Below are 57,671 nucleotides of genomic sequence, written 5' to 3' on the forward strand. Positions count from 1 at the left end.
TTGAATCATTCCAATCTGGTACTTTATTATTTATAGGTTTGCAAGAAGGCGATTCTGCAAAAGTAGATGAACTTTTAGCTATTATTGGCCCTGCGGGAACAGATGTTTCTGGAGTTGCCTCTAGTTTTAGTACGGCTGCACCAGCTGCTAAAGCAGAAGCTCCAAAAGCTGAAGCGAAAAAAGAAGCTCCTAAAAGTGCGCCTGCACCAGCTGCTCCTTCTAAACCTAAAACAAGTGCACCTGCTCCAACGCCAGTAACGGCAGACGGACGTGTACATGTATCTCCATTAGCAAAAAAGCTAGCTGAAGATAAAGGTATTAATTTAACAAAAATACAGGGGTCTGGAGAAAATGGACGTATTGTAAAACGTGATATAGAAAATTACGAGCCAGCAACTTCTGCTGCAGCAGCGGGTAAATTTGTACCTTCTGGCCAAGAAGATTTTGATGATGTTGATAATTCTCAAATGCGTAAAGCAATTGCTAAAGCGTTAACAAACTCTAAGTTTTCTGCACCACATTACTATTTAAGTGTGGAGTTCGATATGGAAAACGCTATGTCTTTCCGTGCTCAGTTTAACTCAATTCCTGATACTAAAATATCTTATAACGATATTGTTGTTAAAGCTTGTGCTTTAGCGTTAAAACAACATCCTCAAGTAAACTCTCAGTGGTTTGCAGATAAAATGAGATTAAACAATCACGTACATATTGGTGTTGCAGTAGCAGTTCCAGATGGTTTGGTTGTGCCAGTTGTTAAGTTTGCAAACGAGCAATCGTTACCACAAATTGGTGGTGCGGTTAGAGAACTTGCAGGTAAAGCTAAAAACAAAAAATTAACTCCCGACGAAATGCAAGGTAGCACATTTACTGTGTCTAACTTAGGTATGTTTGGTATCGATACATTTACATCGATTATCAATCAACCAAACTCTGCAATTCTTTCTGTTGGAAATATTGTTGAAAAGCCAGTGGTTAAAAACGGACAAATTGTTGTTGGACATACCATGAAGTTATCATTAGCATGCGATCATAGAACGGTTGATGGCGCTACAGGTGCTTTATTCCTTCAAACATTAAAAGGATATATTGAAAACCCGGTAACCATGTTAGTGTAACCAGATTTTTCAAAATCTAAATATAAAGACCTGTTTCATATTATTGAAGCAGGTTTTTTTTATCTTTAATTTTTAAATTGAAATATGAAAAATATATTAAGTCTTAGTTTAGTAATGTTTGTTTTTAGCTGTGCTGCTCAAAATAAAATAGAAGAAAAATCTATTAAAACAAGTTTAGAGTATTTAGCATCCGATGCTTTGGAAGGGCGAAGTACAGGGAGTATTGGTATAGAGAAAGCAGCCGTTTTTATAGAGAACTTCTTTAATGAAAATAATGTAAAACCTTATTTCGAAACTTATAGAGATACCTTTAATCTAAAGGATATCACAGGCTATAATGTTGTAGGCTATATTGAAGGTAATGATCCTGTTTTAAAAGATGAATTCGTGATTTTAGGTGCGCATTACGATCATATTGGTACGGCAAAAGAAGTTAATGGCGATGTTATTGCAAATGGAGCTAACGATGATGCTTCGGGTACAGTAGCTGTTATGGAATGGGCAAAATATTTTTCTGAAACTAAAACTAATAAGCGTAGTGTTTTGTTTACGCTTTATGCTGCAGAAGAAATGGGTTTAAAAGGTTCGGGACATTTAGCTGAGCGTTTAAAAAACGATAGTTTAAATGTATACACCATGATTAATTTCGAGATGATTGGTGTGCCTAGAGCACAAGGAGAAACTATGGCTTATGTTACCGGTTATAAAGAATCGAATATGGCAGAAAAATTAAACGGTTATGCTAATGCTGAAATTATAGGATTCCTGCCAAAGGCTAAAGAGTTTAATTTATTTAAACGTTCGGATAATTATCCATTTTACCAGTCTTTTCAAATTCCGGCGCAAGCCATTTCAACCTTCGATTTTACAAATTTTGATTATTATCACCATGTGGATGACGAAACTGAAAACATGGATTTTAAGCACATGACGAACTTTATAAATAAAATGATTCCTGCTCTAGAAGGGATGATAAACGCTTCAACTAAAGAAATAAAACTTACCAATGAGTAAAAATATAATTATTACAGGAACAAGTAGAGGTATTGGTTTTGAGTTGGTACAACTTTTTGCAAACGAAGGGCATAATGTATTGGCGCTTTCGCGGAATGAAAAACCTATTAGTAATTTAAATTTAGAAAACGTTACTTGTTTTTCTTTCGATTTAAATGACGGAAAGGCTTATGAGAAAGTTGAAACTTTTATTTCTGAAAATTGGAAACAAGTTGATGTTTTAATCAATAACGCTGGAGCTTTACTAAACAAACCGTTTGCAGAAATAACAATGGAAGATTTTGAAGCGGTTTATAAAACAAATGTCTTTGGTGTTGCCGAAATAACAAGAAAAGTACTGCCGTTTATGCAGGCTTCAAGCCACGTGGTTACTATTAGCTCTATGGGAGGTGTGCAAGGCAGTATGAAGTTTCCTGGCTTATCAGCCTATAGTTCTAGTAAAGCAGCCGTAATTACGCTTACAGAGCTCTTAGCAGAAGAATATAAAGAATCTGGTATTGCTTTTAATGTATTGGCTTTAGGAGCTGTGCAAACCGAAATGCTGGAAGAAGCTTTTCCTGGTTATCAAGCACCAACTACAGCTTTAGAAATGGCTCAGTATATTTTCGGTTTTTCACTTAACGGAAATAAGTATTATAACGGTAAAATGTTACAGGTTTCTAATTCTACCCCGTAATGTAAATACTCTTTAGAAGTTGTTTTCTTTTTAAATCGTGAATTATGTTAAAATGTTTTGGTGGATAAAAAGTCTTTTTGCATCGTTTAATACTTGTTAATTTGTGAGATTCGTTAAACTGTTTAAGAGGTTTATGCGAGTAAATTTAGATAGATTGATGATGGTTTGGGTAAGAAAGTGTAAAATCCGATAATCTGTTTTGTGTTTAAAAAGTGGATTTTTTGAAGTTTTTATGTTAAAATCTAACTTGTTTTTATGAATTTTTATCGTTGAAATGCATAAAAAGCAGATATTGTGCGTTAAATTTTAACTTTTTCCTTCGTTTTTTAGTTGTAGGTTTTTATTTTCCACACCTTTGCCTATGCATTGTAAATAATACTTTGCACAAAACCTAAATTAACTCAATTGAAAAAAGTCCTCTTTTTGGCTTTTGCTCTTCTAGTATCTTGTTTTGCAAAAGTACATGCGCAATGCGATGAAGTAGTAACTTATAATGTTTGTGACATGACAATCGTTGATAAGGATGCTGACGGAACGCCCGACGGAATAATTAATTTATACGACGTTTATAATGCTCTTCCTGGAGTTTCAACGCCAATAACATCGGCTTCGGGTACTTGGTTCGATCCAAATTATAATTTCTCCCTAGATGTATCTACTGGCGATTTATATTTATGGGATTTAAAAGATGCTTCGGTTGATATCGATTCGTACCAATTTCAATTAATCGATACATCTAGTGCGTGCCCCGATGGAATAAAAACACGATTAAATATTGTTCTCGGCCCTTTTGAAGGGAAACCTTTGCCTCCTGCAGGAGTTAATGATGCCAATGTTACGGTATGTCAAGCCGTGCTAGCTGGTTTCGATTTATTTCAAGTCTTTGAGTCGCAACCATCACCTCATAAAAATGGTGTTTGGGAGTTTGTAGGGAATATGGGAGACCCAAGTAATTTTAAAGGCTTAAGTATTGAAGGTAAGTTTAATGCCGAAATTCCTTATGAGCCTTACGGTGATCTAGTAGAGTTTGACGTTTTCGAATTTAAATATACCGTTTATGGTGTGTCGCCATGCGATTCAGAAAAAGTATCTCATTTTAAAGTAGAAGTTATTCGTGATGTACTTTCCGGAGAACCTTCAACTTATGATATTTGTGAGAGTGATATATTATCTGGAATGTGGGATGCAGATATTGATTTAACTGATGATAGATTCCTTGTAGGTGAAGATGTAGAAGGTACTTGGAAATCTGCTTTTGATCCTACAAACCAAATTTCAAACCCAGCAGATTCTAATATTAATATTAGAGAGGTTTACGATAATTTAAAAAGTAGTAAATCTAATTTTGGCTGTAGAGAGTTTACGTATACATACTCGGTAGAAGCGAGGTCTTCTTTAACCGATTGCCCAAGTAAAGAATCGGAAGTGGTATTTAGAATTTACGAACCTATTAAGCCCTTTTATCAAGCTCAGCCTTTAGAAGTGTGTTTGGATGATAATAAGCCAGCAGGTATAAGCTTGTACAACGAATTAATTTTTACAACAGAAAACAGTGTATTATATAATTATCCAGAAGTATTTGGGTGTAACTCGTGGAGTTTTATTTCAGGACCTTCGGATATTAGAACAGATACCGATTCTGGTTATATTGATTTAAATACACTTACTCAAGCCAATGCAGGTACCTACGTTTTTAGTTACTATGTTTCTAGTTTGTGTAATACTTGTGGAAGTAGTGGTACGTCGCCATGCGATCCTAAATTCACTTATGTTACTGTTGTTTTATTGCCTAATAATTATCCAGGTGAAGACACTGTAGGTATGGAGTTTTGCGAAAATGATCCGTTAATAGCAAGTCCTTTAGATCTGTTTTCTCGTTTGAATACCAATAGTGTTGATGGCCCAATTTACCAAGGACCTTTAGGAACATGGGTTGATAATATTTCTGGAGAAACTATTACAAACCCAACAACCTACGAGTTGCCCCAAGTTAAAAATAGTCAGCTTTTCGATTTTACTTATTCAACTGTAACAGAAAAAGGCTGTATTAATTCGGCAAATTTATCGTTTACAGTTTATGAAGAATATACAGCTGGTGTAGATACGCTATTAGATGTTTGCGATAATAATGGTGTTGTTGATTTGTTTGATGAATTAGACGGAAATCCTAGTGGAACAGGAATCTGGACAGGGCCAAATGGATTTATTACAACCGATTATAAAGCTGAATTTGATCCAAAAACTGCTGATGCCGGAGTTTATACTTATACAGTTCCTGATAATTTAACGCCAGAAGGAACAACTATGTGTTCTGGTAGTGAGGCAACTATTACGGTAACTCTTTATAAGAGTCCAAGTGCAGGTGAGGATGTTGCTTATGATGTGTGCCGATCTGATTTGGAAATCGATTTAATAGATTATCTAGATGATTCAGCTAACAGCGGTGGTGTTTTTATAGATGTAGATAATGGTGATTTACCCATAGGGAATTTATTAGATGTTTCTCAATTGGTGGCTGGAGTTTATAATTTTAGATACGAAATTCAAGGGCATGCTTCATGTCTTTTAGATACAGCCTTAATAGAAATTACTATTTCTGAGGTTGAGGTGCCAACAACATCTAATCAAACTTTTTGCGCTGTAGATGGTGAAACCGTTAATAGCTTAGTCGCGAATAATGGATATGATTTTAATTGGTATGATACAGCCATTGACACAACTCCATTACCACTAGGGACTATTTTAATAAACGGCGAAGACTATTTTGTTGCTGCTTTAGATGAAAATGGTTGCGAATCTCCCAAAATAGCCATGACGGTTACTATCCTATCTTTTAGAGATGATAATTGCGAAAGTTGTATTAAAGATGGTGTATCCGTTAATGGTGATAGTGTAAACGATGTTTTCGATTTATGTAATTTACCGGAAACCTATCCAAATTTCGAATTAAATATTCATAACAGATATGGAGTTACTGTTTATAAAGGCATAAAAAGCACACCGTTATTTTCGGGTAAATCGAATGTCTCGGGAACACTAGGGAATCAATTGTCTTCTGGAGTTTATTTTTATGTTTTCGATCCGAAAGACGGGATGACTAAACCTTTTCAGGGGAATTTTTACTTAAGCAAATAAGTTGATGAAGATAAAATTATTTATACTATTTATAGTTTGTAATCTGTCGGTTTTTGCACAGCAAGAACCACAGTACACACAATATATGTACAATATGAGCATGGTGAATCCTGCTTATATGATAAACGAACCAAGCCTTGTAGAAGTTGGTGCTTTATACCGAACACAATGGGTAGGGATAGACGGAGCACCAAAAACAACTAATGTTTTTGCTAATATTCCATTGAGTGAAAAAATAGAATTAAGCGTTAATTATTTAAATGATAATATAGGTGGAAATGTAAATACAAGTGAAAACGTATTTAATGTAGATGCAGCTTATAAAATTAATTTAAACAAGGAGCTTAATTTGTCTTTTGGATTAAAAGCCGGCTTCGATCATTTAAATTTTAGTGCTATTGGTAGTAATGTGTCTGCCGATCCTTCTTTTGGAAACACTAATAAAACGGTTTTAAATATTGGAGCAGGAGCCTTTTTGTTTCATAAAAATTATTACGTCGGGTTATCGTCACCAAATTTAATTCCTGCCGATTTAAGTGTTAATGATGATGTGATATACAACAATAGTATCCATGGGTTTTTAATTGCAGGTTATATTTATGAATTGAATGATTTGTTCAAAATAAAACCATCAACTGTTATGAAATTTGCTGGAGGAGCGCCTTTATCTTTTGATGTTTCTGCAAATGTTCTTTATGATAATAAGTTCGAATTAGGAGTGTCTTATCGTTATCAAGACGCTGTTTCTGGTTTGGCTGTTTTCAACATAACACCAGATTTACGCATCGGTTATTCTCACGATTTTAATACGAGCCAATTAAAAAGTTATAACAATGGAAGTCACGAGTTTGTTTTGCTTTATAGGTTTGATGTATTAGGTTTAAGTAAAAAATATTCATCTCCAAGATTCTACTAATATGATTAAGAAAATAACTTTAATTTTTGCAATCTGTTTTATGTCTCAGTTGGCTGTTGGCCAAAAATCTAGAGGCGATCGTTTTTTCGAAAAAGGAGATTACATCAACGCAGCAAAATATTACGAAACGGCCTTAGAAAAGGAACGTCATAAAAAAGATCTAGAAAATATAGCGGAATGTTATTACAATACGTTTCAGTATCGATTAGCATCTCGACATTTAAAGCAATTGGTAAAAGGTCGATTTGGCGAAAAGGACAAAAGTTACAACAATGAATACAACTTCAAGCTGTATCAAATACTTTCTGCTTTAGGAGATTATGAGGCTGCTTTGGTGTATTTAAAATTGTATAAAGAGAATAATTCTGCAACGTTAGATGTTGCTGAATCTATCGAAACCATTGAAACTTTTAAGCTTAAAACACCCGATTACAAAATTGAAAAAGCGCAGTTCAATTCTGAAGCTTCAGATTTTGGAGCGGTAAAGTTTGGAGATAGTGTTTATTTTACTTCCGATAGAGATGTAAATCAATTATTCGGAAAAACTTATAAATGGACGCATCAGCCATTTTTAGATATTTATGTAGCTGCTGTAAACAAGGATATTGATACCGTTGGCTATACAAAAGCATTGCCGAAAAATATCAATTCTAAATATCACGAAGGGAATTTCTGTTTTAGTAAAGACGGTAATACCTTATATATTTCAAGAAGCAATATTGTAGATGGTAAGCGTGAATTTAACAATGCCAAAACCAATGATATTCACATTTATAAGTGGGTAAAAGAGAATGGAAAATGGTTGGAGCCAGTGAAATTAGCGTTTAATAAAAACGGATTCTCATATCAGCATCCAGCTTTAAGTCCAGATGGGAGTAAATTATACTTCTCGTCGAATTTAGAAGGTGGTTTTGGAAGTTTCGATTTGTATTACGTCGCTTTAAGTGAAGATGAAATTAGCGAGCCCGTAAACTTAGGTGCTACAATAAATACAGAAAATAGAGAACACTTTCCATTTATATCAGAAGAAGGACATTTGTTTTTTGCTTCTAACGGACATTTAGGTTTGGGTATGTTGGATAATTTTGTTTCGGAGTTGGTGGATAATGCGTTTACTGCGCCAACAAATTTAGGTGTGCCAATCAATTCTCAATACGATGATTTCGGAATAAATTATTACAACGAAAATGAAGGCTTTTTTGCTTCGAATAGAAATAAAAAAGACGATAATATTTTCAAGTTTAAACAATCGGGACCAATATTTATTAGAGAGTATATCAATACATTTGAAATTCGAGATGCTGTTACAAAAGAATATATTCCTAACGCTCAAGTTGTTTTAAGCAACCGCAAAAAAGCAGAGATTTATAGCAATACCTTAGATGATACTTCTGTTTTTAACATGAATTTGTTAGCAGATCATTACGATCTTAAAGCTGAAAGTGAAGGGTATTATGCAAAAACACTCCCTGTAGAAGTTTTAGAAAAACAAGATCAAAAACATGTATTGTATTTAAAGCAAATTCCGCCACCGCCACCAGTAGTTGTGGATCCCGTGGAAGCTATAATTACAGAAAAGAAAATAGATAAGAAATTAAAAGAAGAAGATCCAACGAGGTTTGCTTTGCTTACCGATGTCGATGGACCTCCAGTTATAGAGAAAGATGGTAAATTATTTTTTAAGTTAGCGCCTATTTATTTTGATTTTGGAACTTGGAATATTAGAGCAGATTCTAAAAAAATATTAGACGAATTATCTGCGAAATTAGAACGTTATCCTGATATCTATTTAAAAATTAGTGCGCATACTGATAGTCGTGGTAGTGCAAAATACAATCAAATTTTATCAGAGCGTCGTGCAGAATCTACAAGAAATTACATAGCTTTGGAAGGTTATATTAACGCTCGTAGATTATCGTTTAAAGGCTTTGGGGAAATGGAGCCTATTGTGCCGTGCCCTATGCTAAATTGTACAGAAGAAGAGCACCAGCTTAACAGACGAAGCGAGTTCGAAATTATTAAATATTAAAGTTTTATGAAGCAATATAAATGTGTCATTTTCGATTGCGATGGTGTTTTGGTGGATAGTGAACCTGTAAGCATACAGGTGTTAGTAGATATCGCAAATGAATATGGAGCGAATATTGATTTAGCTTACGGAATGAAACATTTTAAAGGAAGTTTCTTCGATGCCTGTAAACGTATGATTTCTGAATTAGCACAAAAACAATTACCAGATTCTTTGGAAAGTGAATACAGACAGCGCAGTTTTGAAGCTTTTAAAAAAGATATGAAACCCGTTGAAGGGGTTAAGGATGTTCTTGAAAATATAAATAGACCATTTTGTGTTGCATCTAGCGGTCCAGAAGATAAAATAGAACTTAACTTAGGGCTTACCGGTTTGTTACCTTTCTTCGAAAATAAAATATTTAGTTGCTATAAAATCCAAAAATGGAAACCAGATCCAGCAGTGTTTTTATGGGCAGCCGAAACTATGGGGTTTAAGCCCGAAGAATGTGTTGTAATTGAAGATAGTATATCAGGAGTTCGCGCGGCAAAAGCTGGTGGATTCGATGTTTTTGGCTACGTAGCTCACGATTATAACAACCAATTAAAAGATGAAGCTACCCAAACTTTTGATAGTATGGATAAGCTTTTAAGTATGATTTAAACACTTATTTGTTACATGAGGCTGGAGTATAGGCTTCATTGAAATAATAAAAAACCCAATTTCCATTAAAAATATATCTATGAAGAAAAAGTACGCTTTAATTGCATTTCTGTTTTTGTCTTTAAATGTTATGGCGATGCAAATTTTTGTTAAACTTAGTGATGGTAAGACTATAGCCTTAGAGGTTGAAGCAAATGATACAATTGATAATGTAAAAGCAAAAATTCAAGATAAGGAAGGTATACCTCCAAATGAACAAGTTTTAAAATACAACGGTCAGACTTTAGAGGATGGACGTACGCTAGCTGATTATAATATTCAAAAAGAATCTACTTTGTTTTTAGAGTCGTCTACATTATCAGTAAATAATTTAGCGAATGTAGAGCGTAAATTATCTGTATATCCGGTGCCTGCTAAAAATTATATTTCTATTTCTAATTTAAAAGAAGTTAAAACATACCGCATTCTAAATGTACTAGGGCAAGGAGTTCAGGAAGGTGTTGTTTCTAGTAGTAAAGATCGAGTTGATATTCAAAGTTTAGATAGAGGGTTTTATGTTTTGAGTTTTAAAAATGAAGACTCATTGCGTTTCTTGAAAGAATAAACACCTTTTTTTATTGAAATCTCTAGACGGAATCTTTCTGTCTATTCCTTTCTTAAATTATTGATAGCATCTACAACAGCACTATGGCTAACAGGATTGTTTGCAAAATGTTCAACTAGTATCACTTTTTCTGCATCGTTGGCTTCAAATTGATTTAAAATATTCATAAGGTGCATTTTCATGTGTCCTTTTTGAATTCCAGTAGTTGTAAGCGAACGCAATGCTGCGAAGTTTTGTGCTAATCCTGCAACTGCTACAATAGACATCAACTCTTTTGCCGATGGTTTATGGAGTAATTCTAAAGCTAATTTAACCAAAGGGTGTAAGCCTGTTAATCCGCCAACGGTTCCCAAAGCTAACGGTATTTCCATCCAAAAGGTAAATATGCCGTTTTCAATTTTAGCATGCGATAAGCTACTGTATTTTCCATTTCTAGAAGCATAAGCATGTATGCCAGCCTCTACAGCTCTAAAATCGTTTCCGGTGGCAAGTACAACAGCATCAATACCATTCATAATACCTTTATTGTGGGTTACGGCTCTATAAGGTTCTACTTCTGCAATATTTACAGCTCTCACAAATTTTTCAGCGAAAGCTTTACCAGAAATGGCTTTATTTTCACTTAAATCTTCAACCTTACAACTTACCTCGGCACGCACTAAACATTCGGGTACGTAGTTAGAAAGGATGCTCATCACTATTTCTATATGCTTTTCTTCTTCAGAAAAACCAGAAAATAATAAAGCTTCATTTTTAAAGGTTTTTGCGAATTGCTCCAAGCAAGAATTTATAAAATTCGCACCCATCGCATCTAGCGTTTCAAAAGAGGCATGCAATTGATAATAGCCTTCAATGTCGGCTGTTTTATCTCGTAATTCAATATCTAGAATACCACCGCCACGAGCTTCCATGTTTTTGGTAAGTGGCTTAGCTTCGGTGATTAATTTTGGTTTTACGGTGGTGAAAAACGATTTTAGATTTTCAAAATCACCATGAAACATAAAATGAACTTGTCCAATTTTTTTAGTAGAAATTACGGTAGTTTTAAAACCACCTCTGTCTAGCCAAAATTTTGCAGCTTTACTTGCTGCGGCCACAACAGAACTTTCCTCAATAGCCATCGGTATGGCGTAAAGCGTTTCGTTTATTAAAAAGTTAGGAGCAACACCAAGGGGTAAGTAATAATTACTAATGGTGTTTTCTATAAACTCATCATGTAATTGCTGTAGTTTTTCGTTATCGTTCCAGTATTGTTTTAAAACAGCTTTAGTGTTTTCTGCATTAGCAAAATAGGTGTTTGCAATCCAGTCAATTTTTTTAGATTTAGATAATTTTGAAAATCCGGCAATCGTTTTACTCATAATTTGTTCATTTAACGGTGTAAAGATAATACTCTTCTTATAATTAATCGTGAACTTGACTTTTACTAGTTATTTATGTGTTAATAATAACGTTTTTTTGAAGTATTTTTACTAAACTTGCCGGTATTATGAGAAATAAACATCAATTTTAATGAAATACCTAAGATTCAGCTTTCAAATTTGTCTTTTTTTTACCGCGGTGTTATCTGCTCAAAATAAAGAGGTTACTCTAGAAGAAATATGGAACGGAACATTTAGAACCGAAAGGCTCGATGCTTTGCATTCTATGGCTAACGGTCAGCAATATTCTGTTTTAAATTTTAATCGCGAAGCACGAAGCACTTCTATAGATATCTACGATTATAAAACTCTGGAAAAAGTTAATACGTTGGTTAATTCGAGCGATTTGGATAATGTAGATTATTTTACAGATTACACTTTTAGTGATGATGAGAGTCAAATTATATTGGCGACAAACGAGGAGTCTATCTTTCGTCATTCAGTACTAGGGCATTATTATATCTACGATGTAAAAAGTAAAAGTTTGACTTTAATTTCTGAAGAAAAAATACAGGAACCAACGTTGTCTCCTAACGGGAATAAAGTAGCTTTTGCTAGAAATAATAATTTATATATTAGGGACTTAGTAACAAGTGAAACTTTTCAAATAACCTTTGATGGTGTAAAGAATAAAATTATTAATGGTATTACGGATTGGGTTTACGAAGAAGAATTTGCCTTTGTTCGCGCCTTCGATTGGAATGCCGATGGAACTCAAATAGCATACATTAGGTTTGATGAAACTAACGTGCCTGAATTTTCGATGGATGTTTATGGAATGGGACTTTACCAAACGCAGGAAGTGTTTAAATATCCTAAAGCTGGTGAGGCCAACTCTAAAGTATCGCTTCATGTTTATAACTTGAAAACAACAAAAACTACTGCGGTAGATTTAGGAGAAAAGATAGAATATATTGCCAGAATAGAATGGACTAAAAACGCTGATGTTTTAAGTGCTCAGGTTTTAAATCGTCATCAAAATAAATTAGACTTATTAGCTTATAACGCTGCTGAGAATAAAACTAGTGTATTGCTAAGTGAAGAAGATAAAGCTTATATTGATGTTACCGATAATTTAACGTTTTTGAAAGATAATAGTTTTATCTGGACAAGCGAAAAGGATGGCTATAATCACATTTACCATTACGGTAAAGATGGTAAGTTGATAAACCAAATTACCAAAGGCGCTTGGGAAGTAACCAATTATTATGGTTTTAATGAAAAAGCGAAAACTATTTTTTATCAATCGGTAGAAAATGGATCTATAAATCGTGATGTTTATTCTGTTAAATTAAACGGTAGAAGTAAAACGAGGTTAACAAAAGACGAAGGTACAAATGGTGCTGATTTTAGTGCTGATTTTTCATATTTTATAAATACATTTTCTAACGCTTCAACACCACCTAGATATACTTTAAATAGTGCGTCTTCTGGCGAGGTTATTAAGCTGATTAAGAATAATGAAGCGTTATCTAAAACGCTTTCGGAGTATAAAATTTCTAATAAAGAATTTAGTACAATTGCTATAAATGGAAACGATTTAAATATGTGGACGGTTAAGCCTACAGATTTTGATGCTTCAAAACAGTATCCGTTATTAATGTTTCAATATTCAGGGCCAGGTTCACAACAAGTAGCAAATAGTTGGATAAGTTCTAACGATTATTGGTATCAATTATTGGCGCAAAAAGGCTATATTGTAGCCTGTGTTGATGGTAGAGGAACAGGGCTTAAAGGTGCTGATTTTAAAAAAGTAACTCAAAATGAATTAGGGAAATACGAAGTTGAAGATCAAATTGCTGCAGCTAAACAATTAGGTGCTTTACCTTATATTGATGCGGAACGTATTGGTATTTGGGGATGGAGCTTTGGTGGTTTTATGAGTAGTAACTGTTTGTTTAAAGGGAATGATGTTTTTAAAATGGCAATAGCGGTTGCGCCGGTAAGTAGCTGGCGTTTTTACGATTCTATTTACACAGAGCGTTACATGGCAACACCACAAGAGAATGCAAGTGGTTATGATGAAAATTCGCCTATAAATCATGTTGAAAAACTTAAAGGAGATTTTCTTTTAATTCATGGTTCTGGAGATGATAATGTGCATGTGCAAAACACAATGCGTTTGGTTGAAGCCTTAGTGCAAGCAAACAAACAATTTGATTGGGGAATTTATCCAGATAAAAACCACGGCATTTATGGTGGTAATACACGATTGCATTTATACACAAAAATGACCAATTTTTTAGATGAAAATCTAGGTGATAAAATAAGCAAGAAATAATAAAAGCATAATTAACTAACAACAAATTTATGGCAGCTAAGGCATTGCAACCACATCAAAAGGAATTATTTGGACAACCAATAGGACTGTATATTTTATTTTTAACCGAAATGTGGGAGCGCTTTTCATACTACGGTATGCGTGCCTTATTGGTGTTGTACATGACTACGCAAACTACTGGAGACAATAGAGGTGCAGGTTTAGCCTGGACAGATCAAGAAGCTTTAGCGCTTTATGGCTGGTATACTATGCTGGTTTATGTGATGTCTATTCCTGGAGGAATGATTGCAGATAAATTGATTGGTCAGAAAAAAGCGGTTTTATATGGAGCCGTTATTTTATGTATTGGTCATGCCGTTTTAGTGCTTACTGATATTTGGGCTTTTTATACTGGTTTAGGTTTAGTTATTTTAGGTGTTGGTTTATTAAAACCTAACATTTCTACTATGGTTGGTGGCTTGTATAAGGCAGGTGATATTAGACGTGATAAAGGATTTAGTATTTTTTATATAGGTATTAATTTAGGGTCGCTTTTAGCAACTATGGTTGTTGGTGGTGTTGTTGCAAAATGGGGATGGCATGCTGGTTTCGGATTAGCAGGTGTTGTTATGGTTCTTGGATTAATAAACTATATAGCTGGTCAAAAATATTTATCTCAGGTCGGTAACTTTATACCGAGCACAAATGATAAAAACGAAGTGTCTTACGGTCAGTTGTATTCTGAGTTGTTTAGTTCTCCAAAACAATTAATGTTTGCTGGTGTATTATTAGCGGCATCTTTATTTGGTTGGTATGCTATGGGGTGGGGTTATGGTTTGTTATTTTTGTTTTTAACAGCAATTTCATCTTTATTAATGATGATTTATAAAGATTTAGATACGCAGGTGTATAAAGATCGTTTTGTTGTTTTATTGTTATCATTCATTATGGTAATTATCTTTTGGGGTGCTTTTGAGCAAGCTGGAGGGTTAATTAATTTATACACAGACACTAAGACGGATAGAGTGTTATTTGGTTGGGAAATACCAACAGTTATGTTTCAAAGTTTAAATGCCGGATTTATTATTCTTCTTGCAACAACTGTAGCTGGTATTTGGGCTAAACGAAAACTAAAAGGAAGAGAAGCTTCTTCTTTATTTAAAATGGCAGCAGGTATTATAATTATGGGCTTTGGTTTTTTATTCATGGTGTTTGCAGCCATGGAATTTGAGAAATCAGGGACGTCTAGCATGATTTGGTTAGTGTTAGCTTATTTATTTCACACTATTGGAGAGCTTTGTATTTCGCCAGTTGCGCTTTCTTTTATAACAAAATTAGCGCCTGTTAAATACGCCTCATTAATGATGGGAGTTTATTTTGCAGCCACTGGTCTTGGTAATAAAGTCGCTGGTGTTATAGGTGAATCTGCAAGTGAATTTGGAGAGCTTAATATTTTTGCAGGAATTGTAATTTTTACTGTAGTTATCGGTATATTGTTTATAGTAATTTTGAAACCTTTAAAACGGTTAACTCATGGAGCAGAAGAAAGTGAACGCGTTTTAAAAAACGAAGAAGCTGAAGGTTTCGAATTAGCTGAAAACTAAAAAACACATAACCCTCTTTTGAGGGTTTTCTTCATTATAACCATTAAATATTCTTTTTATGAATACAGATATTGAAAATCTATTTAAAGACAAAGTAATAGGGCATCCTGCAGGTTTGTTTATTATTTTCTTTACAGAAATGTGGGAACGTTTTTCATTCTACGGAATGCGTATTCTTTTAGTATTGTTTTTAACGGCACCTATGCTTGGCACTAATCCCGGTTGGGAGTGGCCTCGTGAGCATGCTTTAGCTTTAATTGGAACTTATGGTTCTATGCTGTATTTAACACCAATTATTGGTGGTTGGGTTGCTGATAAAATTACAGGTTATAAATGGGCTGTTATCATTGGTTGCTTCTTTATGATGCTTGGGCATTTGTCTATGGTTTTTGAAACACCTTGGTCTTTGTATTTAGGTTTAGCTTTATTAATTATAGGTACAGGTTTCTTTAAGCCTAATATGACTTCTATGATTTCTGAAATGTACAAAGGCAAAGAGTCTAAAAAAGATGGCGCTTATACTATTTATTATATGGGTGTAAACGCTGGAGCTTTCTTCGGAATGATGCTTTGTGGTTATTTAGCTGAAAACATTGGTTGGAGTTATGGTTTTGGATTGGCAGGTATCTTTATGTTACTTGGTTTAATTCAGTTTTGGTTGGCGAAAGACTTTTTTGGACAAATTGGTGAAAAACCATCTAAAGTGCATGAAGTAGAATTACCTCAAAACATCAATGAAAGAAATCCTAAAGAACAAGATGCAACTGAGCATGTTGAGAAGTTAAACCCTTTTACGACTATAGATAAGGTTTTAATAATTTTATCTGCACTAGGAGGCTTTTTATATCTTTTAAACGATCCGATTTCTAAAATAGGAAACGTTAATTTGCTAAACTTCAAATTAGGAGGTTTAGATGGTTCTAGCGTTACTGTTTTAACGGCGTTAGTTCTATTTTTATATTTAATAACAACACGTATTTCTAGATATTCTAGAATTGTACGAGATAAAATTATTGCAGTATCTGTTTTTGCTGTATTTACAGTAATATTCTTTGCAGCTTTCGAACAAGCTTTAGGCTCCATGACGCTGTTTGCAAGAGATTATACAGAGCGTGCACTTACAGGTAGTTCTGCAACAATCTTTAAAGTCATCGATTTAATATTAACCGTAGGTCCATTAGCAATAATTACCTACGTCTTATTTTTGCTTTTCAAAAAAACGTATAAGAAAATCTTATTATCTAATATTATTCTGAGCTTGTCTTTTGTGTTTCTATGGTACATTGTTTATTATAAAATTAACAATGAATTTAGTAAAGATGCTACTGAAGTGCCAGCAACTTGGTTCGGTATTTTAAACTCATTTTTCATAATTACATTAGCTCCATTATTTTCTAGATGGTGGGAAAGTAAATATAACCCGAGTGCAGCTACTAAGTATGGTATTGGCTTATTGCTTTTAGGTCTAGGTTTTGGAGTGTTAGTTTTTGGTACATTGGGTATTCCGCAAGGCGCAAAAACGGCATCAGTTAGTATGGTGTTTTTAATATTAGCTTATTTGTTACATACTATGGGCGAGTTGTGTATTTCTCCAGTAGGGTTATCTTATTTAAGTAAATTAGTTCCGGGTAGAATGATCGGGTTTATGTTCGGTATTTGGTATTTAGCCATTGCTATCGGTCAAAAAGCAGCGGGAACTATGGGAGGCATGATTGATAAGATTACAGCAGAGTATTCTCTAAGTAGTTTTTTCTTGATATTTACTATTGTTCCGGCAATATTTGCGTTAATTTCATTAGTGCTAAATCCTTTACTTAAAAGGCTTATGCATGGTGTACGATAATAAAATAAAATGTTAAAATATATAAGAACGCTCCTTTTTTAGGGGCGTTTTTTGTAAGTTCGGTACGGCTTTTGTTACTTTTGTAAGAAGTTAGCAGTTTCAAATAATAAATATGAAGCTGAATACATTAAAATTAATTGCAATGAAAAAAATAACATTCGCGTTTTTATTAACGGTTATTACTACAGTTTACGTAAACGCACAAGAAATTAAGTGGTTAACATTAGACGAGGCTATAGCGCTTCAAAAGAAAAATCCAAAAAAGATTATGATGGATATTTACACCAGCTGGTGTGGACCATGTAAAATGTTGGATAAAAATACATTTCAAAATAAAGAAGTTGCAGATTATGTAAACAAGCATTATTATGCCGTTAAATTAAATGGTGAAGGAAATGATGTGGTAAACTATAAGGATAAAGCATACGGTAATCCCAATTACGATCCGGCAAAAGCGAACAAACGTAACTCAGCGCACGAATTAGCACGTTATTTTCAAATAAACGCCTATCCAACGGTTTTGTTTTTTGATGAAACTGCTGAAGTTATTACACCGCTAAGAGGGTATCAAACACCTCCGCAATTAGAGTTGTATTTAAAGATGTTTAAAAACGACGATCACAAAAATATTAAAACACAAGATGAATTTAATGCGTATTACAGTGCGTTTAAATCGGAATTTAAAGGATAGAATAATCCGAGTACATTCTTAATATTCAATTATAAAAGCTCCCTTTTCATGTGTGTCATGGAAAGGGAGTTTTCGTTTTTTACAAACGGCTTTCCATTGTTTGGTGTAAGATTTATAATTGCTACCATCTGCAATTATATATTTCGGGTTAATAGAATCGATTAATCTGTTTAAGTTTATTTTTGGTGATTGGCGCAGTAAAACATAATCCGGATTAAACGATTTAATATGGTAGGTGTTTAAGCTGTCTACAACTAAAAATTTTTTGTTTTTCAACAGATAAATAGATTGAAGTTTATTGTATTCAATGTTGTTAATAAAATGGCCTACGGTATAGTTTTTTATAGTTGAATTTTTTAAAAGGGCCATACTATCTAAATCATGCGCTACGTTTAATTTGTTTTGCGTTGTGTTCCCAATCATGCTAAAACGACTTTTATGAAACACCACAAATTGATTAGAAGGTTTTCTGAAATTTGTGTAAATAAGAGCACACTGAAAACTAATTACAGCTAAAAGCGCCCATTTTAAATTAGAAAACTTATAGTTTTTAAAGACTTGTATTATTGAAAAAATTATAAGATATGATGTTAATACATGCCAGATGGTAAAATGAACATCGTTGAAGATAAATGAATCTTGTTGAGAAATAACACTCATAATATAATTCATGCCGCTAATAATATATCCAAAAAAGTCTGCTAAAAATGCAGGTAATATATTTAGAGAAGCCATTAAAATCACAACGATTCCTAGACCTAAAATAATAGCTAACGGCGGAATAATAATGATGCTAGACAACAAGAATAGCCCAGCGAATTGATGAAAATAAAAGAGTAGAAGCGGAGCAATACCAAATTGAGCTGCGATACTTATAGTAATAGTATGCCAATAAATATCTAGTAATTTGTTTTTTGGTTGCCATAATTTATAAATCATAGGGTCTATGTAAACAATAGCAAGTACAGCCATATAACTTAATTGAAAACCAACATCGAATATATAAAGCGGTTTCAGTAATAAAATAATGAAAATTGAAATCGCCAACGTGTTGTAAATGTTAGTTGGTCTTTTTAAGTTGTTTGCAATAGCGACAATGCTAAACATGGTTACAGCTCGAGTTACCGATGCTGTTAAACCAGCAATTACGGCAAAACTCCATAGAATGATAAGTATTAATATTGTTTTTTGAAGTTTGCCAAATTTTAAGCGTTCTATCGGTTTTAAAACCCAATTTAATAGAATTAGTATAACTCCAATATGAAGTCCTGAAATAGCCAATATATGTATAGCTCCTGCGTTTCTGTAATCGCTATAAATGTCTTCACTGAGGTCTTGTCTTTGCCCCAGAAAAAGCGCATTAATTACAGCGAGTTCGTCGGGTTTAAAATGATATTTTTTTAATTTCGAATTAATAAATTGTCGAGTAGCATTTGCGTATCCAAATACCGTATGTGTATTATCGCTAATTAAAAATAGCTCGGTAGGTTTTAAGCTGACTTGGTGATAAATGTATTTCTTTTCTAAATACGATTCGTAATCAAATTGAAAAGGATTTAACGGATAGCCTAAGCTTTTAAAATTGCTTTTTGTAGAGAATATAGCGTCTATGTTAAGCGGCGGTTTTAAAGTGTCTTTCTTTATGCTTAGTAGCGATTTTCCTTTGGATTGTTTTGCGTCAACCTGTAAAATATCAACAATATATTTGTCGTAATAAGTGTTGGGTTTTAAAACTTCTCGAATTCTGAAAGTGATAGCGTAACCAGAGTCATCTTTATTTAAAAGATGTTTTGTATAGTGGTTTTTAAAATTTTGTTGATTGTGGATGTTTACAGTGAGAACTCCAATCGAAATCATTAAAATAAAAGCAGTAATCCCAAACCAAATAGTTTTAAAAAACTGTTTTCTAGCTATAAAGTAAGTGATACCTAGTATTAATGATGCAGCTAGTGTAAAATACAAAGTCATCATTATTGGAATGGGAATAAAATACCCAATTAAAACGCCTATCACTAGGCAAATGGTTAGTTTAATTATGGTGAAATTGAGAATTTTCATAATTAAACTAAGATATAAAATATCTTATAAAATCCGTCGAGCTTCGTAAAAAGCTTTATGCCAGTAAGTTTCGTTTATCCAAGAAGTCATTACGCCTTTGCTGCTAGTGGCGTGTATAAACTCAATATCGTTGTTTTCTATAGAAACAATAAGTCCAACATGGTTAATTGCGTTTCTTCTATTGCCGGTTTTAAAGAATAACAAGTCGCCTTTATGCACATCTTTTAAGTTAATTTTATCTCCACGCTTGGCCATGTCTCGAGAGATTCTCGGTAGATTAACGTCGTAAGCTCTAAACGATTCGTAAATTAAGCCCGAACAATCCATGCCCGCTTTTGTAGTGCCACCCCATTTGTATCGAACGCCTTCAAAACTTTCAGCGTATTCAATAATGTTGTCTGCTTTTGTTCTTCTGCTATTTGCAGTTCTTGGCGTGTAATTTTTTTCTTCGGAAGAAATAACTACGCGTCCTTTTTCGTATTCCTGAGATTTTTTAGTAATTATTTTAGAAGATGAATTAGAACTTCTTTTTGATCGTTTTGAAGATTTACAACTGCTAAAACTTATAAATAGAACTAGTATAAAAATGATTTTTTTCATATAAAGATTAACCTTTTATCGCGTTGTAAATTAATTGCGCTGTTTTCTCACTAGCACCTTTTCCCCCAAGGGCTTTCTCTAATTCGTAATAGTCTAAAAAGAGTTTTTTTCTAGATTCTTTGTCCAAGATACGTTCCAATTCTTTCTTTAGTCTTTTTTTATTAAAATCACCCTGAATAAGTTCTGTTACCACTTCGCGATCCATTACTAAATTTACTAAGGATATAAACTTTAAAGTAATAATACGTTTAGCTATTTGGTAAGATATTGCACTGCCTTTATAGCAAACCACTTGCGGCACTTTAAATAAAGCCGTTTCTAATGTAGCCGTTCCTGAGGTGACTAAAGCTGCTGTAGAAATACTTAATAAATCGTAAGTTTTATTATCAATAAATTTTACGTTAGCCGATTTAATAAAGGTTTGATAAAAACTGTAATCCTGACTTGGTGCACCTGCAATTACAAATTGATAGGCTTTAAAATCGTCAACAAGACTAAGCATTACCGATAACATTTTTGTGATCTCCTGCTTTCTGCTTCCTGGTAAAAGCGCAATAATAGGTTTGTCGCTAAGTTGGTATGTTTCTCTAAACTTTTTTTCGCTTACTTGCTCTCGGTTGGCAATGGCGTCAATAAGTGGGTGGCCAACGAAATTAACTTTGTAATCATGTTTTTTATAGAAATCTTCAACAAAAGGAAGAATAACATACATGGCATCCACATCGCGTTTTATGTCTTTAACACGACTTGCTCGAGAGGCCCAAACTTGTGGTGAAATATAATAGTGTGTTTTAAAATTGGCAGCTTTGGCCCATTTTGCAATGCGTAAATTAAAGCCCGAATTATCAATAAAAACAACAACGTCTGGTTTGTAATCTGCAATATCTTCTTTACAAAAACTTATAAATTTAGATATTTTTCGAAGGTTCATAATAACCTCTATAAAGCCCATAAAAGCACGCTCTTTGTAGTGTGTTACTAAAGTGCCGCCAACGGATTGCATAAGGTCGCCTCCCCAAAATCTAATTTCGGCATTTGGATCTTCTTGAAACAAAGCCTTCATAAGGTTTGAGCCATGTAAGTCTCCCGATGCTTCACCTGCTATTATGTAATATTTCATGTGCTAAAACTTTTTAAGTTGGGGTGATTGTAATTTCTAAAGCATTTTAAAAAGAAACGTAAATACAGCAATAAAAACAGTGATTAATAATACACCTCTAGCACGATAATCTTCTTTTCTTTTAATGAAAATAAAAAAACTAATCAGATTTAAAACAGCGCCTAAGCTAATGAGTTTTCCTAAAAAGCCTTCTTCGGCTGCAGCCTTAATTACAGTTGTAAAATCGTCGCCTCTGCCAAGTAGTGTTGCGGTTAAAATTAAGCCAACAGCATTTGCTATTAATCCAACGAGCATGCCTATAAAAATTTCTTTCTTCATCTATTTTAAATTCCAAGTATTTAGTTGTTGTATAAAGTGGTGTGCGGTTAAATCGAACTGTACAGGAACCACAGAAACATAGTGGTTTGCAAGTGCCCATTCGTCAGTATCTTCACCATTGTCTAAGTTTACAAATTTACCCGAAAGCCAATAATAATCTTTGCCTTGTGGGTTTTTGCGTTTGTCGAAAGATTCTACCCAATTCGATTTTGCTTGTCTACAAATTTTGATGCCTTTTATGTCGCCACTTTTAGCCTTTGGTATGTTTACATTTAGAACAACGCCTTTTGGTAAGCCTGATTTTAGTACATTTTCGGCAACCTTTTTTACGTAAGGTTTAGAGGCTTCAAAGTTAGCATCCCATGCGTAATCCAGTAAAGAAAAACCAATAGCCGGAATGCCTTCAATACCTGCTTCAATAGCAGCACTCATGGTGCCAGAATAAATAACGTTTATAGCAGAGTTAGATCCGTGGTTTATACCAGAAACACAAAGGTCTGGTGTTCTTGGTAGTAATTCTCTAATGGCGATTTTTACGCAGTCGGCAGGTGTGCCAGAACAGCTAAATTCTTTCTGCGGACCTTCGCTAATTTTTACGTTTTGAGCAAAAAGCATAGCGTCTAAAGTAATGGCGTGGCCCATGCCACTTTGCGGACTATCGGGGGCTACCACAAAAACATCACCTAGGTTAATCATAACTTCAATTAAAGCTCTAATTCCTGGAGCTGTAATGCCGTCATCATTTGTAATTAAAATAAGGGGTTTTTTTGACATAATTTGTTCTTAAATTATAAATGCTAAAATACATAATTTCGATGGTTAACGCCTTATTTCTTCTGTTTAACAAAAAATTAGTAACGAAAACAGATTGTTGGCATAGTTTTTTCTCTATTTTAGTAGAATGATATAAAATTCCCTAAAGAATTTTTAAATACAGAAGATGAAGAATATTATGAAAAAGAATTTTAAAGTACTATCGTTGTTAATGGTTTTGGCATTTGCCTCGTGTAGTTTTACTTCAAAGAAATTCGATAATCCAGATAAAGATAAAAAATTAATAGAACTTATAACCTTTGTTATTGAGCGTGGACATTTTGATCCTATTGCTTTTGATGATGCCTTTTCGGAAGAGTTGTTTTCCGATTATTTAGAAATCGTAGATCCTGTAAAAAGATATTTTTATGCTTCGGATTACAGGGAGTTTGAAAAATACAGAACAAGTTTAGACGATCAATTAAAATCTGTAGATATTTCGTTTTTCAATTTGGTGCACGAGCGTGTTTTAGAACGTATAGGTGAAGCCAAAAATATTTATCACGATATATTATCTAAGCCTTTTGATTATAATGTTGATGAAGATTTTGATACCGATTACGAGAATACTGGTTATGTAAAGAATAAGAGAGAAATGAAAGCCCGTTGGAGACAGCAATTAAAGTTTTCTACACTTTCTAATTACGATGATATTTACGAAGGAGAAAAACGTTCTAAAGAAAAGGACCCAGAGTATGTTATGAAAACCGATAAGGTTATTGAGAAAGAAGCGCGTGAGGCGACTTTAAAATCTATCGATATTTATTTCAATGATAGTGTGGATGATTTAGATCGTGATGATTGGTTTGCTGTTTATGTAAACACTATTGTAGAAGAATTTGATCCGCACACATATTATTTAGCGCCAAGAGGTAAAGAGAATTTCGACCAACGTATGTCAGGAAAACTTGAAGGTATTGGAGCGAGATTACAAAAGCGAATGGATTACATTAAAATTGTAGAATTAATTTCTGGAGGACCAGCTTGGAGAAGTAAGCTTTTAGAAGTTGAAGATGTTATATTAAAAGTAAAACAAGAAAATGAAGATGTAGCTGTGGATATTGTTGGTATGCGTATTAACGATGCTATTAAATATATAAAAGGACCTAAAGGTACCAAAGTAACACTTACCATTAAAAGTATGGATGGTACAGTTAAAGATGTTACTATTACTAGAGATGTGGTAGAGTTAATGGAAACTTATGCAAAATCATCTGTTGTTGAAAAAGATGGCGGACGTTTTGGGGTTATCGATTTACCTGCATTTTATGCCGATTTTCAGGATTATAAAAATATAAATGCTGCTAAAGATGTAAAAGACGAAATTTTACGTCTTAAAAAAGAAGGTATTGAAGGTTTAGTGCTCGATTTACGTAATAATGGTGGTGGATCTTTACCCACTGTTGTAGATATGGCAGGTTTGTTTATCGAAGAAGGGCCAGTGGTTCAAGTACGATCTACAGGTCAAGCAAAAGAAGTTTTAAAGGATAGTGATAAATCTATTGTTTGGGACGGGCCTTTGGTTGTGTTAGTAAACGAAATTTCAGCGTCAGCATCAGAAATTATGGCAGCAGCTATGCAAGATTATAAGCGTGCTATTATTATAGGGAGTAAACAAACTTACGGTAAAGGTACAGTGCAAAATGTAATAGATTTAAATAATGTTTTACGGAGTAATACAGGAGGAGATCTTGGAGCTATAGCGTTAACCACTAAAAAATATTATAGAATTAATGGTGGTTCTGTGCAGTTAGAAGGTGTTAAAAGTGATGTGCAAGTACCAGGACGTTTTAGTTATATTGATGTAGGTGAAAAGGATAAAGATAATCCATTACCTTATGATGAAATTGATGCGGCCGATTACAAGCCTTGGACGGGTTATTTCGATTACAATACAATTGTAGCAAATAGTAAAGCACGTATGGCTAATAACGCTCAATTAAAGCTTATTGATGAAAATGCTAAATGGGTAAAAAGTAAAATTGACGATACTAAGTTTTCATTGAATTTTAAAAAGTATAAATCTCAATTGGATAAAAATGAAGAAGAAGCTAAACGTTTTGACGCTATTTCTGATTATAAAACCAACTTAACTTTTAATTCCACAAAATACGAGCAATCTCTTTTTGATAAGGATACTACCGATTTAAAAGAAAAACGCGTACGTTGGCACGAGAGCTTAAGTCAAGATGTTTATGTTGAAGAGGCTTTAAATGTTTTAGAAGATTTGAAAAACTTCCCAGTAGAAAAAGTTGCAGCGACGCATACTCAAGCTAAAAATTAGAAGAAATAAAATATATGAGTTCAAAATCTAGCTCACTAAAACAATTGGCACTCCAAAAATTTAAAAAGAATTTTTGGGGTGTTTTTAGTTTATGCTTTATTGGTTTTGTTGGTGTTGTTTCGGTGTTTGCATATGCCTTTGCACCCGATAATTCTCAATATGCCAATCAAATGCATTTATCAATTCATTCTAAAAAACCTGGCTACACGGTAACTATGCTTACTATCCCTTCAGGATTAGAAGTAGATCAAAGCATGTTTGATAAACTATTTTTTGGGAAGAAGAACACAGATTCTGAAATTCCTATATCGGAATACCATGTAGAGAGCAAAACTTTAAGTTATACAGAATATGCTTCCGATGGCTTGGAAGGTGTTAAGAAAACAATGGAGTTAAGTCGGTTTCCAAATAGTGATGCTACATCGTTTATAAAAGAAAAATCATTTCTTTTCGGAACTGATAAATACGGGCGAGATTTATTGAGTCGTGTGCTAGTAGGCGCTAGGATTTCATTTTTTATTGGGTTTGTAGCGGTGTTTATTTCATTAGTTATCGGCATTTTTATGGGTAGTATTGCGGGTTATTTTGGAGGTAAGGTAGATGCTGTTATTATGTGGATTATAAATGTAACCTGGTCTATACCTACTCTGCTTTTGGTAATAGCGATTACTTTAGCATTAGGCAAAGGTTTTTGGCAAGTGTTTATTGCTGTCGGTTTAACCATGTGGGTGGAAGTAGCTAGAGTAGTGCGCGGGCAAATAATTAGCACTAAAGAAATGCAATACGTAACAGCAGCAAGAGCTTTAGGTTTTAATGATTACAGAATAATCACAAAACATATCCTTCCGAATATTATGGCGCCGGTAATTGTAATTTCAGCAGCAAACTTTGCCGCAGCTATTTTAATAGAAAGTGGTTTGAGCTTTTTGGGTATTGGTGCGCAACCACCAATGGCTAGTTGGGGTGCTATGATAAAAGATCACTACAATTATATTATATTAGGGAAGCCTTATTTGGCTTTAATCCCGGGGCTTTGTATAATGAGTTTGGTGATGGCTTTTATGCTTATAGGTAATGCGTTACGCGATGCGTTAGATGTAAAAGGGTGAGTGTGCTTAGTTTAATTTAAAAAGAATTAGTTTAGTGTGATGATGTATATCATCATCTAACCATCATATTGCATATTAGCATTAAGATTATCGATATAGCCTAAAACTTCGTCTTTTCCTATGTCTTTAGATGATGATGTAATAAAATAGTTAGGCATATCTTCCCAAGTTTCTAATAAAATAGCTTTGTAAGCATCAACGTGATCTTGAATTGCTTTTGGTCTCAGTTTATCGGCTTTAGTAAAGATGATAGAAAATGGAATGCCATTTTCCCCAAGCCATACCATAAAATCGGCATCTACAGGTTGAGGTGTGTGGCGAATATCAACTAAAACAAACGCCGTAACAAGTTGTTCTCGCTGTCCGAAATAATTAGTAATAAATTTTTGAAACACCTTTTTAGAACTCTTAGAAACACGAGCATAACCATAACCTGGTAAATCTACTAAGTGCCAGTTTTTATTAATTAAAAAGTGATTAATAAGCTGTGTTTTTCCTGGTCGTCCAGACGTTTTAGCTAAGCTTTTTCGGCTAGTTAGCATATTAATCAACGACGATTTTCCTACGTTACTTCTGCCAATAAAAGCGTATTCTGGCAGTCTGCTTTTTGGGCATTTTTCAACTTCGGAATTGCTCATTACAAATTCGGCCGATTTAATATGCATCTATCTTAAGGTGTTTAATGTTGGGAATGTTTTATGCTAGAAAAGTGTCTAGAATTGTCTTTTTTCTAACCAAGCATCCATGATTTTATTGAATTCATCAGGGTGTTCCATCATGGCTGCATGGCCACATTTGTCAATCCAATGTAATTCAGAATCTGGTAAAAGTTCGTTAAATTCTTCTGCAACTTCAGGTGGTGTTACGCTATCATTTTTACCCCAAATAATACAAGTGGGCGTTTTCATGTTAGGTAAATCTTTTGCCATATTATGCCTAATAGCACTTTTGGCAATAGCTAAAGTTTTTATTAGCTTATTACGGTTATTTACGGTTTCGTAAACTTCGTCTACAATTTCTTTGGTGGCAACTGCGGGATCGTAAAAAACATCTTGTGCTTTCTTTTTAATCACCTCGTAATCGCTACGTTTTGGGTAGCCTCCACCCATAGCACTTTCGTAAAGGCCAGAGCTTCCGGTTATTATTAAGCCTTTTACAGTGTCGGGGAACATTTTTGTATGGTATAAGCCAATGTGTCCGCCAAGCGAATTTCCTAATAAAATAACCTCATCATAACCTTTAAAAATTATAAATTCGTGTAGGTATTTGGCAAAGCTTTTTACGTTAGTTTTAAGCAGTGACATGCTGTAAATTGGGAGTTCGGGGATAAGGACTTTATATCCTTTTTGGCTAAAAAAATCAGTTACGGCATCAAAATTACTCAATCCGCCCATTAATCCGTGTAGCACAATAATTGGTGTACCCTCTCCGGCTTCAATATAGCTGTAATTACCTTCTTTTTTTAAACTATGCGTCATTAATCAGTATTCATTGCATGAGAAACAAATATAGTTATTTCATTGATATTTCAAAGGTTTTAATTCCTTCTGAAAAAAGAATAATTTTTCTGCGTCAAGAATAGTGTTTTGAATTAAGATTTTTCTTATAAAATTAATTAAAGAATAGTCAAGTTTGCTTACCGTTTTTATTGATCTCGTCGATTGTAGGATGTATTTCGTCAAAAACTTGTTAACAAAGTGGGGTAAAGTGGTAAAATGTGGTAAAATTTTCAATATATTTGAATCTTAAACGTTTAAACCATAGCGAAATACTATTGGACTTATTAACAGGAACATACGATTGTAAAGTTGATGTCAAAGGCAGACTTATGATGCCTGCTGCGATAAAAAAGCAGCTTGCGTCGGTGTTAGACGATGGTTTTGTTTTGCGAAGATCGGTTTTTCAGAAGTGTTTGGAGTTATATCCAATGCAAGAATGGCAAGCGTTAATGCAGAAAATGAATAAGCTTAATAAGTTCAAGAAAAAGAACAACGATTTTATTCGAAGATTTACTGCTGGGGCAAAAATTATTGAAGTTGATGTTAATGGGCGCTTGTTAGTACCGAAAGATTTAACAGTTTTTGCTAACATTTCGAAAAATATTGTAGTGGCTTCGGCAATCAATATTGTTGAAATTTGGGATAAAGATTTATATGAACAAGCCATTGATGATGCGGCAATCGATTTTGCAGATTTAGCCGAAGAAGTTATGGGGCAAGATGATGAAGACTATGGAATATCATAATCCGGTATTATTAAAAGAAACGGTAGATGGTTTAAATATTAAGCCTGACGGCGTTTATGTTGATGTTACTTTTGGTGGTGGCGGACACAGTAAGGAGATTTTAAAGCGACTTGGTGAAAACGGAAAATTATTTGCGTTCGATCAAGATTTGGACGCTCTTGAAAATACAATTGACGATTCTCGATTTACATTGATAAACGAGAATTTCAGATTTATAAAACGTTTTTTACGATTTCATGGTGTGAAAAAAGTAGATGGTGTTTTGGCAGATTTTGGCGTATCGTCACATCAATTTGACGTTGCGGAACGTGGTTTTTCTACTCGGTTTGAGGCTGATTTAGATATGCGAATGAATCAAGAAAAAGCATTGTCGGCATTTCATGTTATTAATGAATATGAAGAAGAACAATTGAAAGATGTGTTCTTGCAATATGGTGAATTACGTGCGGCGCCTGCTATGGCTAGTTTAATTGTTGCACATCGTGAAACTGAAGCTATTGTTACAAGTGAACAATTGAAGTCTGTATTGCGAAAGTTTTTACCGCCAAGACACGAGAATAAAGTTTTAGCTCAAATATATCAGGCTATTAGAATTGAGGTGAATCAAGAAATTGAAGCTCTAAAAGAGTTTTTATCTCAAACACCTGAGATTTTGAACGAAAACGGAAGGTTAAGTTTTATATCATACCATTCTTTAGAAGATCGGTTGGTTAAAAGATTTATTAGAAACGGACTGTTTGAGGGAGAGCCAGAACGTGATATGTTTGGCAATTTTGAAGTGCCGCTAAAAAAGGTTGGTGGCTTAATAGTGCCTACTGCTGCAGAGATTAAAATAAACAACAGAGCACGAAGTGCAAAGTTAAGGATTGCTACAAAGGCTTAATTTCAAATAAATAAAACGAGAGTGCTAGATCCAATACCGAATTGAAAAAGGAGGTTTTTGTGTCTTTAATAATAAGAGTGGTTTTTCCGCTTTTTTGAAAACATCATATTTCAGTTATTAAAGTGAAAAATAATATATACGACATATTAAAAGGAACATTTTTAGTCAGTGACGATTCGTTTAAGAATTGGCGCATGATTTTATTTGTTTCCGCTTTAGCGATAGTTATGATAGCGAGCTCGCATAGTGCAGATAAAAAAGTTTACGAAATATCTAAACTTAATAATGAAGTAAAAGAAATGCGTTCGGCATTTGTGGATGGTCGTTCTAAATTGCAGCGATTAAAAATGGAATCGACTGTGTTGGCAAAAATGAAAGAAAAAGGTTTGGCAACTTCCACAACGCCAGCAAAAAAGATAAAAGTAAAATCTCAAAAATAATTAGAACACCTTGGCTGTAAACGATAAGGGCATATTAAATAGACTATATTTTGTAGCGGGATGCATGTTTGTGTTCGGGCTTGCTGTGTTGTTTAAATTGTTTAGTATTCAGTATTTGCAAGGTGATAAATATAGAGCGCTGGTTGAAAAACGTGATGTTCAAAATATTACTATTCCTGCAAATCGTGGTAATGTATATTCTGATAATGGTGGTTTGTTGGCAACATCAATACCGAAGTATAATATTGCTATAGATGCAGTGGTGTCGCCAACTAAAAAGTTCGAAGAATTTGTTGGTCCGTTGTCCGATTCGCTTTCTAAATATTCAGGAAAATCATCATCCTATTACGAGAAGTCTATTAGAAAAGCACGTGCAAATAAAAATCAATATTTACTATTAGCAAAAAATATTAATTATACCGATTATGTGCGTTTTAGAGGATTTCCGCTTTTAAAATTAGGCGCAATTCCGGGAGGGCTTATTGTAAGTCAGAAAACGAAGCGAGAATTTCCAATGGGTGAAATAGCGCAGCGTTCTATCGGTTACGAAAGATTTGATGACGAAGGAAATGTAACGCGTGCTGGAATCGATGGTGCTTTTGGAGTAAAATATTTACGTGGTACCGATGGTAAGCGTTTAAAACAAAAAATAGGGAAAAACAAATGGAAACCACTTACGGATTACAACCAGGTGGAGCCAAAAGATGGGTATGATGTTTATACAACTATAGATGTAAATATCCAAGATATCGCGCATCATTCACTATTGGGGCAGTTAGAGTATTACGAGGCTGAGCATGGGTGTGTTGTGGTTATGGATGTTAAAACTGGTGAAATTAAAGCCATTTCGAATTTAGCAAAAACCAAGAGTGGCGAATATTACGAAAAACGCAATTATGCCGTTTGGGAGTCGCACGAGCCAGGGTCTACGTTTAAAGTTATGGCGCTTATGGCTGCTCTAGAAGATAAGGTGATTGATACGGCAACGATTGTAGATACTAGAAAAGGATCTAAGCGTTTTTACGGAAGAACAATAAGTGATTCACATGGTAACGGAAAAATATCCGCCGCTCGTGCGTTAGAGGTTTCTTCTAATATTGGTTTAGCAACCATTATAGATGATAATTATTCTAAAGATCCTCAAAAATTTATAAAACACTTAAAAGATTGGGGATTAGATAAACCTCTTGGTGTTTCTATTAAAGGTGAAGGTGATCCTGTAATTCCTGAGCCAGGCGATAAAATTTGGAGTAGGAATGCTTTACCGTCTATGGCTTATGGGTATAATTTACGAATTACACCGTTGCAAACACTTACATTTTATAATGCTATTGCTAATGATGGTGAGATGGTAAAGCCAAGATTTATAAAAGCAGTTAAGGAGTTTGATGAAGAAATTGAGGTTTTTGAAAAAGAAGTGATTAATAAAAAGATTTGCTCTGATAAAACCTTGGGAGAAATGCAGGAAATCATGAAAAACATAGTGGTTCGTGGAACAGGGAAAAAACTGTATTCTTCAAGTTTTTCTATGGCAGGAAAAACGGGGACGGCAAGAACTGAATATGGTAATTACGAAGAATGGAGAAAGGATCGAAAATATATTTCATCTTTTGCGGGGTATTTTCCAGCAGAAAACCCAAAGTATTCGTGTATTGTAATAATCCATAAGCCAAGTACTAAAAAAGGGTATTACGGGGCCGATGTTACAGGGCCGGTTTTTAAACGTATTGCGCAAAAAATATTTACAGACACACCTTTAATAGACGAAGTAAAGTCGTTGGATGTAAAAGTAGCTTCTGTTCAGGAAGAGTATAATCGTTTTTACGAAACCACAAAAACTTATAAAACCATAATGCCAAATGTTGTGGGCTTACCTGCCATGGACGCATTAGCGCTTTTAGAAAACATGGATGTGAAGGTTAAGGTGAAACTTAACGGAAACGGCGTTGTGAAAGAGCAATCTATAAATAAGAGTACTAAGTTAAAAAATAACCAAACGGTTACATTAAAAGCATCATGAGTGTATTAAAAGACATATTGTATAAGGTTACTTTAAATGCTGTTGTTGGAAACACGAGCATGGATGTAAATAACATTCATTTCGATTCGCGCAACATTGTTAAAGGTGATGTGTTTGTGGCTATCCGCGGCAGTGTTGTGGATGGACATAATTATATAGATGTAGCTGTTAAAAATGGTGCTACTGCAATAGTTTGTGAGGCTACTCCAGAAGATGTTGTTGATGGTGTAACTTATGTGGAGGTTGATAATTCTAGTAAAGCTATGGCTATTATGGCATCTAATTTTTACGGTGTGCCATCCGAGAATTTAAAACTTGTTGGTGTTACTGGTACTAACGGAAAAACAACAGTTGCTAGTTTGTTGTTTCAGTTGTTTAAAAATGCTGGGTTTAAAGTGGGGTTACTTTCAACTGTAAAAATAATTGTAGATACTGTAGAGTATAAAGCAACTCATACTACGCCAGATTCTTTAACTATTAATAAGTATTTAAAGGAGATGAATGCTGCAGGTGTTGAGTTTTGTTTTATGGAAGTTAGCTCGCATGGTATTCATCAATTTAGAACAGAAGGGTTACATTTTGAAGGTGGGATTTTTACAAATTTATCGCACGATCATTTAGATTATCATAACACTTTTGCAGAGTATCGCGATGTTAAAAAACGTTTTTTCGACGGTTTACCATCAACAGCTTTTGCGTTAGTGAATACCGATGATAAAAATGGAGCAATTATGCTTCAAAATACAAAAGCGAACAAACAAACATATGCTTTAAAAGGCTATGCTGATTATAAAGCACAGATTCTAGAAAACAGATTAAGCGGTTTATTGCTTAAGGTGAATGATAGTGAAGTTTGGACACGATTAATCGGGAATTTTAATGCTTACAATGTATTAGCTATTTACGCTACAGCGGAATTGTTAGGGCTCGAAAAAGTAGAGATTCTGCGTTTAATTAGTGATTTGGAAAGCGTGAGCGGACGATTTCAGTATTTAATTTCAGATGAAAAAATAACAGCGATTGTTGATTATGCACACACACCTGATGCATTGAAAAATGTATTGGAAACTATAAATAGTATTCGTACTAAAAATGAAGAGCTCATTACCGTTGTTGGTTGTGGTGGAGATCGTGATAAAACAAAGCGTCCAAAAATGGGGCATATCGCTACGGCGTTAAGTACAAAAGTGATTTTTACTAGTGATAACCCACGAAGTGAAGAGCCACAAGCCATTTTAGACGATATAGAAAAAGGCGTAGAGCCTCAGAATTTTAAAAAGGCCTTAACAATTTCAGATAGAAAACAAGCTATTAAAGCGGCTTGCCAAATGGCGCAACCTAACGATATTATTTTAATCGCAGGAAAGGGGCATGAAGATTATCAGGAAATTAAAGGAGAACGTTTTCATTTTGATGATTATGAAACCGTGCAAGAGATATTAAAGCAATTACAGAAGTAATTAAAATAGAGAAAGAATGCTGTATTATTTATTCGAATATTTAGAAAAACAGTTCCAGTTTCCTGGGGCATCACTCTTTGGGTTTTTAACCTTTAGAGCAGCATTGGCTATGATTTTTGCTTTGCTTTTTTCAACAATTTACGGTAAAAAAATAATTAGCTTTTTATCTAGAAAGCAAATGGGAGAAACCATTCGCGATTTAGGTTTAGACGGTCAAAAGGAAAAAGCCGGTACACCTACAATGGGTGGAATTATTATCATTCTAGCAACGTTGATTCCTGTGTTGTTATTAGCAAAGCTTTCAAATATTTATATCATTTTATTGATAGTAACCACTATTTGGATGGGGATTATTGGTTTTATAGACGATTATTTAAAGAAGTTTAAAAATGATAAAGACGGTTTAAAAGGGCGTTTTAAAATTTTAGGACAAGTTGGTTTGGGAATTATAGTGGGTAGCACATTGTTTTTTCATCAAGATGTTACTATGAAGGAAAAATTACCAATAGAGCAACAACGAGCATTATTGGTAGAAAATCCGGATATAGCGCCGTCGAAGTTGTTCGCGGCCGAAATGAAATCGACTAAAACAACCATTCCTTTTGTAAAAGGAAATGAAATTGAATATGCAAAGTTAATCACATGGATTAGTCCAGATTTAGAAAAGTACGCTTGGATTATTTTTATTCTAGTTACCATTTTTATAATCGCAGCAGTTTCAAACGGAGCTAATTTAACCGATGGTATCGATGGCCTCGCGGCAGGAACATCGGCTATTATTGTACTTACATTAGGGATATTTGCTTGGGTTTCTGGTAATATTATTTTCTCAGAATATCTCAATATTATGTATATCCCACGTGTTGAGGAAATCACAATTTATATCGCTGCCTTTGTTGGTGCGCTAATTGGTTTTCTTTGGTACAACACCTATCCGGCACAGGTTTTTATGGGAGATACCGGTAGTTTAACTATTGGAGGTATTATTGCTGTAATTGCTATCGCGGTGCGTAAAGAATGGTTAATTCCGGTGCTTTGCGGCATCTTTTTAGCTGAAAACTTATCGGTAGTAATGCAGGTAAGTTGGTTTAAGTATACAAAGAAGAAATATGGTGAAGGTCGACGCATTTTCAAAATGTCACCATTGCATCATCATTATCAAAAATCGGGATATCACGAAAGTAAAATTGTAACACGATTTTGGATTGTTGGTATTTTGCTAGCTATTCTTTCAATTGTAACGTTAAAAATTAGATAATAAATGTATGGTTTCCGCGAAAGCGTAGATTATATAAAATGATAAAGAAATGGCAAAACAAAGACTAGTCATATTAGGAGGAGGAGAAAGTGGTGTAGGAACTGCGCTTTTGGCTAAAACTAAAGGCTTCGACGTTTTTGTTTCCGATAAGGGAAAAATAAAAGAAAATTATAAACAAGTTCTTGTACAAAATGATATTGAATGGGAAGATGAGAAACATTCGGAAGAAAAAATTCTGAATGCTAACATCATCATGAAAAGTCCTGGTATTCCTGATAAAGCGCCTTTGGTAAAACAAATTCGTGAAAAGGGAATTAAGGTGGTTTCGGAAATTGAATTTGCAGCCCAATATACCAATGCAACAATTGTTGGTATTACGGGAAGTAATGGTAAAACAACAACGGCAACACTAGCGCATCACATTTTAAAAGAAGAATTGAATGTGGGATTGGCTGGTAATATTGGCGATAGTTTTGCTAAGCAAGTTCTGGAAGAAGATTTTGATAATTACGTGCTAGAAATTAGTAGTTTTCAGTTGGATGATATTATCGACTTTAAGCCTAAAATAGCTGTAATAACAAATATTACTCCAGATCATTTAGATCGATACGATTATAAATTTGAAAATTATATTGCATCTAAATTTCGAATAGCTAAAAACCAGAGTAAGGACGATTATTTAATTTATGATGCCGATGACGAGGTTATTGTAGATTATTTAAAAAAGAATCCGGTTCAATCAACATTATTGCCGTTTTCATTAGTGAAAACAATAGAGAATGGCGCGTATTTAGACAAAGAAAATAACATTAAAATAACAATAGATAACACCCAAATAATTATGCCAACAAACAAAATAGCATTAGAAGGAAAACACAACGTAAAGAACGCTATGGCGGCTTCTACTGTTGCGCATTTACTAAAAATTAGAAAACAAACTATTCGTGAGAGTTTAGAAAACTTTCAGGGTGTAGAACATAGATTAGAGCAAGTTTTAAAAATAAATAAAGTACAGTATATCAACGATTCTAAGGCAACCAATGTAAATGCTACATATTTTGCTTTAGAGAGTATGAGTGCACCAACAGTTTGGATTGTTGGAGGTGTAGATAAGGGTAATAATTACCAAGAGTTGTTTCAGTTTGTAAACGAAAAAGTGAAAGCTATTATTTGTTTAGGTGCAGAAAACGAGACTTTAATGAGCACTTTTGGAAATATGGTGGATGTTATTGTTGAAACTCAGTTTATGAGTGAAGCAGTAAAAATTGCTTATAAATTAGCTGAATCTGGCGATAACGTATTGTTGTCTCCGGCTTGTGCAAGCTTCGATTTATTTGAAAATTACGAAGATAGAGGCCGCCAGTTTAAAAACGCGGTTAGAAATTTATAAAACAGTTAATGCTGCATAATAAGCGGAATAATAGAAAAGCGAGATAAGAAAAAAAGTAAATGCAAACGCTATTTAAAAATATAAAGGGAGATCGATTAATTTGGGCCATTGTAGCGCTACTAGCTATATTGTCCTTTCTACCTGTGTACAGTGCGGCGAGCGACTTGGCATATAGTAAATACGATGGAAATACATTTATTTCGTTCGTAAAACACTTTATGCATTTGGTTTTAGGGTTTGCAATTATGTATGGAGTGCACAAAATTCCGTACCGTTATTTTAAGGGGCTGTCATTAGTGATGCTACCTGTGGTTGGGGTTTTGTTATTAATTACCATGGCTCAAGGCACGGTAATGGGTGGTGCAAGTGCGAGTCGATGGATTAAAATACCGGTTGTAGGTTTGTCTTTCCAGACATCTACGTTGGCCTTTGTAGTTTTAATGGTTTATGTGGCGCGATATATGTCGAAAGTAAAAGATGAAGTCATAACATTCAAAGCGTCTATTTTGCCGCTTTGGGCACCTGTATTTATTGTGCTGGCTTTAATTTTACCATCTAACTTTTCTACGGCTGCTATTATGTTTTTAATGGTAATGATTTTGGTGTTTTTAGGAGGTTATCCTGTGCGTTATATGGCTATTATCTTGGGTTCTGGCTTAGTTGCTTTAATACTATTTATTATGGTAGCTAAATTAACAACAGGGCCTTTAAATGTTAAAGTAACAACTTGGGAGAATAGAATTAAGAATTATTCTGATAGTGAAGATACTGATGCCGATTATCAAATAGAAAAAGCAAAAATAGCCATTGCTTCTGGAGGAATTACTGGTGTTGGACCAGGTAAAAGTATTCAGAAACATGCTTTGCCACAATCGTCTTCAGATTTTATTTTTGCTATAATTATTGAAGAATACGGTTTAATTGGAGGTTTTTCAATCATGATTTTATACATGTGGTTATTGTTTCGAGTGGTAATTGTTTCTCAAAAATCGGATACTATTTTTGGGAAGTTGCTTGTGTTGGGCGTTGGGTTGCCTATTGTTTTTCAGGCTTTAATAAACATGGCTGTTGCTGTAGAATTATTCCCGGTAACGGGGCAAACTTTACCTTTGGTTAGTAGTGGAGGAACATCTATTTGGATGACCTGTTTAGCGATAGGTATTATACTTAGCGTAAGTGCTAGACGCGAGGAGATGAAGGAAAAAGAAATAAATGAAGATAATCCGTTAGAGATTCTTTCGGAGGCTATATAAATATTGAATTAAAAAAGAAAGAAATTTTTCTCTTACGGGAAAAGTCTAAAAGGAATGAAACCATATAAAATTATATTATCGGGAGGTGGGACAGGCGGACATATTTATCCGGCTATCGCTATTGCGAACGAATTAAAGTTGCGTTATCCTGATGCTGAATTTTTGTTTGTTGGCGCAAGCGATCGTATGGAAATGGAAAAGGTACCACAAGCCGGTTTTGATATTAAAGGACTATGGATTTCGGGTATTCAGCGTAAGCTAACCTTTAAGAATTTAATGTTTCCGTTTAAGTTAATGAGTAGTTTGTGGAAAGCTAATACAATTGTGAGGCGTTTTAAGCCCGATGTGGCTATTGGAACGGGTGGATTTGCAAGCGGACCATTATTGCAAATTGCAAACTCTAAAGGGGTGCCTACTTTAATTCAGGAGCAAAATTCGTATCCAGGAATTACAAATAAATTTTTAGCTAAAAAAGCTAAAAAAATATGTGTAGCCTATGATCATTTGGAGCGCTTTTTTCCTCAAGATAAAATTATAAAAACTGGTAATCCGGTGCGTCAAGGTTTGTTGGATATTGATACCAAAAGAGAAGAGGCTATAAAGCATTTCGATTTAAAACTTGGTAAAGTAACACTCTTGGTTATTGGTGGTAGTTTAGGTGCGAGACGCATTAATCAGTTAATAGAAAAGAAATTAGATTTTCTCGATACGCAGAATGTCCAAATTATTTGGCAATGCGGGAAATTATATTACCAACAATATAAAATTTATGGTAATATAAAAAATGTGCAGGTTCATGAGTTTTTAAACAACATGGATTTAGCCTATGCTGCTGCAGATGTGGTGATTTCGAGAGCGGGAGCGAGTTCTGTTTCGGAACTTTGTATTGTTGGAAAACCAGTAATTTTTATTCCATCGCCAAATGTTGCCGAAGACCATCAGACCAAAAACGCTATGGCTGTCGTAGATAAAGATGCAGCCATGATTATTAAAGAAGAAGATTTGGATGCCGATTTTCAAAATAAGTTCTCGCAACTTATTGCAGCACCCGATCGTCAGGCAGAATTAGGACGAAATATAAAAGAATTAGCATTAGTAAATGCAACAAAAGATATAGTAAATGAAGTTGAAAAACTTCTAAAAAAATAAATGAATTTAAATAATATACATAACATCTATTTTATTGGCATTGGCGGTATTGGCATGAGTGCTATAGCGCGCTATTTTAATGCGAATAATAAGCTTGTGGCGGGTTATGATAAAACGCAAACTGCAATTACTGATACTTTGGTGGAGTTAGGTATGCAAGTCCATTTTGATGATGATGTAAAGCAGATTGATTCGGCTTTTTTAAATTCAGAAAACACATTGGTGGTTTATACACCAGCGGTACCAAAAGATCATTCGGAATTAAATTATTTTAAAGCCAATGGTTTTAATGTTTTAAAACGTTCTGAAATTTTAGGTTTGATTACAGAAAACACCATTTGTTTGGCTGTTGCTGGAACTCACGGAAAAACCACAACAACAAGTATTCTTGGGCATTTAATGCATGAATGCCAAGTTGAGCTTACTGCATTTTTAGGGGGTATTAGTGAAAACTATAATTCTAACCTTATTTTAAAGGGGACAGAGGTTTCTGTTGTAGAAGCTGATGAGTTTGATAGGTCGTTTTTAACGTTATCTCCAGATTTCGCAGGGATAACATCGATGGATGCCGATCATTTAGATATTTACGGTGATGCTTCAGAATTAAAAAAGACTTTTGAAGATTTTACAAAACGATTAAAACCTAACGGAAAACTGTTTGTTAAAAACGGATTGCCTTTAAAAGGAATTACATACGGTATTGAGGATAATTCTGATTATGCTGTTCAAAATATAAAAATAATAAATGGCGCGTATGTTTTTGATGTGAAAACACCAATAACAGTGCTAGAAAATTTAGAGTTTAACCTACCAGGAAGGCATAATTTGTCGAATGCTTTATTGGCTTTGGCGATGGCTATAGAATATGGTTGTTCGTACCAAAAGCTCATCAAGGCGTTAGCATCTTACAAAGGGGTTAAACGTAGGTTTACATATCAAATTAAAACGGATAGCTTGGTGTATATCGATGATTATGCCCATCATCCAGAAGAAATTAAAGCTGTGCATCAAGCCGTTCGCGAAATGTATCCGAATAAAAGCGTGTTGGCCATTTTTCAGCCGCATCTATTCAGCAGAACCAAAGATTTTATTGACGATTTTGCTCAAAGTTTATCTCAGTTCGATGAGTTGATACTTTTAGATATTTACCCTGCACGAGAATTACCTATAGAAGGTGTAACATCGGAATGGTTGTTGAGTAAAGTTACAAGTGAGAAAAAGCAGTTGGTGAATAAAGCAAACCTGCTAGCTGAAATTAAAAAGAGTGAAGCTCAAGTTATTTTAACTATTGGAGCGGGAGATATTGGAGAACAAGTAAAATATATTAAAAAAGAGCTGAGTTTTGAAAGTTAATTGGAATTACATAAAAATGGTGGCTTTGTTCTGCTTGGTGGGTTTTCTATTTGCTTTTGCATCGGGAAGAAACAATGCTAGATTGGTTACTGAGCCTGCTATAAAATTTACAGGAGAAGATAACTTATTTGTTACTAATGAGACTGTTAGTAAGTTGTTAACACAAAATTACGGTGGTGCTCAAAACGTTGCTAAAGAAACTTTAGATTTGAATAAGTTAGAAAATGTGCTCAAATCGAACCCCATGATTAAGAGTGCTGAAGTGTATGTTGCAGTAAACGGAACGCTTAACGCGGAAATAAAGCAAAAAACACCAATAGCAAGAGTTAGTACAAATGCGTCTTATTATATTGACGATCGCGGTTTTTTCATGCCTTTATCGAATAATTATTCGGCTAGAGTACCACTTGTAACAGGTGTTGTTGAAAAAAACAACTTAGAAAATATTTTTAAAATAGCGACAAAAATTAGAGAAGATGAGTTTTTAAAAATGAATGTTATAGAAATTCATCAAAATGCTAATAATAGGCTGTTTTTAAAATTAAGACAGTGTAAGTTTTTAGTGCAATTAGGTGATTTAGACCTATTAGACAAAAAAATAAATAATTTGAAGGCATTTTATCAAAAAAATATCAAAGAAAAGACGCTAGATAATTATAGCAAAGTAAATTTGCAATTCGATAACCAAGTAGTATGTACCAAAATATAAGCCATGGAGCATAACATATCAGTAGGATTAGATATAGGAACCACAAAAATTGTGGCTATGATTGGTCGTAAAAATGAATACGGCAAACTTGAAATTTTAGGCATAGGTAAGTCTAAAAGCTTAGGTGTGCACCGTGGTGTAGTAAATAATATTACACAAACCATTCAATCAATTCAGCAAGCAGTTCAAGAAGCAGAAGCTGCAGCCGAATTAAAAATTGACGGTGTAACGGTTGGTATTGCTGGACAGCATATCCGTAGTTTACAACATAGTGATTATATAACCAGACCAAACTCAGATCATGTTATTGATGATGAGGATATAGATCGTTTAATAAACCAAGTGCATAAGTTAGTTATGTTACCTGGTGAAGAAATTATCCATGTCTTGCCTCAAGAATATAAGGTAGATGGTCAGGCAGAAATAAAAGAACCTATCGGGATGTACGGTGGCCGTCTGGAAGCTAATTTCCATGTGGTTGTTGGGCAAGTATCATCTATTCGTAATGTTGGTCGATGTATACAAAGTGCCGATTTAAATTTAGAAGGTATCACTTTAGAACCTTTAGCTTCTGCTAATGCAGTTTTAAGTCAAGAAGAAAAAGAAGCCGGTGTCGCTTTAATTGATATAGGTGGAGGTACAACCGATTTAGCTATTTTCAGAGATGGTATTATTCGCCATACTGCAGTAATCCCTTTTGGTGGAAATGTTATTACTGAAGATATAAAAGAAGGTTGTTCGATTATTGAAAAACAAGCCGAATTATTAAAAATAAAGTTTGGTTCAGCATGGCCAGGCGAGAATAAGGATAACGAAATTGTATCTATTCCTGGTTTACGTGGTCGTGAGCCAAAGGAAATTACATTAAAAAATCTCTCAAAAATTATTCACGCTCGTGTTGTAGAAATTATAGAGCAGGTCTATGTTGAAATTAAAAATTACGGTCACGAAGAGCAAAAGAAAAATCTAATTGCAGGTATTGTTTTAACAGGTGGAGGAAGCCAGTTAAAACATTTAAAGCAATTGGTAGAGTATATCACTGGTATGGATACGCGAATAGGGTACCCTAACGAGCATTTAGCAGGCGATAGTAATGAAGATGTTACTAGTCCGCTTTTTGCAACAGCAGTAGGCTTGGTTTTAGATGGCTTGAAAAGACAAGAGCGTAAAAAAATAGAACAACAGGTAGAAGAGGAAGTTGTAGTCGAAGAAGCAACAGAACATCCTACCGAAGACGTTGAAGAAGAAATTAAAGTAGAACCGGTTAGAGAAAGACGTTCTTTTCTTGATAAATTAACCGATCGCGTTAAAGATTTTCTAGATAACGCAGAGTAAAAGTATAGATTAAGAAATCCATTGAATAAAAAATATTTAGTACAAAACCCCAGTAAAACAGAGTTTATGAGCAGCAACAAAGAATTCGAAAACATCGCATTTGATTTACCTAAAAATCAATCAAATGTTATTAAAGTTATTGGCGTTGGTGGTGGCGGTAGTAACGCTATCAATCACATGTTCCAACAAGGTATAAAGGGTGTCGATTTTTACGTATGTAATACCGATGCACAAGCCTTGCAAAACAGTGGTGTGCCAAACAAAATACAATTAGGTCTAAACTTAACCGAAGGTCTTGGTGCAGGAGCAAATCCTGATATCGGAGAGCAATCGGCAGTAGAAAGTTTTGAAGACATCTCTCAAATGTTAGACTCAAATACTAAAATGGTGTTTATTACAGCCGGAATGGGTGGTGGTACTGGTACTGGTGCAGCGCCTATTATTGCTAAAATGGCCAAAGACATGGATATTTTAACTGTAGGTATTGTTACTATGCCTTTTCAGTTTGAAGGAAAAATGCGTATCGAACAATCTCAAAAAGGTATTGAGAAATTGCGTGGTATGGTCGACTCATTAATTGTAATTAACAACAATAAACTTCGTGAAGTTTACGGAAATCTTGGATTTAAAGCCGGGTTCTCTAAAGCAGATGAAGTGTTATCTACCGCTGCTCGTGGTATAGCCGAAGTTATTACACACCACTACACACAAAACATCGATTTACGTGATGCTAAAACGGTATTAAGTAATAGTGGAACAGCTATTATGGGGTCTGCATTAGCGTCGGGTCAAAACCGTGCGCAAGATGCTATCCGTAAAGCTTTGGATTCACCATTATTAAACGATAATAAAATTACAGGAGCTAAAAATGTACTGCTTTTAATTGTTTCTGGTGTACAAGAAATTACTATTGATGAAATAGGTGAAATTAACGATCATATCCAAAATGAAGCTGGCCATGGTGCTAACATTATTATGGGTGTTGGTGAAGATGAATCTTTAGACGAATCTATTGCTGTAACTATTATAGCAACGGGTTTTAATATTGAACAACAAGACGAAATTTCTAATACTGAAACTAAAAAAGTAATTCATTCTTTAAGTGAAGAGAAAGAAGTAGAAGCTAAAGCGGTTAAAGAAGAAGTTGCGCCTGAAGTTATTGCTCCACCAGTTGTTGTAGAGATAAAAGAAGAACCTAAAGTAGTGAAGCATACGTTGGATTTAGATGACGAGGAGGAATTCACTTTTTTGGAAAAAAGCGTGATAAGAAAGGATAAATTATCATCGCCGCCACAAAATATTAATTTAATTCCTACCTCAGAAATTTTAAAGAACATGAACGTTGTTTATGACGAAGTTCGTGTTAATGTTGAAGATGAAGACGATTTCATTATAAACTCTGTTAACAATCAAGATGAAGACTACAACGAGATTGAAGTATTAGCAGACGAATTTGAAGAAGAAAAGCAAATAACTTTAACTTTCGATTTACCAATTAGTAACGAGACTAAAAAGGAACCGAAAAAGGAAGAAGTTGTAGAGCAAAAAGTAACGTTTAGTTTAGACGACGATGATATTAAAGACATCGCCGTTAACGATCACGTAGAAGTATCTGCAGCAAAGCCAAATGAAAATGGTGATATTAGATATACTTTAGACGATTTTACTGAAGTAGAAGCTTCTTCTAGCAAAAAACAAACTTCAAGTCAGGAGATTGTAGAAGAAATAGAAGAAGATATTGTTTTCGAAAGAAAAGTGGTTCAAAAAGAAGAGGTTGTTAAACATAGCATTCCTGAAGAAGAGGATATCGATCCGATGAACACGCCAATTTCAGAATTACTGAAAGAACGCGCGGCCGAGCGTCGTCGTAAAATGAAAGACTTCAACTATAAATTCAACAATGCAAAAATTGATGATATAGAAAAAGTGCCTGCTTACAAGCGTCAAGGTGTGAATTTAGAAGATTCTAAACATTCATCTGATAACGATTTTTCAAGAACAAGTATTGGTTTAGATGATAATGATGATTTACAAGTAAGAAGAAATAACTCTTTCTTACATGATAATGTAGATTAGTGCATATCACTAAACTTAACTAAATTACAAGCCTGAAAAGTTAACCATACTTTTCGGGTTTTTTATTGTGTTTTTATAAGGGTTGCTCTTAAAACTAATCGGGATTCGGGTATTTTAATACTAAGTTTTTTCTATCTTCGCATACTAAATAAATTGAAAAAATGGCTCTACAACAAGACATAATGACGGCGCTTAAAACCGCAATGAAATCTAAAGATCAAACTGCTCTTACAGCTTTACGTGCTGTTAAATCGGCTATTTTATTAGCTCAGACAGAAAGTGGTGCAAAAGAAGAGTTAACGGAAGATCAAGAGCTAAAAATACTTCAAAAGCAAGTAAAACAGCGTCGCGATAGTGCCGCTATTTATTTAGAACAAGATAGAGAAGATTTAGCTGCTCCAGAATTAGCAGAGGCAGAAGTTATTTCTCAGTTTTTACCAGAAGCATTATCTGATGAGGAAGTTGAAAAAGTAGTGGTTGCAACTATTGAAAAAGTAGGAGCGCAAGGCATGAAAGATATGGGTAAAGTTATGGGCATGGTAAGTAGTGAACTTGCTGGAAAAGCAGATGGTAAAACCATTTCTAATATAGTAAAAGCAAAACTGTCTTAAAAAATATAAAAAGATTTTCGCTTGTGCGGAAATAAGGCTGCGTAGTTCAACTGGATAGAATATCAGATTTCGGCTCTGAGGGTTGGGGGTTCGAATCCCTTCGCGGTCACAGTATTTAAAAGCTCTTTAAACTAAATGTTTAAAGAGCTTTTTTTGTGGTTGAAGTTTCTTATTTATTAATTTTTTGTTTTTTAGAAACGAAAAAAGTGAGTTTCTAAAGTTTTAAATAAACTGGTATTATCGATAATAAGCGCATTGAAATGAATAATTCGAAATGTATAAGCAAACAACTGTTTTAAGAGCTATTAGAATATTTAAAAATACTATATTACAGAACCCTTATTATCTAATTTCAACCTTCATAATTTAAATGACCTTACTAATCCAAAATGATAAATACTACATAGGAACTATAATTGTTGCTATTCTGGTTGGTGTCGTAATTGTGATGATTTTCGTGTTTATAAAGAGAGTTGTTATGTCTATTGTAGACGGTTTGGAGATGATGTATACGTTCTTTACTAAGCGTCCGGCCTTTGTTCATTTATATGTATTTATTAAAAAAATGAAGCCTGAGCAAATTCGAATTTTAGAAGAACAATTCACTTTTTATAACAGGCTCGATGAAAAAAACAAGCTTTATTTCAGGCATCGGGTAGCGTCATTCATAGACAAAAAGCAATTTATTGGAAAAGAAGATTTTTTAATTTCCGAACAAGTGCAGGTTTTAGTTTCAGCTACAGCTGTGATGTTAACCTTTGGTTTTAGAGATTTTATGATTGAGGCTGTTGAAAATATAATTATCTATCCAACCCGATATTATTCTCAATTAAATAAACAGTATCATAAGGGAGAGTTTAATGCAAAGCTTAAAACATTAGTTTTATCATGGGATAGTTTTATGGAGGGCTACCGTATTGAAGATGATAAATTAAATTTAGGAATTCACGAGTTTGCTCACGCCATTCATTTTAATAGTATTTATCAAGAAGATATTAATTCTATTATATTTATTGATACGTTTAATGAACTAAGAGCTTTAATTTCTAGTGATGAATTTTTAAAAAAGAGATTAGTAACTTCAGAATATCTAAGAGACTATGCTTTTACAAACGATTTTGAGCTGCTTGCCGTTATAGTCGAAACTTTTATTGAAACACCTCAGGCCTTTAGAAATCAATTTCCGGTAATTTATTTTAAGGTTCGGCAAATGCTGAATTTCGATTTCCCTAGCTATTAGTATTCGGTTCTGATATTTATTATAAAAATGATGTTTTGTAAGTAGATGCTGGGTAAAACAAGGTTCTGTTATTTATAATTTACCGTAATGATTAAACTTTTTTTTTACTTCGGAATAACCCCAAAGGGATAAGTGATAAATGTCATAAAATAAACGCATGTTGTTCTGTAAATTTACTCTAGTAATTAAAACAGAAAGCCATGAGAGAGCACATCCCAGTTTCTTCTATAATGACCAAGACGATTATAGGTTTAACCCGTTCAGACGATTTAAAACGAGCAGAAATGCTATTTAATAGACATAGAATTAAACACATTCCCGTAGTTGCAGGAGAATGCATTATAGGTATGCTTAGTTATACCGACTTAATGCGTATAAGCATCCCTGAGCTTGCTGGAAGCGATAATGTTGGTTTAGATTCTGTAGTGCTTAATAGTTTTACAATAGAACAGGTTATGGTGAAAAATGTAGTAACGGTTGCTCCGGAAACTAGCATTAAAGATGTTGCTTTAATTTTAGCTAATAGAGAATTTCACGCACTACCAGTAGTCGACAAAGGTGACTTAGTGGGCATTGTTACCACAACCGATTTATTAAACTATTTTATTAGAGAATTTTAAGAATTAGCTAAGGCCTTTAATTGCTTAATGGTTTCTATTTGGTTATCACTTTTAAAAACGTGACTTCCAGCTACAAAAACATCAGCGCCAGCTTCAACTAATTTTTGAATATTTTTATCGGTAACACCACCATCAATTTCAATTCGGGTATTTAAACCTTGTTCAGTAATCATTTTACGAAGTTTTTTTACCCGATTGTATGTCATGTCTTCAAACTTTTGTCCGCCAAAACCAGGATTTATAGACATAAGCAAAACCATATAACATTTAGGTAAAATATCTTCTAACACAGAAATAGGCGTTGTTAAATTTAAAACAACACCAGCTTTACAGCCTGCATCTTCTATTTGAGTAAGCGTACGGTGTAAGTGCACTGTAGATTCGTGGTGCACTGTAATTATATCTGCACCTACTTTAGCAAATTCTTCAATATAACGCTCTGGCTTTTCAATCATTAAATGCACATCTAATGGCTTTGTAGCATGCTTTTTAATAGCTGCAATTACAGGCATTCCGTATGAAATGTTTGGAACAAAATGACCATCCATAACATCAATGTGAAACCAATCGGCATCACTGTTATTAACCATTTCTGTATCGCGTTGTAAGTTACCGAAATCGGCAGCAAGCATTGAAGGAGCAATTAATTTAGAAGACATTTGTATTCGTTTTGTGTTATTTCCGCAAAGCTAAGGATTTTTATTAGTTGACCGTTAATAGGTCTTCAATAATTTGCAAGAAGAGGCTGCTGTTTTCAATATTATTTTGCTCTAAGGCTGCTACATAAAGTTGTAAACCATACAGCGTGTCTATATCTTCGATAACTGTGTATCCGGTATCGAAGGCCTTAAAACTGAGCTCAGAAATGGAGGCGTTTAATAGTTCAGAAATCTTAGAGTGTCTAGAATCCTTTTTTATTTGTACAAAAAGCGAGTCAATAACTTCGGGATGCCCTTCTATTATTTGAAAAAACAGATTGTCTTTCTTTACCAAAACGCCTGTAATGTTATTTCTATCGTTTCTGGTTTGAGTTTCGTTGAATAAAGCTTCAAACTCTAAAAGACTAAGTGAGGGTTTTACAGTACTCGTGTAGCAAATGGTTTTTAACATTTGCCAAATATAAGATTATTAAGTTTTAGTTAAAAGGCTTACGGATAAAAAGATAGAAAGGTTTAAAATGAATAAACCCACGGTAATCAGCCGTGGGTTCTTTCATCAATCAAAAAACGAACAGTTATTTTTGTAACTGTTTGTAGTTGTAATTTAGTCGTAATAATGTGTAATTACTAACCTAAATATGTTTTTAATATTTTACTTCTAGACGTATGTTTTAATCTACGAATAGCTTTTTCTTTAATTTGACGCACACGCTCACGTGTTAGATCGAAAGTTTCTCCAATTTCTTCTAAAGTCATTGGGTGTTGGTTTCCTAAACCAAAGTATAAACGAATAACATCTGCTTCACGAGGTGTTAATGTTTCCAAAGCACGCTCAATTTCTGTACGTAAAGATTCGTGTAATAATTCACGATCTGGATTTGGAGACTCTCCTGAGTTTAATACATCATATAAGTTAGAATCTTCACCTTCAACTAAAGGTGCATCCATACTTACGTGACGTCCAGAGTTTTTCATAGACTCCTTAACATCGTTAATCGTCATATCCAATTCTTTTGCAATTTCTTCAGCAGAAGGTGGACGTTCATGACTTTGCTCTAAAAAGGCAAAAGTTTTATTAATCTTGTTGATAGAACCAATTTTGTTTAAAGGTAAACGCACAATACGAGATTGTTCTGCTAATGCCTGAAGAATAGATTGACGAATCCACCATACAGCATAAGAGATAAATTTAAAACCACGCGTTTCATCAAAACGTTGTGCGGCTTTAATTAAACCTAAATTACCTTCGTTAATTAAATCTGGTAATGTAAGTCCTTGGTTTTGGTATTGTTTAGCAACCGATACAACGAAACGTAAATTAGCTTTTGTTAACTTCTCTAAAGCGACTTGATCTCCCGCTTTAATACGTTGTGCTAATTCAACCTCTTCGTCTGCAGTAATTAAATCAACCTTTCCAATTTCTTGAAGATATTTATCCAGCGATGCGGTCTCTCTATTGGTAACCTGCTTGGTAATTTTAAGTTGTCTCATTATAAAGTATGTTGTTTAGGTTCTTTGTTAAGGTATTCAATAGTTATACGTTTATATAGCAATAAATGTTACAAAATTTTCAAACTATTTTTTTAGGGCGTTTATTATTTAGACTCAAAATGATGTAAAAAGTCACAATATTCGGGTAGAATAAATTTAAATCATGTGCATTGTTCAAAAGTAGGAGTTCGAAATTTCAATACTAATCAAGTATCATTATAATGGCACAATAAGTGTATTTACCTAAAATGAAGGTTGTGGAGTTTTAAGAGATAAAGTTACATGCTTTTTATCAAAATTTAATAAAGTCGTTCCAAAATTAAAGGAGATTTTCATACATTACGCACCTAGGTAATTTAAATAAAATAATTGATTTTCACTGTATAGAGAAAATCTTTTAATCCTAACGAGGAACACTTTATATTTGCCGTCAAATTGATTAAACGTTCTAATACTTTATAAGTCTTAGAACAAGTATTAAATCTTGAGAGTTATTAGAAAAAAATAGAGAGCTCTGCGAGAACGCCGTTTGTAAGAACGTTTTAAATTAAACCACCAATGAAGAATAATATACTAATTGAAGATCAGTATAAAAGAACCAGTTTGTTTGAAAAAGAAAATGTGAATTATCTGGTTCATGTTTTAAAAAGATTTAATACAGTCCCGAAAATAAACAATATCAATATTATTACCTCTAACAGTGCTCCAGATGTATTTAAAATTGAGCCTAATAAGTCGATTGTTATAGGTTCGTTGTTTTTAAGTAAACCCGTTTTAGCTCTAGTATATTTAAGATATGCTATTGAATGGCAACTGTGGTATAAAGCTTTAGGTACAGACAAAAGTAATACTGTTTTATGTGATATTGCAGCACTTGAAGTTGCTAGAATTTTTTATAAGCTATTACCAAAAGAGGATAAAGAAAAACTAGAACCGCTTAGTTATTTTTTAATAAATTTAATTAAGAATGATAAAAAGGTAAGTGTAGAAGATGCTTTAGAACATGGTGGACTGCAAGCTTTACATGGTTTAAATACAAACAATAAAATATATAAAGAATCTTGGAAACCTATTATTGAAAATTTAGCAAAACCAACAGAGTTTTTGTTAATGGCTGGTGGCGATCTTAGATTAAATATAGATGAAATTGATTTGCTTAATAAATACGGTTGCCGACCATTTCCAAGACCTGATGCTTTTACCTTTGCATCTTCTACGGCAACTAGTGTTTCTAATTTTGCTTTCGATAAAACAGATAAAGCACGTAGTATTTTAATAGGGAATAGCCTGAAAAATGGTTTTGAAGGTACTACTATAGAGTTTTCTGAATTATTAAAAGATAAGCTGAAAAGAATATTTAAGTTGAATGAGGCCTGTGAAATTATATTTTCACCATCAGGAACCGATTCTTCACTTCAAATAGCGGCGATAACCCAAATTATTTCCGATAAGGATATTACACATGTTTTAGTAGCTTCAGATGAAACGGGTAGTGGTGTGCCCGGCGCATTAAAAGGATGTCATTTTGAAAATACAACAGCCTTAAATTACCCGGTTACCAAAGGGGATAGAATTGAAGGTTTTAGAGATATCGATTTAATAAAAGTTACTTTAAGAGATGAAAATGGTGCGTTAAAAACTACTGAACAATTAGATGATGAAATATTTAATGCCATATCTAAAACTAATGAATTGGGTAGGCATGTTGTTTTGCATACCATGGATCATTCTAAACTAGGGTATCAATCACCCAGTGAAGCGATGATGATCAAATTAAATACTCTAAACAATTTATCGATACAAGTTATTGTAGATGCTGCGCAACTTAGGTTGGACCCTAAAGACATGCAGAACTATTTAAACAAAGGCTATATTGTTACAATCACAGGAAGTAAATATTTTACTGGCCCTCCGTATTCTGGAGCGTTAATTTTGCCAGAAAGTGTTAGTGATTCAATTCAATCTGCTAAAAATAAATTTCCAGAAGGATTAACACAATACTACAATAGTTCCGAATGGCCAGCATCTTGGTTTTGCTCACAAGATCTACCAGATGGTTATAATTTTGGTTCTTACATGCGCTGGAATGCCTCTATAGTAGAAATGGAAAGGTATTTTAAAACGCCTATGCTATACAGAAATATGGCTATTGAAATGTTTTGCGATTTTGTAGACGATTCTGTAAAAGATGCTTCTTTTTTAGAACCTCTATACGGAGAGCTTCCAAATGCCAATGCTTATAATAGTGAAGAGTTTGGAATACGAAATATACGTACCATTTTTCCTTTCTTTATTCTTAAAAACGATAAAGCCTTATCAGTAGAGAATGTTAAGAAACTTTATATTTTATTAAATTCAGATTTATCCGATTATTTTAAAGATGCGTCTTTAGAGATTATAAGGCTCGCAGCTCAAAAATGTCATATCGGTCAGGCCGTAAATGTAAAATATGGTAATGATTTCCAAAGTGCTGTGTTGCGAATTAGTTTGGGCGCACGTGTAATTTCAGAAAGTTGGGTAAATAGAGATATCAGCTTATTTTTTAGAAATATTGAATTACAAATGAATCAAATTACCGTGATTATTAAAAAAATAGAATTGATTTTAAGTCATCCTGAATTAATAGAATAGTATGTTAATTTAAAGTATAAAAAAAAGCCCAGTAATTCATTTTACTGAGCTTTTTTTATGTTTTGTAGAATTACTTTTTCAGTCTAAATTTTGGTATTATATTTTAGATGTAATAAAGTTACCGTTATTTTCTTCAGCTAAAGTTTTCATGAAATTTAAATCGGCATCATCACCAAAGGCAATAGAGTGAATAATAATATTTTTTATATTCGCTTTACGTACTTCGTTCAATACAACCTCAGGGTTACCGTTAGGTAAACCGTCACTCATTAATACTATTTCTTGTACATCTGCCATAGATAAAGCCTCTAAAAGGCCGTCTAGCGTCTCTGTACCTCCTTTAGCTTTTAAGTTTTTTACAAAAAAGTTAGAAGCCGTTCTCGATACATTATCGGCTACTTTAAATTCTGTAGACTGTTTTGTAACGTTATCACTAAAAGTGAAAACCACGAATTTTTTACCATCAGGTAACCCTTTAATAGCGGGTATTAATTTACGTTTTACGGCACCTAGTTTTGTAGCTTCATTAGAAACTTGTTTACCTAACAAGTTACCGAATTTACCACCTATAATTTTACTAACTTGATTTCCTGCTGTGTCACCAACTTCGCGCATTACTTGGTCTTTAACAGAGCCTTCATCTATACCTTCCATACTTCCCGAAATATCAATAAGATAAAGCGTGTTTAGGGTTGATGTTTCTATTTTGTAAAAATCATCAGATTTTTTCATCACATAGCAAGATTGCATTAATGAGCAAATAGCAATTAGAGCAAATACTGTTATCGTTTTTTTCATCTTTTGGAAAATTAAATAGTTGTTTTTGTTTAGAAATATGATTTTTCAGTAGGAAGGGAATAGGGTAGAGGACGTATTGGTGTTTCTGTTTCTAAGAAGTAAATGTAAATTTATTAAAGATGAAAATTTAGACAAATGAGAATTCACCGTAAAGCATTTAGAAATAGATAGGTTTTTAAGAGAATTCTAGAAATTTTGTCTTTGTTGAAAAGTGAAAAACGATGAGGTTTTAGAACAATTCATCAATATAATTAAGTAAATTCTTTTTCCTACTTTGAGCAACTGGAATAGCATGGTTTCCATTTAGAACAACTTCATCACTGCGTTTATTAAAAGAGGTAATGTAATTTAAGTTTATTAAAAAACTTTGGTGAACACGAAAAAAACGATGTTCTTTTAACTTTTCATCAAAAGATTTAAGCGGTTTAGATACCAATATACTTTTGCCATCTATTAGTCGAAAAGAGGTGTAGTTATTATCCGATTTTGCATATAAAACATCCTTTATATCTACAATATGAATAGCTTCTGTTGTTTTTAAAATGAGCTTTTTAGATTGCTCTTTATTAGAAATGTTATGCATTAATGTGCTTAATTGCTGCTGGTAATTTGTTTTTTCAAGATCACTTACAACTTTATCTATAGCCAGAATTAGGTCCTTCTTTTCATAAGGTTTTAATAGATAATCTAAAGCACTAAACTTAAAAGCATCAATGGCGAACTTAGCATACGAGGTTGTAAAAATGATTTTAAAATCAATATTATCAAATAGAGGTAGAAACTCAAAAGCATTACCATCAATTAGAAAAACGTCTAAAATGATAAAGTTTGGCTTTAGTTCTTTTATTAGCATTGCGGCTTCTTTAATTGTATTAGAAGTACCAACTATTTTTATGTGTTGATAGGTTTCTATAATAGACGACGCATAGGCAAAGGCCTGCGGATCGTCTTCTACAATAAAACAAGATATAGTTTCCATAGGCAGACAAAGATACTCTATTTACATTGTTGTAAAACTTAAAAGGACTTGAGTGCCATTAGAAGTTGTTTTTATTTCTATATCGCCTTTAAAGTCTTTCGATGATTTGTTGAGGTTTTTTAATTGTTCTTCTATGATTTCCATACTCATAGATTTGTGCAATCGGTTAGAATCATCTTTTTTAACTTCAAAACCTTTTCCGTTATCGGTTATGGATACATATAAAATCGAATCTTGCTTATAGTAAGTTACAGAAATAATACCGTTATCATTATTTTTCAAACCATGTAATATGGCATTTTCAACAAAGGGTTGCGTTATCAATGTGGGTAACATATCAAAATCTTCATTTACAGATTCTTTAATGTTTATTTTGAATGAAAACGTATTGTTGTAATTAAGTAGTTGCAATGTAAGATAAGATTCGATGGCTGCTTTATCATCTTCAACGCTAATGAAATCGTCATCAGATTTTTCTAAAACCAATCGGATTAATTTTGAATAACTAGTAAGATATGAACTCGATTTTTCCTTATCATTTTGATGAATAAAATTTTGAATACTTTGTAAAGCATTGAATAAAAAGTGCGGGTTTAATTGCATTTTTCTTAAGCGTTGCTGCAATAGAACCTTGTCTAGTTGTTGCTGTATTTTGTAACTTTTAAATCCAAAATAACCCAAAATGATTATAAGTAAAACAAAAAGTGCTAAGGCTGCAAGTAGGTAATTTTGTTGTTTAATAGTAAGGGCTTGTAGCTTGTTTTCGGTATCTAATATATTAATACGTTGTTCTTTTTTCTCCGACTCGTACTTTTCTGTTAGTTCGGCTACACTTTCTTTTTGCTTTTGGTTAGTAATAGAATCTTTAATTTTATCTTTTAAATCGGCATAATGTAAAGCTGTTTTATATTGCTTTAAGCCGAGGTAAGATTCTTTAAGATTATTGAATATGTAAGATTTTAAAAGACCTTGAGCACCAATGCTAGCACTGTCTAAAAAACTGATGGCCTTTTGATATTCTTGTCTTTTCAGGTAAGCATTACCTACATTATTGTAAGTCACGTTGAGGGTGTTAGTGCTATTAAGTTCTTTTTTTAATGCAATGGCTTTTTTTCCATAAGAAACTGCTTTATTATAATCTGCTCCATCATTTGTAAAATAGATTGCTAAATTATTATAGATAGTAGATAGTGTATTTTTAGAGTTGTATTTAATAGCAAGTTCTTCTGCTTTAAAAATACTTTCGGTATATTTTTCAAACTGCTTTTCACTGTAGTATATGTTGCATAAATTAACTAGAATTTGAAGCTTTACAACTTCATCAAAATCACTTAAAGCCAAAGCACGTTCTAAATAAATTTGAGCATTTTTATAGTTCTTTAATGAAGCATTAATAGCACCAATGTTAGAATATGTGCTAACAAGTTGTTCTGTTTTTTTTGTTTGCTCTAAAATGCCGGCAGCTTGCACATAAAGTTCTAATGCTTTTTGAAAATCTTGTTTATAGTATTGTATAGTTGCTAGGTTATGTATGGTTAACCCTTTAATGTGTTTTGGTAAAATCTTGGTAAGATTTTCTTGTAGTAAAGAGTCTGATTTAGAAAACTCCTTTTTAAAAATGAGAAGACTGCTTTGTTGTAAATTAGATTTTGCCAACAATGTATCGTTCTTAATTAGTTTCGATTTTTCAACAGCTTTTGCAGAATAGAAATAAGAACTATCAATATTTGTTTGAGCTAGTCCTTTCGACTTTAATAAAAGTGCTTCTACCTGTTGAGGTTCACTAATTTTTTCTTGAGCATTTATAAAAGAGCTATTAAATGCTATTATTCCGCATATTAAAATGCATAATATATTAGAAATAGGAGTGGGGTGTTTATATTTAATAAAGAGGTTGAGCATATTTTTGGAAACTTAATGCAATATAGAAAAAGCCCTTTAAATTTAAGAGTTTGTAATATCGAGATTTGGAAAATACTAGCATGTAATTTTCATTGTTGGTTTGATAGAAACCTAAATTAATAAGCAAAAAAAAATCACAAACTATAAGGCTTGTGATTTTTTTATAATGGTTGAGTAATTTTATTTCTTAACGATATAAAAATAAGATCGTCTGTTCAATTGGTGTTCTTCTTGTGTACATCGAACGCCGTTACTACATTGGTTTAGTAATTGTGTTTCTCCATAACCAATGGCGCTTTCTATTCGCTCTGTTGCAATACCCCTAGAAAGTATATAATCTCTAGTAGATTTTGCTCGCCTATCAGATAGGCTTAAGTTGTATTTATCTCTTCCTCGACTATCGGTGTGCGATTCAATTTTTATAACCATGGTTGGGTTTGCTCTCAATACGTCTACAATATTCTCTAACTCGTATTGAGCATCAAGTCTAATGTTAGATTTATTAAAATCAAAAAAGATAGGCTTAATTACAATTTGATTTCCGACAACTAATGAACCTAAAAATAAATCTTGTTCAACTCCAATTTCATTTTTATCGCTTGTGTTAAAGTTTGCTTTATCATCCACATATCCTTGTTTACTTCCTACAAGACTGTAATTTTTATTACACTCAAGAGTAAACTCATAAGCTCCATTTTCGGTAGTAGCCACTTCTTCAATTATTTTACCCGTTTCATCTATAAGCTTAACATTAGTGTAGCCTAAAATGTCATTGGTGTTTTTATCTCTAGTAGTACCTGTTAAAGTTTGAAAACATACTTTAGAATACACTGTGTAAATATCATCGTTACCAACTCCTCCAGGTCTGTTCGATGAGAAATAACTACGTTTATTCTTATCAGAAGGATCTGCGAAATAAGCAAAATCATCATAACCACTATTGTAAGGCGCACCTAAATTTTGAGGTAGAGATAAGCTATCTTTAATAATATTCGATTTAAATATATCTAACAATCCAAGGTTTAAACGACCGTCTGAAGAGAAGTAGAATGTGCTATCTTGACTTACAAAAGGAAACATTTCTCGGCCTTCAGTATTTATCCTCGGTCCTAAGTTTCTTGGTTCGCTAAATTTATTGTTTGGAAGAATATCAACTTCATAAATATCAGTTTGTCCAAAACCACCTTCTCTATCTGATACAAAAAATAATTTTTTATTATCAGCACTTAAGCTAGGGTGTCCTGTTGAAAACACTTCGTCGTTAATTGATAATTCTACAATGTTTGACCATTGACCATCAATAAGACTCGCTTTATAAATTTTTAGGTGAGTAGTCCCTTTTTTGTCAAAATTTAATTCGTTTCTTTTTGTTACGTTATCTCTAGTAAAATACATTGTTTTACCATTGTTCGAAATAGTAATAGTAGCTTCATGATAATCTGTATTTACTTTTGAAGCTTTAATTAAATGCGGAGATCCAAACTCTAACTCATAAGCTTTTTCTTTAACAGCAACTTCAAAAATATCTAAAAATGGTTCTTTATTCCAACCATATTTTTTGTTTTCATCAAGTCTTCTAGAAGAGGCGAAGTATAGTGTGTTGTTTTGTACAAATGAACCAAAATCTGAAAATTTAGAGTTGATCGATAAGTTCTCTATTGTAATATATAACGATTTATCAACGGTGTTAAGTTCTTCGTAATTTAATAAATCTTCAGAATTGTTTTCGCTAGTTTTAGTGTCGTCATTTTGAAGTAGTAAATATTTTTTCAACCAAATATCAGCTTCAGCATAATGACCAATACTTTTTAACGTTGAAATATATTTAAATAAATATAGTGATGAGATATCATCGTATTTATTTACAGCCTTCCCGTACCAGGTGGCCGCTTTTTCCGAGTTAGAATTGTTGTAATAACAATCGCCCAAACGTGTTAAAACATGCTCGCTATCATCACCATCTTCAAAAGCTTTTTGGTACAGTTCACTTGCTTTTACATAACCATAGTTATCAAAAAACCTATCGGCTAGCTTTACTTGGCCGAACATTATAGAACCGTAAATAGTAAATATAATTAGTAATAAATTTGATTTCATAATATGTTTTTTAGAAGAATCTAGGAGATTTAATACGTTTACTTTTAAAGACTTCGAACATAAGTAAGATCTCATGAGTTCCACTTGTGTACGTGTTTAATTCTGATAGCGGATACTCGTAAGCATACCCAATACGCATTTGTTTGGATACTTGTAAATCGGTAATAAAACCAAGAGCAGCTGCAGATTCGTTAATTCTATAAGAACCACCTAACCAAAATTTATCATTGAACAAAAAGTTGGCTGTCATATCAAAAGATAAAGGTGCACCATTTGTTGCTTTAAGTAAAACAGCAGGTTTAAATTTAGTAGTAGCGCTTAAATCGAAAACATAACCACCAGTTGCATAGTAACTAATACGTTCTAAAGCGACGTAATCAATAGTCCCATTTCCACCATTATTGTAATCTGTATTTAAAACTCTAGGAGCAGACAGTCCAACATACCATTTGTTGGTGTGTAGATAAAGTCCTAGACCTATATTGGGACTCCATCTATTAGAAACATCATCAAAAAATTGATCGTTAACAACAGTTGGGTCATTTAAAATAGATTGATCAATATGGTATTGTGTAAAACCACCTTTTAGACCAAATGCTAATTTAGCTTTTAAACCTATTGGAAGCGTGTATGAGAAATCTCCGTATAAATATGAGAAGTTTTCATAACCAAGTTCATCATTGATAAAAGACAAACCTACACCAATACGGTCGTTTCTTAATGGCGTATGCATAGACAATGTTTGTGTAGTAGGAGCGCCTTCTACTCCAACCCACTGACTTCTATGTAAACCAACAATACTGAAAGTTTCTCTACT

General features: G+C 33.6%; 47 protein-coding genes and 1 tRNA gene (2 of these 48 running past the window's edge). 32 read left to right on the forward strand and 16 right to left on the reverse strand.

The annotated features are described in order from the left end of the window. From V6246_RS15525 to V6246_RS15560, 8 genes are all read left to right on the forward strand, one after another. On the forward strand, positions 1 to 1,118 hold the 3' portion of the coding sequence (locus V6246_RS15525; protein ID WP_341561374.1) for a pyruvate dehydrogenase complex dihydrolipoamide acetyltransferase. It extends 511 nt beyond the left edge of the window; only the last 1,118 of its 1,629 coding nucleotides appear in the window; its start codon lies beyond the left edge, outside the window; the stop codon is at positions 1,116 to 1,118. Positions 1,119 to 1,202: 84 nt separating this feature from the next. After that, positions 1,203 to 2,132: a M28 family metallopeptidase gene (locus tag V6246_RS15530; protein ID WP_341561375.1), complete on the forward strand. Its 930-nt coding sequence runs from the start codon at positions 1,203 to 1,205 to the stop codon at positions 2,130 to 2,132. After that, entirely contained in the window at positions 2,125 to 2,808 is a 684-nt protein-coding gene (locus V6246_RS15535; protein ID WP_341561376.1) for an SDR family NAD(P)-dependent oxidoreductase, read from the forward strand. Before V6246_RS15530 ends, V6246_RS15535 begins: the two co-directional genes overlap by 8 nt. Before the next feature lie 405 nt (positions 2,809 to 3,213). Continuing rightward, a complete protein-coding gene (locus V6246_RS15540; protein ID WP_341561377.1) occupies positions 3,214 to 5,943 on the forward strand; it encodes a T9SS type B sorting domain-containing protein in 2,730 nt (909 codons plus the stop codon). A 4-nt stretch (positions 5,944 to 5,947) separates the two neighbouring features. After that, positions 5,948 to 6,859, forward strand: a complete 912-nt coding sequence (locus V6246_RS15545; RefSeq protein ID WP_341561378.1) for a PorP/SprF family type IX secretion system membrane protein — start codon at positions 5,948 to 5,950, stop codon at positions 6,857 to 6,859. A 1-nt stretch (position 6,860) separates the two neighbouring features. Then, the gene (locus tag V6246_RS15550) at positions 6,861 to 8,888 is read left to right on the forward strand and encodes an OmpA family protein (RefSeq protein WP_341561379.1); all 2,028 of its coding nucleotides are present in this window, start codon (positions 6,861 to 6,863) and stop codon (positions 8,886 to 8,888) included. 6 nt (positions 8,889 to 8,894) lie between these two features. Further along, positions 8,895 to 9,530, forward strand: coding sequence for an HAD family hydrolase (locus V6246_RS15555; protein ID WP_341561380.1), 636 nt, complete (start codon positions 8,895 to 8,897; stop codon positions 9,528 to 9,530). Between the two features lie 79 nt (positions 9,531 to 9,609). After that, positions 9,610 to 10,134 (forward strand): ubiquitin-like protein, encoded by a 525-nt coding sequence (locus tag V6246_RS15560; protein WP_341561381.1) that lies wholly within the window; start codon positions 9,610 to 9,612, stop codon positions 10,132 to 10,134. A gap of 41 nt (positions 10,135 to 10,175) precedes the next feature. Here the strand turns inward: V6246_RS15560 and V6246_RS15565 are convergent, their stop codons facing one another. Continuing rightward, positions 10,176 to 11,495 (reverse strand): hydroxymethylglutaryl-CoA reductase, degradative, encoded by a 1,320-nt coding sequence (locus V6246_RS15565; protein ID WP_341561382.1) that lies wholly within the window; start codon positions 11,493 to 11,495, stop codon positions 10,176 to 10,178. Between the two features lie 151 nt (positions 11,496 to 11,646). On the opposite strand from V6246_RS15565, the gene V6246_RS15570 reads away from it, so the two are divergent. The 4 genes from V6246_RS15570 (at position 11,647) to V6246_RS15585 (ending at position 17,953) form a co-directional block, all read left to right on the forward strand. Further along, positions 11,647 to 13,836, forward strand: coding sequence for a S9 family peptidase (locus V6246_RS15570; protein WP_341561383.1), 2,190 nt, complete (start codon positions 11,647 to 11,649; stop codon positions 13,834 to 13,836). 29 nt (positions 13,837 to 13,865) lie between these two features. Then, entirely contained in the window at positions 13,866 to 15,419 is a 1,554-nt protein-coding gene (locus V6246_RS15575) for a peptide MFS transporter (protein WP_341561384.1), read from the forward strand. Positions 15,420 to 15,477: 58 nt separating this feature from the next. After that, on the forward strand, positions 15,478 to 17,262 hold the full coding sequence (locus V6246_RS15580; protein ID WP_341561385.1) for a peptide MFS transporter: 1,785 nt from the start codon (positions 15,478 to 15,480) through the stop codon (positions 17,260 to 17,262). Positions 17,263 to 17,404: 142 nt separating this feature from the next. After that, positions 17,405 to 17,953, forward strand: coding sequence for a thioredoxin family protein (locus tag V6246_RS15585; protein WP_341561386.1), 549 nt, complete (start codon positions 17,405 to 17,407; stop codon positions 17,951 to 17,953). Between the two features lie 18 nt (positions 17,954 to 17,971). On the opposite strand, the gene V6246_RS15590 is transcribed toward V6246_RS15585, so the two are convergent. Genes V6246_RS15590 through surE form a run of 5 tightly spaced genes read right to left on the reverse strand, consistent with a single transcriptional unit; the run spans position 17,972 to position 22,823 of the window. Further along, positions 17,972 to 20,011 (reverse strand): ComEC/Rec2 family competence protein, encoded by a 2,040-nt coding sequence (locus V6246_RS15590; RefSeq protein ID WP_341561387.1) that lies wholly within the window; start codon positions 20,009 to 20,011, stop codon positions 17,972 to 17,974. Positions 20,012 to 20,035: 24 nt separating this feature from the next. Beyond that, a complete protein-coding gene (locus V6246_RS15595; RefSeq protein ID WP_341561388.1) occupies positions 20,036 to 20,611 on the reverse strand; it encodes a C40 family peptidase in 576 nt (191 codons plus the stop codon). Between the two features lie 7 nt (positions 20,612 to 20,618). Next, positions 20,619 to 21,731, reverse strand: a complete 1,113-nt coding sequence (gene lpxB, locus V6246_RS15600) for a lipid-A-disaccharide synthase (protein ID WP_341561389.1) — start codon at positions 21,729 to 21,731, stop codon at positions 20,619 to 20,621. A gap of 36 nt (positions 21,732 to 21,767) precedes the next feature. Continuing rightward, a complete protein-coding gene (locus tag V6246_RS15605; protein ID WP_341561390.1) occupies positions 21,768 to 22,049 on the reverse strand; it encodes a hypothetical protein in 282 nt (93 codons plus the stop codon). Continuing rightward, positions 22,050 to 22,823 (reverse strand): 5'/3'-nucleotidase SurE, encoded by a 774-nt coding sequence (surE, locus tag V6246_RS15610; RefSeq protein ID WP_341561391.1) that lies wholly within the window; start codon positions 22,821 to 22,823, stop codon positions 22,050 to 22,052. It abuts the gene before it with no gap. A 178-nt stretch (positions 22,824 to 23,001) separates the two neighbouring features. Between surE and V6246_RS15615 the strand changes: the two genes are divergently transcribed. Then, complete coding sequence (locus V6246_RS15615) at positions 23,002 to 25,146, forward strand: carboxy terminal-processing peptidase (protein WP_341561413.1); 2,145 nt, start codon at positions 23,002 to 23,004, stop codon at positions 25,144 to 25,146. 14 nt (positions 25,147 to 25,160) lie between these two features. Beyond that, positions 25,161 to 26,255, forward strand: coding sequence for an ABC transporter permease (locus tag V6246_RS15620; protein ID WP_341561392.1), 1,095 nt, complete (start codon positions 25,161 to 25,163; stop codon positions 26,253 to 26,255). A 56-nt stretch (positions 26,256 to 26,311) separates the two neighbouring features. Here the strand turns inward: V6246_RS15620 and yihA are convergent, their stop codons facing one another. After that, a complete protein-coding gene (gene yihA, locus V6246_RS15625; protein ID WP_341561393.1) occupies positions 26,312 to 26,920 on the reverse strand; it encodes a ribosome biogenesis GTP-binding protein YihA/YsxC in 609 nt (202 codons plus the stop codon). Between the two features lie 48 nt (positions 26,921 to 26,968). Beyond that, positions 26,969 to 27,733 (reverse strand): alpha/beta fold hydrolase, encoded by a 765-nt coding sequence (locus tag V6246_RS15630; protein WP_074938895.1) that lies wholly within the window; start codon positions 27,731 to 27,733, stop codon positions 26,969 to 26,971. A gap of 296 nt (positions 27,734 to 28,029) precedes the next feature. Here V6246_RS15630 and mraZ point away from each other — a divergent pair, with 296 nt between their 5' ends. The 17 genes from mraZ (at position 28,030) to V6246_RS15715 (ending at position 46,297) form a co-directional block, all read left to right on the forward strand. Then, on the forward strand, positions 28,030 to 28,500 hold the full coding sequence (gene mraZ / locus V6246_RS15635; RefSeq protein ID WP_341561414.1) for a division/cell wall cluster transcriptional repressor MraZ: 471 nt from the start codon (positions 28,030 to 28,032) through the stop codon (positions 28,498 to 28,500). Then, positions 28,487 to 29,383 carry a 16S rRNA (cytosine(1402)-N(4))-methyltransferase RsmH gene (gene rsmH / locus V6246_RS15640; RefSeq protein WP_341561416.1) on the forward strand — a complete coding sequence of 299 codons (897 nt, stop codon included), beginning with the start codon at positions 28,487 to 28,489 and terminating at the stop codon, positions 29,381 to 29,383. The genes mraZ and rsmH overlap by 14 nt, the downstream gene beginning before the upstream one ends. A gap of 122 nt (positions 29,384 to 29,505) precedes the next feature. Beyond that, positions 29,506 to 29,823 carry an FtsL-like putative cell division protein gene (locus tag V6246_RS15645; RefSeq protein WP_341561394.1) on the forward strand — a complete coding sequence of 106 codons (318 nt, stop codon included), beginning with the start codon at positions 29,506 to 29,508 and terminating at the stop codon, positions 29,821 to 29,823. 64 nt (positions 29,824 to 29,887) lie between these two features. Then, positions 29,888 to 31,843, forward strand: coding sequence for a penicillin-binding protein (locus V6246_RS15650; RefSeq protein ID WP_341561417.1), 1,956 nt, complete (start codon positions 29,888 to 29,890; stop codon positions 31,841 to 31,843). Continuing rightward, positions 31,840 to 33,303 carry a UDP-N-acetylmuramoyl-L-alanyl-D-glutamate--2,6-diaminopimelate ligase gene (locus V6246_RS15655; RefSeq protein ID WP_341561395.1) on the forward strand — a complete coding sequence of 488 codons (1,464 nt, stop codon included), beginning with the start codon at positions 31,840 to 31,842 and terminating at the stop codon, positions 33,301 to 33,303. Before V6246_RS15650 ends, V6246_RS15655 begins: the two co-directional genes overlap by 4 nt. Before the next feature lie 16 nt (positions 33,304 to 33,319). Further along, positions 33,320 to 34,561: a phospho-N-acetylmuramoyl-pentapeptide-transferase gene (mraY, locus tag V6246_RS15660; protein WP_074938901.1), complete on the forward strand. Its 1,242-nt coding sequence runs from the start codon at positions 33,320 to 33,322 to the stop codon at positions 34,559 to 34,561. 49 nt (positions 34,562 to 34,610) lie between these two features. Next, positions 34,611 to 35,951: a UDP-N-acetylmuramoyl-L-alanine--D-glutamate ligase gene (gene murD, locus V6246_RS15665; RefSeq protein ID WP_341561396.1), complete on the forward strand. Its 1,341-nt coding sequence runs from the start codon at positions 34,611 to 34,613 to the stop codon at positions 35,949 to 35,951. Positions 35,952 to 36,010: 59 nt separating this feature from the next. Further along, complete coding sequence (locus tag V6246_RS15670; protein WP_159019246.1) at positions 36,011 to 37,204, forward strand: FtsW/RodA/SpoVE family cell cycle protein; 1,194 nt, start codon at positions 36,011 to 36,013, stop codon at positions 37,202 to 37,204. Positions 37,205 to 37,258: 54 nt separating this feature from the next. Continuing rightward, a complete protein-coding gene (murG, locus tag V6246_RS15675) occupies positions 37,259 to 38,353 on the forward strand; it encodes an undecaprenyldiphospho-muramoylpentapeptide beta-N-acetylglucosaminyltransferase (RefSeq protein WP_341561397.1) in 1,095 nt (364 codons plus the stop codon). Next, the gene (murC, locus tag V6246_RS15680) at positions 38,354 to 39,706 is read left to right on the forward strand and encodes a UDP-N-acetylmuramate--L-alanine ligase (RefSeq protein WP_341561398.1); all 1,353 of its coding nucleotides are present in this window, start codon (positions 38,354 to 38,356) and stop codon (positions 39,704 to 39,706) included. Beyond that, positions 39,696 to 40,415: a cell division protein FtsQ/DivIB gene (locus tag V6246_RS15685; protein ID WP_341561399.1), complete on the forward strand. Its 720-nt coding sequence runs from the start codon at positions 39,696 to 39,698 to the stop codon at positions 40,413 to 40,415. The genes murC and V6246_RS15685 overlap by 11 nt, the downstream gene beginning before the upstream one ends. A gap of 3 nt (positions 40,416 to 40,418) precedes the next feature. After that, entirely contained in the window at positions 40,419 to 41,750 is a 1,332-nt protein-coding gene (gene ftsA / locus V6246_RS15690; protein ID WP_341561400.1) for a cell division protein FtsA, read from the forward strand. A 66-nt stretch (positions 41,751 to 41,816) separates the two neighbouring features. Beyond that, positions 41,817 to 43,826, forward strand: a complete 2,010-nt coding sequence (gene ftsZ / locus V6246_RS15695) for a cell division protein FtsZ (protein WP_341561401.1) — start codon at positions 41,817 to 41,819, stop codon at positions 43,824 to 43,826. 161 nt (positions 43,827 to 43,987) lie between these two features. After that, positions 43,988 to 44,437, forward strand: a complete 450-nt coding sequence (locus V6246_RS15700; RefSeq protein WP_159019252.1) for a GatB/YqeY domain-containing protein — start codon at positions 43,988 to 43,990, stop codon at positions 44,435 to 44,437. Between the two features lie 35 nt (positions 44,438 to 44,472). Continuing rightward, a tRNA-Arg gene (locus V6246_RS15705) sits at positions 44,473 to 44,546 on the forward strand. Positions 44,547 to 44,807: 261 nt separating this feature from the next. Next, positions 44,808 to 45,677, forward strand: coding sequence for a zinc-dependent peptidase (locus tag V6246_RS15710; protein WP_341561402.1), 870 nt, complete (start codon positions 44,808 to 44,810; stop codon positions 45,675 to 45,677). 200 nt (positions 45,678 to 45,877) lie between these two features. Next, the gene (locus V6246_RS15715) at positions 45,878 to 46,297 is read left to right on the forward strand and encodes a CBS domain-containing protein (protein WP_341561403.1); all 420 of its coding nucleotides are present in this window, start codon (positions 45,878 to 45,880) and stop codon (positions 46,295 to 46,297) included. Here the strand turns inward: V6246_RS15715 and rpe are convergent. The 3 genes from rpe to V6246_RS15730 form a co-directional block, all read right to left on the reverse strand. After that, a complete protein-coding gene (gene rpe, locus V6246_RS15720; RefSeq protein ID WP_159019254.1) occupies positions 46,294 to 46,956 on the reverse strand; it encodes a ribulose-phosphate 3-epimerase in 663 nt (220 codons plus the stop codon). The two genes, V6246_RS15715 and rpe, sit on opposite strands and share 4 nt — an antisense overlap. A gap of 43 nt (positions 46,957 to 46,999) precedes the next feature. After that, positions 47,000 to 47,407 carry a BLUF domain-containing protein gene (locus V6246_RS15725; protein WP_052415295.1) on the reverse strand — a complete coding sequence of 136 codons (408 nt, stop codon included), beginning with the start codon at positions 47,405 to 47,407 and terminating at the stop codon, positions 47,000 to 47,002. A 176-nt stretch (positions 47,408 to 47,583) separates the two neighbouring features. After that, positions 47,584 to 48,447: a sigma-70 family RNA polymerase sigma factor gene (locus V6246_RS15730; protein WP_042497104.1), complete on the reverse strand. Its 864-nt coding sequence runs from the start codon at positions 48,445 to 48,447 to the stop codon at positions 47,584 to 47,586. A gap of 558 nt (positions 48,448 to 49,005) precedes the next feature. Between V6246_RS15730 and V6246_RS15735 the strand changes: the two genes are divergently transcribed. After that, positions 49,006 to 51,078 (forward strand): hypothetical protein, encoded by a 2,073-nt coding sequence (locus V6246_RS15735; RefSeq protein ID WP_341561404.1) that lies wholly within the window; start codon positions 49,006 to 49,008, stop codon positions 51,076 to 51,078. Between the two features lie 96 nt (positions 51,079 to 51,174). Here V6246_RS15735 and V6246_RS15740 read toward each other — a convergent pair whose 3' ends face one another. The 5 genes from V6246_RS15740 to V6246_RS15760 all read right to left on the reverse strand — a co-directional run. Further along, a complete protein-coding gene (locus V6246_RS15740) occupies positions 51,175 to 51,876 on the reverse strand; it encodes a VWA domain-containing protein (protein ID WP_341561405.1) in 702 nt (233 codons plus the stop codon). A 229-nt stretch (positions 51,877 to 52,105) separates the two neighbouring features. Then, positions 52,106 to 52,855 carry a LytR/AlgR family response regulator transcription factor gene (locus tag V6246_RS15745; RefSeq protein ID WP_341561406.1) on the reverse strand — a complete coding sequence of 250 codons (750 nt, stop codon included), beginning with the start codon at positions 52,853 to 52,855 and terminating at the stop codon, positions 52,106 to 52,108. A 21-nt stretch (positions 52,856 to 52,876) separates the two neighbouring features. Further along, the gene (locus V6246_RS15750; RefSeq protein WP_341561407.1) at positions 52,877 to 54,757 is read right to left on the reverse strand and encodes a tetratricopeptide repeat-containing sensor histidine kinase; all 1,881 of its coding nucleotides are present in this window, start codon (positions 54,755 to 54,757) and stop codon (positions 52,877 to 52,879) included. Between the two features lie 180 nt (positions 54,758 to 54,937). Continuing rightward, positions 54,938 to 56,854, reverse strand: a complete 1,917-nt coding sequence (locus V6246_RS15755; RefSeq protein WP_341561408.1) for an OmpA family protein — start codon at positions 56,852 to 56,854, stop codon at positions 54,938 to 54,940. A 10-nt stretch (positions 56,855 to 56,864) separates the two neighbouring features. Continuing rightward, positions 56,865 to 57,671, reverse strand: partial view of a PorP/SprF family type IX secretion system membrane protein gene (locus V6246_RS15760; RefSeq protein ID WP_341561409.1) — the 3' portion only. The gene runs 129 nt beyond the window's last position; 807 of the gene's 936 nt are visible here — the last part of the coding sequence; its start codon lies off the right edge, out of view — the gene reads right to left on this strand; it ends in the stop codon at positions 56,865 to 56,867.

The sequence above is a fragment of the Algibacter sp. TI.3.09 genome (genome assembly GCF_038154905.1).
Lineage (GTDB): Bacteria > Bacteroidota > Bacteroidia > Flavobacteriales > Flavobacteriaceae > Algibacter.

Bases quoted from the DNA above. Each gene is read 5' to 3' on its own strand.
- V6246_RS15555 (WP_341561380.1), top strand. From the start codon at position 8,895: ATGAAGCAATATAAATGTGTCATTTTCGATTGCGATGGTGTTTTGGTG.
- V6246_RS15560 (WP_341561381.1), top strand. From the start codon at position 9,610: ATGAAGAAAAAGTACGCTTTAATTGCATTTCTGTTTTTGTCTTTAAAT.
- murC (WP_341561398.1), top strand. From the start codon at position 38,354: ATGAATTTAAATAATATACATAACATCTATTTTATTGGCATTGGCGGT.
- V6246_RS15735 (WP_341561404.1), top strand. From the start codon at position 49,006: ATGAAGAATAATATACTAATTGAAGATCAGTATAAAAGAACCAGTTTG.
- V6246_RS15750 (WP_341561407.1), bottom strand. From the start codon at position 54,757: ATGCTCAACCTCTTTATTAAATATAAACACCCCACTCCTATTTCTAAT.
- V6246_RS15590 (WP_341561387.1), bottom strand. From the start codon at position 20,011: ATGAAAATTCTCAATTTCACCATAATTAAACTAACCATTTGCCTAGTG.
- V6246_RS15745 (WP_341561406.1), bottom strand. From the start codon at position 52,855: ATGGAAACTATATCTTGTTTTATTGTAGAAGACGATCCGCAGGCCTTT.
- V6246_RS15730 (WP_042497104.1), bottom strand. From the start codon at position 48,447: ATGAGACAACTTAAAATTACCAAGCAGGTTACCAATAGAGAGACCGCA.
- V6246_RS15700 (WP_159019252.1), top strand. From the start codon at position 43,988: ATGGCTCTACAACAAGACATAATGACGGCGCTTAAAACCGCAATGAAA.
- V6246_RS15630 (WP_074938895.1), bottom strand. From the start codon at position 27,733: ATGACGCATAGTTTAAAAAAAGAAGGTAATTACAGCTATATTGAAGCC.
- ftsZ (WP_341561401.1), top strand. From the start codon at position 41,817: ATGAGCAGCAACAAAGAATTCGAAAACATCGCATTTGATTTACCTAAA.
- V6246_RS15650 (WP_341561417.1), top strand. From the start codon at position 29,888: ATGTTTGTGTTCGGGCTTGCTGTGTTGTTTAAATTGTTTAGTATTCAG.
- V6246_RS15565 (WP_341561382.1), bottom strand. From the start codon at position 11,495: ATGAGTAAAACGATTGCCGGATTTTCAAAATTATCTAAATCTAAAAAA.
- mraY (WP_074938901.1), top strand. From the start codon at position 33,320: ATGCTGTATTATTTATTCGAATATTTAGAAAAACAGTTCCAGTTTCCT.
- V6246_RS15605 (WP_341561390.1), bottom strand. From the start codon at position 22,049: ATGAAGAAAGAAATTTTTATAGGCATGCTCGTTGGATTAATAGCAAAT.
- V6246_RS15535 (WP_341561376.1), top strand. From the start codon at position 2,125: ATGAGTAAAAATATAATTATTACAGGAACAAGTAGAGGTATTGGTTTT.
- V6246_RS15545 (WP_341561378.1), top strand. From the start codon at position 5,948: ATGAAGATAAAATTATTTATACTATTTATAGTTTGTAATCTGTCGGTT.
- V6246_RS15570 (WP_341561383.1), top strand. From the start codon at position 11,647: ATGAAATACCTAAGATTCAGCTTTCAAATTTGTCTTTTTTTTACCGCG.
- rpe (WP_159019254.1), bottom strand. From the start codon at position 46,956: ATGTCTTCTAAATTAATTGCTCCTTCAATGCTTGCTGCCGATTTCGGT.
- V6246_RS15620 (WP_341561392.1), top strand. From the start codon at position 25,161: ATGAGTTCAAAATCTAGCTCACTAAAACAATTGGCACTCCAAAAATTT.
- surE (WP_341561391.1), bottom strand. From the start codon at position 22,823: ATGTCAAAAAAACCCCTTATTTTAATTACAAATGATGACGGCATTACA.
- V6246_RS15615 (WP_341561413.1), top strand. From the start codon at position 23,002: ATGAAAAAGAATTTTAAAGTACTATCGTTGTTAATGGTTTTGGCATTT.
- V6246_RS15710 (WP_341561402.1), top strand. From the start codon at position 44,808: ATGACCTTACTAATCCAAAATGATAAATACTACATAGGAACTATAATT.
- V6246_RS15550 (WP_341561379.1), top strand. From the start codon at position 6,861: ATGATTAAGAAAATAACTTTAATTTTTGCAATCTGTTTTATGTCTCAG.
- V6246_RS15575 (WP_341561384.1), top strand. From the start codon at position 13,866: ATGGCAGCTAAGGCATTGCAACCACATCAAAAGGAATTATTTGGACAA.
- lpxB (WP_341561389.1), bottom strand. From the start codon at position 21,731: ATGAAATATTACATAATAGCAGGTGAAGCATCGGGAGACTTACATGGC.
- V6246_RS15585 (WP_341561386.1), top strand. From the start codon at position 17,405: ATGAAAAAAATAACATTCGCGTTTTTATTAACGGTTATTACTACAGTT.
- murD (WP_341561396.1), top strand. From the start codon at position 34,611: ATGGCAAAACAAAGACTAGTCATATTAGGAGGAGGAGAAAGTGGTGTA.
- V6246_RS15655 (WP_341561395.1), top strand. From the start codon at position 31,840: ATGAGTGTATTAAAAGACATATTGTATAAGGTTACTTTAAATGCTGTT.
- V6246_RS15595 (WP_341561388.1), bottom strand. From the start codon at position 20,611: ATGAAAAAAATCATTTTTATACTAGTTCTATTTATAAGTTTTAGCAGT.
- ftsA (WP_341561400.1), top strand. From the start codon at position 40,419: ATGGAGCATAACATATCAGTAGGATTAGATATAGGAACCACAAAAATT.
- V6246_RS15740 (WP_341561405.1), bottom strand. From the start codon at position 51,876: ATGAAAAAAACGATAACAGTATTTGCTCTAATTGCTATTTGCTCATTA.
- V6246_RS15715 (WP_341561403.1), top strand. From the start codon at position 45,878: ATGAGAGAGCACATCCCAGTTTCTTCTATAATGACCAAGACGATTATA.
- V6246_RS15755 (WP_341561408.1), bottom strand. From the start codon at position 56,854: ATGAAATCAAATTTATTACTAATTATATTTACTATTTACGGTTCTATA.
- V6246_RS15580 (WP_341561385.1), top strand. From the start codon at position 15,478: ATGAATACAGATATTGAAAATCTATTTAAAGACAAAGTAATAGGGCAT.
- rsmH (WP_341561416.1), top strand. From the start codon at position 28,487: ATGGAATATCATAATCCGGTATTATTAAAAGAAACGGTAGATGGTTTA.
- murG (WP_341561397.1), top strand. From the start codon at position 37,259: ATGAAACCATATAAAATTATATTATCGGGAGGTGGGACAGGCGGACAT.
- yihA (WP_341561393.1), bottom strand. From the start codon at position 26,920: ATGCATATTAAATCGGCCGAATTTGTAATGAGCAATTCCGAAGTTGAA.
- V6246_RS15725 (WP_052415295.1), bottom strand. From the start codon at position 47,407: ATGTTAAAAACCATTTGCTACACGAGTACTGTAAAACCCTCACTTAGT.
- V6246_RS15670 (WP_159019246.1), top strand. From the start codon at position 36,011: ATGCAAACGCTATTTAAAAATATAAAGGGAGATCGATTAATTTGGGCC.
- V6246_RS15530 (WP_341561375.1), top strand. From the start codon at position 1,203: ATGAAAAATATATTAAGTCTTAGTTTAGTAATGTTTGTTTTTAGCTGT.